This window comes from Hymenobacter aerophilus DSM 13606 (genome assembly GCF_000382225.1).
GTDB lineage: Bacteria > Bacteroidota > Bacteroidia > Cytophagales > Hymenobacteraceae > Hymenobacter > Hymenobacter aerophilus.
Map to the genome: position 1 here is coordinate 111,344 of NZ_KB907803.1, position 56,869 is coordinate 168,212.

Sequence of the window (56,869 nt, forward strand, 5' to 3'; positions counted from 1 at the left end):
GGTCCCAGGCAAAAGACAACCACCCGGGTTAAGCAAATTCCAACCCCTTCATTTTCATCTTCACTTACATCTTCAATAAAAGAGGGAGAGGCGGCTGACGCCGCCCTGCTCGCCCCCAGGGCTGAGAAGAAAGATGAAAAGCCAGCCAGCAAGCGCCCGAAAGGGGGCGCGCCGCCCACGCCCGCTGAGGTGCAGGACTACGCCGCCGGGCAGTTCCCCGGCAGCGCCGACGCCCAAACGGAGGCCGCCGCCTTCCACGACCACTACGCCAGCAACGGCTGGCGCGTCAGCGGCAAAACCCTGATGGTCGACTGGCGCGCCTCCTTCCGCAACTGGATGCGCCGCCGCCCCGAGTTCCAGGCTGCGGCCGCTGCCCGCACCGGCACCGGCCCACCCGCCCCAACCCGCGCCCGCACCGCCCCCAAATCCATCGACCCCGCCCGCTGGAGCTAGTTTTTTTAAGCTGTTAGCTGTCAGCCATTAGCTGTTAGCTCTTTTCTCTCATCCCCTGCCATGCCCACCAACGCTATCAGCTAACAGCTATAGAACGCCGCCCCAGGCCCTGGAGCTCGAAGCCGCCGTACTGGGCGCGGCCTTGCTCGAAGCCGATGCCCAGCGCACCCTGCTGGCGCTATTGCCCACTGAGGAGGTGTTCTACTCCGCGGCTCACCAGCAGGTATACCTGGCCATCCGCGACTTGGTGCAGCAGGGCGACCACGCCGACCTGCTCACCGTCGTGGCCCAACTGCGCTACCGCGGCACGCTGGCCCGCACCGGCGGCCCGCACATCATTGCCCAACTCACCCAGAAAATCAACTCGGCCGCCCACTTCGATACCCACTGCCGCATCCTGCAGCAGCAGCACGCCCGCCGCGTCATCATCCGCGCCGGCACCGAGTTGGCCAGCTACGGCTACGATGCCTCCCGCGACCCGCTGGAGCTGCTGGCCGCCGCCCAGACCCACCTCACCAGCCTCCACCGCACCCTCGAAACCAAGCCCGGCCAGACCGCCGCCGCCGCATTTGACGCCACTTTCGAGCGCCTCGCAAAATCCGTGGGCCAGCACGGCCTGACCGGTATTCCCACCGGCCTCACCCAGCTCGACGGCCTCACCGGTGGCTGGCAGCCCGCCGACCTCATCATCCTGGCCGCCCGGCCCGCCATGGGCAAAACCGCCGCCCTGCTCCACTTCGCCCGCACCGCCGCCCTCGACCATGGCCACCACACCGCCATCTTCAGCCTCGAAATGCCCACCCTGCAACTTATGCAGCGCATGATTGCCAGCGAGGTGCCCGGCTACTCCAACTCCGACCTGCGCCGCGGCAACCTCCCCGGCGGCCTGGAGCAGGTAGCCCACATCCGCGAGCAGGCCCACCGCCTGCGCACCCACGGCCACCTATTGCACCTCGACGACACACCCGGCCTGAGCATCCAGCAGCTGCGCGCCAAGTGCGCCCGCCTCCACGCCCGGCACCCATTGAGCTTAGTCTTGGTCGACTACATGCAGCTCATGCGCGGCGACACGAAGGGCAACCGCGAGCAGGAAGTAGGTAGCATCAGCCGCAGCCTGAAAGAACTGGCCAAGGAACTTAATGCCCCCGTCTTGGCCCTCAGCCAACTCAGCCGCGACGTGGAGAAAAGGGGTGGGGAGAAGCGCCCGCTACTCTCGGACCTGCGCGAGTCCGGCAGCCTGGAGCAGGACGCCGACTGCATCATCTTCCTCTGGCGCGGCGAGTACTACAAAATCGCCGAGTACGAGGACTGTACCGCTACTATCGACACAATTTTGTTCGACATCGCCAAGCACCGCAACGGCGCCACGGATGAGGTGGTGGCCGGCTGCTCGATGCGGCGGGGCGTGTTCATTAATTTAGCTTCTTACCAGGCAAGCCAGTAGGAAACTGCCCCATCCTCTGCCATTGAAAACCGTCTTTACGTCCCGAATCCTGATGCCCTCAGACCTCAACCAACTACCCGAGTGGCCTTTCGTTATCGGCCGCTGTGGCCGTCTGGGCTGTGTGCTGCCCCGCACCCGTCACCTATTACCCGTGCTGGGTGTTCGCCAGCTGATTGACCCTACACTACGTGAGTTTTTATCCCCGGAGCGCTGCGCCCGGTATGAGGAGCCATCCTTCTTTTATGATGAATCCCTGTTCCCACCGGACGAACCCGTGTTCTGAAGGGCAGACCAACTGAAATTACCCCACGTTCAGCATATCCACTTCCTTACCCGCCGGGTACAGCCCCGGAAACAGCGCCGGCGCAAACCCAATCGGGTACGCCGCCCGGTAGGGAGCCAGGTGGTCGTTTTTGTCAGTTGCCAGCAGGCCTGCCTGCAGCAGCTGTGTGGCCAGCGCCTTGGCGGTCCTCTCCGACAGGCCCGTCAGCCGTTCCACCTCCCGCCGCGGAATGCTGCCCTTCAGAAACACGGCCTCCAGCACGTAGTACGTTTCCGGTCGCCACTTGCGCCTGAGCACCAGCAGCTGCACCAGACCCCGCAGCCGGCTCAGCATGTCATCAATGCCCAGCACACCGGTCATGTAGTGTATCTGGTCCAGGGCCACTTTCAGGAAGAAGGTGCAGAACGCCACCAGCTGCCGCTCCGATAAGTTGCCGCGCCCGTCATGAGCATTCTCCCGCTGCGCATCAGCCGCCGCCAGCGCCCGTTTATACGCCGTCTCGCTGCGGGCCAGCCCCCGCGACATCGACCACAGCCCGCCCGCATCCAGTCCTTCGGCCCGAAAGGCGGCGTCGCTGAACAGGCGCATCACCCGCCCGTTGCCATCCAGAAACGGATGCAGCCAGGCCAGGCGGTGGTGGGCCGCGCCAATCTGCACCACGCGCGCCAGGTGGTTGGGCTCGTACGTAGGCTGGTAGCCGTCCTCCAGCCGGTGAATAAACGTGGGCAGCGCGTCCGCCGCCGGGGCTACGTGCCGGCCTACGCGCACTTCGGTAGCCCGTAGCTCCCCGGGCCGCACTTCCAGCCGCTGGCCCTCTACCGTAGTGGTCCAGCGGAATTCGTCGGGCAGGTGGGCATAGAACGCCCGGTGCAGGGCCCGCCAGAACCGCTCGGTATAGGGGTTGCCGTCGGCTTCCGCCAGCAGCTCCGGCAGCCGGGCGTGCACTGCAATGTGCGCCCGGGCTTCCAGCTGCAACGACCGGTTCCGGCTGTCGGCGGAGTACTCTTCCTGCAGGGCGCGGGCAATATCGAGCGGGTGCGTGTCGTGGCCCTCAATCAGGTTGGAGTAGTAGCTGTTGGCCGGCCGCAGAAAGTCGGCAATGGCTCTGGCCGTCAGCGGGTGCAAACGCCCTTCCAGCCGCGCCGCCGCCTTCACCACCTGCAACGCCAGCTCCGCCAGCGCGGGTGGCACCGGGCTGGGCTTCAGCGGCGCCATGGCGGCAGCATCACGATAGAGCAGTGCAGGTGCATTCATCCGGTAAAATTACCAGTAAATTACGACACCTGTTACGATATATATAATGCTGATGGATAGTAAATTGAAGGGAGAATGATGGTGTGCGTTACGACACCTGTTGCGACACCGGCCACCGGTTTCCGACAGAGAGCCTGCCTTCATTCGCGAACTTGTTACCGGGCACCTGAGAGAATCAGCTAACTTGCATTCCAGCTCACCAGGCACTCCTTTACTCCGTAGATGACGCGCCTGGATACCTGCGTTGAGTTCCGTTTAGCGGTTGAGTCCGCCCCGTAGGTGGGGCGTATGCTCAATCGCCAGTTCCTTAGTAGCACCTCATTCCCGTGGCCAAACAGAAGAAAGTAGTTGCCGAAGAGCCGCTCGAAAAGCAGCTCTGGAAAACCGCCGACAAGCTCCGCAAAAACATTGATGCCGCCGAGTACAAGCACATCGTGCTGGGCCTCATCTTCCTCAAATACATTTCCGACTCCTTCGAGGAGCACTACGCCAGGCTGCTGGCCGGCGAGGGCGAATACGCCGGGGCCGACCCCGAAGACAAGGACGAGTACAAGGCCGAAAACGTGTTTTTCGTGCCGGAGTACGCCCGTTGGCAGTTCTTGCAGAACCACGGCAAGAGCAGCCAGATACCGGTGAAGGACCCCGAGGGCAAGGACGTCATCGTGGGCATTGGCGGGGCCGTGGACAACGCCATGGACTGGCTGGAAAAGGACAACCCGCCGCTGAAGGGCGTGCTGCCCAAGGTATTTGCCCGCCAGAACCTGGACCCCACCAGCCTGGGCGAGCTGATTGACCTGGTGGGCAACATCGCGCTGGGCAGCGTGAAGGCCCGCAGCGCCGACGTGCTGGGCCGCGTGTTCGAGTACTTCCTGGGCGAGTTTGCGCTGGCCGAGGGCAAGAAGGGCGGGCAGTTCTACACCCCGCGCAGCGTGGTGGAGCTGCTGGTGGCCATGCTGGAGCCCTACCAGGGCCGCGTGTACGACCCCTGCTGCGGCTCGGGCGGCATGTTTGTGCACTCCGAAAAGTTCGTGACCGAGCACCAGGGGCGCGTCAACGACATTTCCATCTACGGGCAGGAAAGCAACCAGACCACCTGGCGGCTGGCCAAGATGAACCTGGCCATCCGGGGCATCGACAGCTCGCAGGTGAAGTGGAACAGCGAGGGCTCGTTTCTCAACGACGCGCACCGCGACCTGAAGGCCGACTACATCATCGCCAACCCGCCCTTTAACGTGAGCGACTGGGGCGGCGAGCTGCTGCGCACCGACGGCCGCTGGAAGTACGGCGTGCCGCCCACCGGCAACGCCAACTTCGGCTGGATGCAGCACTTCATCCACCACCTGGCGCCCACGGGGCAGGCGGGCGTGGTGCTGGCCAAGGGCGCGCTCACCTCCAAAAGCTCGGGCGAGGGCGACATTCGCCGGGCGCTGGTGGAGGCCGGGCTCATCGACTGCATCGTGAACCTGCCGGCCAAGCTGTTTCTGAACACCCAGATTCCGGCCGGCCTGTGGTTTATGAACCGCAACCGCCAGGGCGGGGGCAAATTCCGCGACCGGCGCGGCGAAATCCTGTTCATCGACGCCCGCAACCTGGGCTTCCTGGTGAACCGCCGCACCCGCGAGCTGAGCGACGACGACATCCGGCGCATTGCCGACACCTACCACGCCTGGCGCACCGAGGGCGGCAGCTACGAGGACGTGCCCGGCTTCTGCATGGCCGCCCCCCTGGCGCGGGTGCAGGAGCTGGACTACGTGCTGACCCCCGGCCGCTACGTGGGCCTGCCCGACGACGAGGACGAGTTTGACTTCACCGAGCGCTTCACCACGCTACGGGCGGAGCTGGAGGCGCAGCTACGCGAGGAAAGCGCGCTGAACGAGCGGATTGCGGAGAATATGGCCCGGATTAAGATATAGCCGAAAGGTAAACAAGGTTTGGCTTATTTACTTTTCAATTGCAAAAAGTAAATAAGCCAAACCTTGTTTACCTTTCAGTAAAAGAAGTGAACCCATGAAACTGGAAAGCTTTAAGGCGGGCCATTACGAGAAAGGCGTCGCGTACAAATACTTTGTGCCGACCCCTATTGATGCGGAGTGGACCTGGGAAACGGCCTCGCTGAATGCGCTGCTGGAGAAGGCCGCCGTGAAGCTGGGCGAACTAAATTCCTACGCGCGGCTGGTGCCGAGCATCGGGCTCTTCATTCAGCTGCACGTGACGAAGGAAGCCGTGGTATCGAGCCGGATTGAGGGCACCCAGACCAACCTGGGCGAAGCGCTGCTGCCGAAAGCCGAAATCCAGCCCGAGCGCCGCGACGACTGGCAGGAAGTCAATAACTACATCCGGGCCATGAACGAGGCCATTACCGAGCTCAAAACGCTGCCCATCTCGTCGCGCCTGCTGCGGGCCACGCACCTTACGCTGCTCAGCAACGGGCGCGGCGAACATAAACAGCCGGGTGAGTTCCGGCGCAGCCAGAACTGGATTGGCGGCCGCAGCCTCGCCGACGCGGCTTTCATTCCGCCCCACGATAAGCTGGTGCCCGAGCTGATGGGCGACCTCGAAAATTTCCTGCACAACGACGACATCAACGTGCCGGCCCTCATCCGCATTGGTATGGCGCACTACCAGTTCGAAACCATTCACCCGTTTCTGGATGGCAACGGCCGCATCGGGCGGCTGCTCATCACGCTCTACCTCGTGAGCGAAGGCATTCTGGATAAGCCGCTGCTCTACCTGTCGGCTTACTTCGAGCAAAACAAAAACCTGTACTACGACAACCTGATGGTGGTACGCCAAAAAAGCGACCTGGTGCAGTGGCTCAAATACTTCCTGGTGGGCATCGAGCAAACGGCCGCCCAGGCGGTAACGGCTCTCTCGAAAATGCTGGACTTAAAGCTGGAAATGGAACAACAAATCCACGACACGTTTGGGCGCCGGGCCCCCTCGGCGCTGCGGCTGCTGCCCGTGCTGTTCCAGACGCCCGCCCTGACGGTGGAAGCCGCCGCCACCGCTACCGGCCTCAGCTACCGCGTAACCAACGAGGTGATGGCCCAGCTGCAAACGGCCGGCTACCTGCAGGAAATCACCGGCCAAAGCCGCAACCGCATTTTCGTGTTCGAGCCCTACCTCAAGGCCTTCGACAACGTGTAAAAACAGCTACTTCAAGAAATGAGACATATGAGCGGGCAGACGGAATTAATGTGGGGAGAAGAAGTCATTGCTTTAGAAGCAGCTACAGATTGGACTGAATACAAACTGGGTGATTTAGCAGAAATAACTTCTTCAAAGCGAATATTCTACTCAGATTACGTTCCCAGTGGCGTTCCTTTTTTCAGGTCGAAAGAAATAATTGACCGCTACAATAGAAGAGCCGGCGGCTCTGAGCTATTTATTGGCGAGGAAAGATTTCTCGAAATAAAAAATAAGTTTGGCGTTCCTGAAACCGGTGATATTTTGCTGACTTCTGTAGGCACACTTGGCATTCCTTATCTCGTCGAGCAAAAGGACCGATTCTATTTCAAGGATGGGAATTTAACTTGGTTTAGAAAAATCAATACAAAAATTATTAATGCTGATTATTTACTAGCGTGGATAACATCAGATATAGGGAAACAAAAACTTGATGAAATAGCAATTGGCTCAACGCAAGCAGCTCTGACCATTGTTGGTTTGAAGGGTCTGACCATAGACTTGCCGACTATTGCAGAACAACATGCCATTGCAGGCGTCCTCAGAAGCTTAAATGACAAAATAAACCTGTTTCACCGGCAAAACGCCACCTTGGAAGCCTTAGCGGAAACGCTATTTCGGCAGTGGTTTGTGGAGGAATCAAAAGAAGAGTGGAATGAAGGTGTGTTGGGTGACCTATTCACATTGCAAAGAGGATTTGATTTACCAACTCAAAACCGAGTGCCGGGCGAGTTTCCAATTATTACATCCAGCGGATACAGTGCAGGGCACAATGAGTATAAAATAAAAGGTCCCGGAGTTACCACAGGTCGAAGCGGTGTAATCGGAAAAGTCTTCTTTGTTATGGAGGATTTCTGGCCACTGAATACATCATTATTTATTAAAGAGTATAAGCTTGGGACACCCCTGTTTTGCTACTTCACATTGAAGTTTGTGGATTTGGAAAGCTTCAATGCAGGCTCGGCAGTGCCAACGCTTAATCGTAACCATGTGCATGCCCATGTTGCGGCTATTCCTCCCAAAGAGTTGATAGAGGCATTTGAGGAAACGGCATATCCTCACTTTGTGAAGATATACCAAAACACCAAGCAAATTCAAACCCTCACCAACCTCCGCGACACGCTGCTCCCCAAGCTGATGAGCGGCGAAGTGCGGGTGGCCTACTAGCCGCCCGGGAAACCGCCCCGCGCCCTCCGCATTTCCGCTTTCCTCCTTTCTGCCGCATCAGTACCGCTATGGCCAAGCTCACGGAAAACGCAATCGAAGAATACGCCATTGAGCTGCTGCAGGGGCTGGGCTACGGCTACTGCCACGGGCCCGACCTCGCGCCGGACGGGGCCAGCCCCGAGCGGGCCAGCTTCGCCGACGTGCTGCTGCTGGAGCGGCTGCGCGGTGCCATCGCCCGGCTCAATCCCACCGTGCCGGCCGAGGCCCGCGAAGACGCCCTGCGGCAGGTGCAGCGCATTGCCTCGCCCGAGCTGCTGGCAGGCAACGAAACCTTCCACCGCCTGCTTACCGAGGGCGTGCCGGTGCAGTACCAGAAGGACGGCCAGACCCGCGGCGACCTGGTGTGGCTGGCCGATTTCCAGCAGCCCGCCCGCAACGAGTTCCTGGCCGTTAACCAGCTCACGATAGTGGAAAACGGCCACAACAAGCGCCCCGACCTGGTGCTGTTCGTGAACGGCCTGCCGCTGGTGGTGCTGGAGCTGAAAAACGCCACCGACGAGAATGCCACGCTGAAGTCGGCCTACAAGCAGCTCGATACCTATAAAGCCCTCATTCCGGGCCTGTTTACCTACAACGGCCTGCTGGTCATCTCCGACGGCCTGGAGGCCCGGGCCGGCTCGCTGTCGGCGGGCCTGAGCCGCTTCATGGCCTGGAAGTCGGCCGACGGGGTAGCCGAAGCCTCGCCGCTGGTGGGCCAGCTCGAAACCCTGATTCGGGGCATGCTGGGTCCGGCCACGCTGCTGGATTTGCTGCGGCACTTCGTGGTGTTTGAGAAGTCGAAAAAGGAAGACCCCAAAACGGGCGTCATTGCCATTTCGACGGTGAAGAAGCTGGCGGCCTACCACCAGTATTACGCGGTGAATGCGGCGGTGGCGTCCACGCTGCGGGCTGCCTCACCCCCCGGCCCCCCCTCCGGAAGAGAGAGGGAGCCAGCCGACTACAAACGGAAATCGTCAGGCTCCCCCTCTCTTCCGGAGAGGGAGCCAGCCGACTACAAACGGAAATCGTCAGGCTCCCCCTCTCTTCCGGAGAGGGGGCCAGCCGACTACAAACGGAAATCGTCAGGCTCCCCCTCTCTTCCGGAGAGGGGGCCGGGGGGTGAGGCGCACGCGGAGGGCACCGTCCGGGAAGACCCCGCCCACTACGGCCTGCCCACCGTGAAAGCCCAGCCCTTCGGCGACCAGAAGGCCGGCGTGGTGTGGCACACCCAGGGCAGCGGCAAAAGCCTGAGCATGGTGTTTTACACCGGCAAAATCGTGCTGGCCCTCGACAACCCCACGGTGCTGGTGATTACCGACCGCAACGACCTCGACGACCAGCTGTTCGACACCTTCGCCGGCTCCACGCAGCTGCTGCGGCAGGAGCCCCGGCAGGTGGAAGACCGGCAGGAGCTGAAAACCCTGCTGCGCGTGGGCTCGGGCGGGGTGGTGTTCACCACCATCCAGAAGTTTCAGCCCGAGGAAGGCAACGTGTACGAGGAACTGTCGGCGCGGCGCAACATCGTCGTCATTGCCGACGAGGCCCACCGCACGCAGTACGGCTTCAAGGCCAGGACCGTGGACGTGAAAAACGAGGCCGGCGACGTGGTGGGCAAGAAAGTGGTGTACGGCTTCGCCAAGTACCTGCGCGATGCCCTGCCCAACGCTACCTACCTGGGCTTCACGGGCACGCCGGTAGAGAAAACCGACGTGAACACCCCGGCCGTGTTCGGCAACTACATCGACATCTACGACATCGCCCAGGCCGTGGAAGACGGCGCCACGGTGCGCATCTACTACGAAAGCCGCCTGGCCAAAGTCAGCCTGAGCGAGGAAGGCAAAAAGCTGGTAGCCGACCTCGACAAAACCCTGGACCAGGAAGGCCTGAGCGACCCCCAAAAGGCCAAAGCCAAGTGGACCCAGCTGGAAGCCCTGATTGGCAGCGAGCAGCGCATCCGCAAAATCGCGGCCGACATCGTGGCCCACTTCGAGCAGCGCCAGGAAGTGTTTGAGGGCAAGGGCATGATAGTGGCCATGTCGCGGCGCATCGCGGCCGAACTGTACGCCGCCATCGTAGCCCTGCGGCCCGACTGGCACACCGACGACCTGACGACCGGCCGCCTGAAAGTGGTGATGACCTCAGCCTCGTCGGACGGCCCCGAAATTGCCAGGCACCACACCCACAAAGCGCAGCGCCGGGCCCTGGCCGAGCGCATGAAAGACGCCGCCGACCCGCTGCAGCTGGTAATCGTGCGCGACATGTGGCTCACCGGCTTCGACGCCCCGAGCATGCACACGCTCTACATCGACAAGCCCATGCAGGGCCACAACCTGATGCAGGCCATTGCCCGCGTCAACCGCGTGTACAAGGACAAGCCCGGCGGGCTGGTGGTCGATTACCTGGGCATTGCTTCCGACCTGAAAAAGGCCCTGGCCTTCTACTCCGACGCCGGCGGCAAAGGCGACCCGGCCGAAACCCAGCTGCAGGCCGTGGCCCTGATGGCCGAGAAGCTGGAAGTGGTGCAGGATATGTACCACGGCTTCGCCTACGATACCTACTACGACGCCGGCACCGCCCAGAAGCTCTCGATGATACTGGCCGCCGAGGACCACATTCTGGGCCTGCCCGACGGCAAGAAGCGCTACATCAACGAAGTAATGGCGCTGTCGCAGGCCTTTGCCATTGCCATTCCGCACGAGCTGGCTATGGCCGTGAAGGAAGAAATTGGTTTTTTCCAGGCCGTGAAAGCGCGCCTGGCTAAGTTCACCGGCGGCAGCGGCACAGGCCGCAGCGACGAGGACATCGAAACCACTATCCGGCAGGTGATTGACAAGGCGCTGGTATCGGAGCAGGTGATAGACGTGTTCGACGCGGCCGGCATCAAGAAGCCCGACATTTCGATTCTCTCCGAGGAATTCCTGCTGGAGCTGAAGGGCATGCAACACAAGAACGTGGCGCTGGAAGTGTTGCAAAAGCTGCTGCGCGACGAGATAAAGGCCCGGGCCAAGTTCAACCTAGTGAAAAGTAAGTCGCTGATGGAAATGCTGGAAAGCGCCATCAAGCGCTACCACGCCAAGATTATCACCGCTGCCGAGGTCATCGACTACCTCATCAAGCTGGGCAAAGAAGAAGTGGCCGGCATGGACAGCGAAGCCGCCGCGATGGGCCTTACCGACTACGAATATGCCTTCTACTCGGCCGTGGCCAACAACGCCAGCGCCCAGGAGCTGATGCAGAAAGACAAGCTGCGCGAACTGGCCGTAGTGCTCACTGAGCGGGTTCGCAGCAATGCCTCCATCGACTGGACCATCAAGGAAAGCGTGAAAGCCAAGCTGAAGGTGATAGTGAAGCGCACCCTGCGTCATTTTGGCTACCCACCCGATATGGAACTATTGGCGACGGAAACGGTGCTGAAGCAGGCGGAGCTGCTGGCGAATGAGCTGACCAAAAAGTAATCTTGTCCGGCTGCTATCCGCTGCTATCCGCTACCATGCGCTGCTATCCGCTACGCTGTGCCGCCAGATTCTCCACCCGCGGCCACCACGCCCGCACCTTCGGCAGCCGCAGCGGCTGCCCATTGAAGCGCTGCACCCCATAGTCGTGCCCGCCTAGCTCCCCGAACCCCTCGGCCATCCGTACGCGGTAATCGGCATCAATCCAGAACAGGTGCCGGTCAAAGGCCCGGTGCAGGTTGGGGCACAGCGCCAGCCCATTCCCGATGGTATCATCCCGGCTCACCGACCACGGTACGATGTGGCAGGCGTCCAGCAGGGGCGCAGTTCCGGTGGTGCTCACCAACTGCAGCCCAGATACGGCGCAGGTCGACTGGTAGGCCCGCAGCACCTCGCGCACGAACACGCCGCTCCGCTCGGCCAGTACCGTTTCGTCAGCCACATCCACCGCCCGGTTGTATACCGCCGCCGGCTCCTCCAGCATTTGCCGGCCCAACTCATCGAGCCGCTCCAGGCCCGCCCGCGGCCGGAAGTAGTGGCGCGTCAGCGGGAAGTAGCGCCCCAGCAGCGCCTGCCGGACTTCCTCGCGGGCCACCGGCTGCAACAGCAGCTCCCACAGCGCCGGGTCGAGCGAGGCGTGCGCAATGACGTCGCGCAGGTGTCCGAAGCTTCGCACCGACTTGGAAGAAGTCAGCACCAGTTCCTGACCCGGCCGGGCGTGCAGGTGCCAGAACTTCTCACTCCGCAAGTGGAAAAACGGTAGCTGGAATGGACTGGCCCCGTATTCCGGCCCCGGACTCAGCAACTGGCAGTAGGCCTTGAAGCCCGTAATCAACTCCGGCGTGATGGCAATGCAGTTGTCCCGAATCGTGCCCTCCTCCAAGCCTTCGAGCACCGCCAGCAGCAGGGCCGGCTTGTAGGGAGCCGCCAGCTTCGTTTCCGGGTGTACATACAGCCGTAGCTTCGTAAGCCGGGCCAGATAGCGGGACAGGGTAGTCAAGTCAGCAGAAGACAGATGAGGGTACAGTACCGGGCCAGTGGTGCGCCCCGGCAATACGCTGCAATACTACCACCGGATAGCAAGTATCCCGACTTAAGGCCGCCAATTCAGTGAAAAGCCCTGCCATTCATGATAAAGCACACTTCCTGCTTCCAGAAATATTAGCAGCTAACAAGATTGGCTTTAAATGCCTAACATTATTAGTATTATTGCCGTTGTAACAACCCGTTCATTCTCACTGATAGCGCTATGACAACCGTTGAAATCCTCCAGGTTATTCAGGAGCCCCTGTGGCTCACCCAGTGCGAAACCCCCGTTCCGGCCGGCTACCCCAGCCTGGCCGACAACTCCCCCAACACCAAAATCGACCTCAACCACTTGCTCATACCCCACCCCGACTGCACCTACCTGGTCCGGGTGCAGGGCACCAGCATGGACGGCGCCCCCTCGCACATTCCCGACGGCGCGCTGATGGCCGTCGACTGCTCCCTCACCCCCGAGCCGGGCGACATCGTAGTGGCGGCCATCGACGAGGAGTTCACCGTCAAGCGGCTCGAAAAGCGCGCCGGCGGCTACTGGCTCGTCCCCGACAACCCCGCCCACAACCCCATCGACACCAGCCTGCTCGGCGACCGGTTCCAGGTCTGGGGCGTCGTTACCCACGTCATCAGCCGGATGCAGCGCGGCCGGTTCCGCTAACTGGCCGCCACACCCGTAGCTAGGGCCAGGGCGGTACTTCGTTTCCAAAAGATGTTATTTTTAACAACTTTCAGAAATGAGTTGCTTCGCCGTCCAGGGCCTCGTATCCATCCACCAGCTGCATCAGAACTTACCGGGTTTCAACAAGCACCGGCAGCAGAAAGTAAGCAGTCGGTCCGGCCATCCGGGCTCAACGCTCAGAACCGCTCATTCAGATGCAGCTCCCCATCGATATAATACTTGGTGAGGTGGCCAGCCAGCGGCAGCGAATGGGCAAACTCTGCCCGCTCGTGCGCATCCTGTGCGGAGGTGGCCAACACGCACAATGACTCCTCCAGGTAGGGGAGGGGCCGCATTTCTGCCGGCAGGTGCGGCCCGTCTTCCCCGGTAACGCGCACCTGATACACCTGGTGACCCTCCGGCAGCTGGGATAGCAGGTGTTCGGCCGTGGCGCCGCACCGGCGGCACCGCACTTCCAGCCTGATGCCTGAGGCATCCTGCCTCGTTACCCGCCCCGCCCAGTGCGGAGTCTCAACCTGCTCCTTGGCGCAGCGTAGTGTCAGAACTATTTTCGGCCCCTGGGCAGTACCGGTAGAAAGGATGCGGGTACGGGCCATAGGTGCTTGGTAACGGGCAGGAGGGCAGCCGGCAACGGGGCATAGCGGCAGCCCCCGCTGCCGTGCCGGGCCAGCAAGTAAGTGCTTATTCGGAAATTAAGCGACCAGGACTTTAGCCCTACATCCTGGCTTGGCAGAACAAAAGCTATCAGCTAAAAGCTAACGGCTAAGCACAATGACTACACCTTAAAAGTGCGGCTACTCCCGGAGCTTCAGGCAGTTGCCATCCCAGTACACCTGCGCATCGGCCGCCTTCATCAGCTGGGCAAACCTGGCGGGCGGCGTTACCCGCAGGCAATCCGGGTAGATGCGAGCCCATTTAACCCGGTCCCCCCACTGGCCGGGCCCGCCGTAGCAGCACTAACCCGTAGAGCAGCAGCAGGGCCAGCGGCGCGCTGATTAAGTCCATCAGGCGGTGTCCCTGTACCGCGGCCCATTCCACGCCGCCGCGCTGCCCAAGCAGCAGCAGCGCCAGGCTTAAGCCAAAAGCCAGCGCATAGCCCAGCACAATAGCGCGGGTATGGCGGCCCCGCAGCAGTACGTGCAGCAATGCGATGCTCACCAGCATATACAGCAGGCGGTAGGTAAGGCCCACTATTACGCCGTGGGTACTCAGGCCCGAAGGCTGCACCAGCCGTTGCGCCGTCGGCCCCAGCCCGCCAACCACGGCCTGCCAGCCGCGGGTGAGGACGGTAAACACGGGCTCATCAAACTGCCCCAGCCCAAACAGCACCAGCCCCAATGCCAGGGCCACCATGAGCCGCCCCGGGCTAAGCTTGTTCGGGACCAAGGGGGCCGGTGGTGGGCTTTCCTGCCTCATCCTACCCATGGGCTACGGTGGCGGGCAGGGCGTGGGGGCGCACCCACTGGTGCCACAGCACCAGGATGGCCCCGTAGGCCACGAAGGTGAAGGTATAGTGGTGGTTGAACTCTACCGTGTGGTACCAGTAGGTGTGGTTGATGGCCAGCAGGGCAATGCGCAACACGTTAATAGCGTAGATGGCCGCCAGGCCCAGCGGAATAAACCACAGCCGCCGCCGCCCGCTGCCCGGATACGCCAGCACGAAGCCGGCAAACAGGGCGTAGAGCACCAACCCGTTGCAGGGGTTGCCCACGTACACGGCCGCCTGCCCGAACATGGTCACGGTAGTCGGCCCGGCCGGGTCAGTTCCGGCGGCTATGCCGACCACCCGCAACAGGCCGGCCGCCACAACGGCCAGATTGCGCGAGAGGGCGTCGTCAAGGCGGCCGGCGCGCTCTAGCCCGTGCTCGTAGCCCAGCACCCAGAGCAGGTAAAAGCCAGCAGCCAGTAGCAGAAACCGCACCTGGGGCCGGTCCGCCAGCCACTGCCGGGCCGAATGGATAATAGCAGAAGCAAGCATGCAGTTGTGCAGAAAAGGAGTAAACACGCCGGGCCGATGCGTTGGCATCGGCCCGGAGAGTAAAGATAAGGAAGGTGCTATTTCCGGGCCCGGTGCTGGCGCAGGCGCTTGAGGCCGTAGGCGGCCCCGGCGGCCAGCAGCAGTCCTGCCCCACCGTCAATGGGTACGGCCGTGGGCTGGTTAGGAACCGGCCCGCCTGGCCCCGGACCCTGGGCCAGCAGCGCGGAGCTCACCAGCAGCAGGGGCAAAACAAGAAAAAAGAAGCGCATAGTCGGAATGGATGTCAGATGAAAATGAGAGGAAGACCTGCCTCCGGCCCGGCCACCGCTGGGGCGCCCGGGCCGAAGAAGGAGCCGACTACTGTACTACTACGCGCTGCACCACGGTCTGACCCCCGGCCAGCGTCACGCGCAGGGCGTATACACCGGTAGGCAGGCCCTGGAGGCTAACCGTAGTTTCGGTAGTAGGTAGCGCCACCGTGCGCAGCTGCTGGCCGATGGCGTTGAGCAGCACGGCCGAGGCCGGCCCGCCCGCCGGGCGGCTGATAGTCAGCTGGCCCTGGGCCGGGTTAGGATAGGCCCGCACCTGGGCGGCCAAGGCAGCCGGGCCCGTGGCCGTAACGGTGCCGGGGCGCAGGTTGAGCACGAAGCGGCCGGCCACACGGCGGCTGTCAGCCGTGAAGGCATAACCAGCGGCCGGCAGCTGGCGCAGGTCGTGGCGCGTGCCGGTCTGGTTGTCTACCAGCTCCACCAGGGTGGAAGCCGGCAGGTTGGCCAGGCTGGCGGCCGCCAGGGCGAAGCGCCCGGCCTGGGGCACGTCCACGGTCAGCGGTACGACAACCACTTCACTGCCCAGCGCGGGCAGGCCATTCACAGCCAGTGCCTCGCCGGTCGTGGCTACCGAGGCCAGGTTCAGGCCCGTGGTGTTGGGCAGCTTCTCGGCATCGTAGTGGTCGTCGCGGCCGGGCGTGGCGCCGGCTTCAAAGTAGAGGAAGGCCGGCTCGCGTGTGCCCTTTGCATCCACCAAATCCAGCTGCACGGCGGGCCGGGTGTCGGCCGTCGGGCGGTTGAAGGTCGGGTTCTGGTAGCCCGTTACCCGCCAGCTGTTCTGGAAGCTGAAGCTGGGCACGTTCTGGCTCACGCGCAGGAAGAAGCCCTGCATGGCCGGAATGAGTCCGCCGGGCAGCGTGCCGAAACCGTTCTGGTAGAACTGGTAGGTACCGGCGTACTGGCTGCTAGACTTGTAGACGTACACGGCATCAATCACGCCAGCAGGCAGGCCGGTGCGGGCCTGGTTCCAGTCGAGTGGGGCGGGATAGGGGTTACCTAATAGGTGCCATCCTGAGTTAGGTTGAGCGCCGTACGAAAGCGCACCTACCGATATAACGCCGTTGTTAAGCATTCCAGTCAGGCCAACTGTTTCGTTGGCGCTGAGGTTTACAGTATAGCCGCGGCCGAGGGCAATCTGTTCACCCAATGAGGTAGGCGAAAAATAGCCGAATTCGAAGGCCTGTGTCGTGGTTGAAGTACCCACGATGCGAGCTTCATTATAGCCGTATACGGTAGGGAAAGGCGTCACGCTGCCCGGATCAGAAGCCGTGTTATAAGCAGGGTTAACTGCTGGCGTAAAACCGGCTGTCGTGAGGGAGCTAACCGTGGCATTACTAATAGGGGCTGCATAGTGCCTATAACCAAATCCACTATTCAGGCTGGGATTAATGTAACGTTCTACCGTAACAGGACTTTTAACTTCACCCCCAACGTTGACTACAATAGCCGTACCCTGTGCGTTTGAAGATAAAGTGAAGGGTTTGATATCAGTCGTTAAATCTCCAGCGAGAGTGAGGACACCTTTGACTTGCAGGTGTGAGGTTATTACAGATAGACCTGCGGAACCAACATACAGATTGGGTACAATATTAGGAGGCATAGTGGCGTCCGTCATAATTTGGTGGTCAGGTCCAACAAAGCGTAACTCGCCTGTACCGAGACTGCCATCCGGAGTAGTGATCTTGCCACTAAGATTAATCAACGCATGACCATCAACACTTCGGTGAAGACTCAACGCTCCTCCATCAGCAATAACGAGCAATCCACCGAGCGAAAGTAATCCCGCAGATTGGGCACCCGATATAACAGGTGAGGGAAGATTGCTCCCTACAAATACTCGATCCTTAGCTGTCGGAATCGCTCCACTTCGCCAGTTCCTGGGATCAGCCCAAGCGCTGCTTACAGCTCCTGTCCAGTAGATAGTAGCATCGTAGTCAATGGTAAATGGAGTAGCGGCGGCATTTCCAATTCCCGAAGTGTTGTTAGCAACACTTGGCGCAATACTGACGGTAATAACACCATCCTTAGCTGGCGAAATTACAAAGGCGTAAGTAGCACCAGTACCGGAGAGGTTAGAGGCAGTTCCACTGCTTAAAGTCACATCGTCAATTGTAAAGCCTGTGACGGGCTCACTAAAAGTAACCGATATAGGTATGGGAGTAGTAGAGGTAGGGGTACCTTGAGCAGAGCTACTGATGGTAACGGTTGGCACAGTTGCTACCGTGAATGCACTGGTACTAGTAGCCTTACCACTGGGGGTAGCCACGGAAATAGGACCAGTGGTTGCTCCAGTTGGTACTAAAACAGTTATTCTGGTGTCGGAAATAACGCTGAAGGTACTGGCTATTGTGCCATTAAAGGTAACCGCGTTTGCGCCCGTAAAGCCTTTGCCCTCCAATGTAACCAGCGTTCCTACTGGTCCGACGGCAGGCGTAAAAGAGGTAATATCTAGTACTGACGGCTGGTTCAAGCGTACACTAACTGTAGTGCCTTTACCATTGCCATAGTTAGCCACCAGAAAATCCACGTCTCCGTCACCATCGACGTCGGCTAGTATTAGGCCTTGCGGATTTGCTCCTACGGCCACTTCTGCCCCCCCGGAAAATGACCCAGTGCCGTCATTGAAACGCACGCTCACTGAGTTGCTATCATAGTTACTGGCAAGGAGGTCCATATCTCCGTCGCTATCTACATCTATTGCCCGTACGCAGCGGGGTGAGCTACCCATTGTAATGTCAGAGCCTCCTGAAAAAATGCCTTTTCCATTGTTGAAACGAACATTGACTTCACCAGTGTAGTAATTGGTAAGAGAGCTAATTGTGACCAAGTCTTGATCGCCGTCTCCGTCAATGTCAGCTGTTGTTACGTTATAGACTGCCGTTCCCAGGCTGACTTCAGAGCCATCCGAAAAAACTCCTTGACCGTTGTTCAAACGAATGCTGACCGAACGCCCATTCAGATTACCTGTAAGAACATCCAGGTCTCCGTCGCCATCAACGTCAGCTGTGGTTATGGTGTGCGCATAATTACCTGCCAGCACCTCACTGCCGCCAGTAAAGACACCATGACCATTATTCAGGCGTATGCTGACTGAACCGTAACTGTTGACTTGGTTTTGATTGGCGGTAAGAAAGTCCAAGTCTCCATCTCCGTCCACATCTGCAGTAGTAATACCGCGTGGATTATTTCCTACACTCACATCAGCTCCCCCGCTAAAAGCACCAGTACCGTCATTCAGTCGTACTACAACTGTGTTGGTGTTGGAGATAGTGGCCAGTACATCCATGTCACCATCTCCATCGACGTCCGCTGTTGTAATGCTCAACGAAGTGCCACTCAACGAAATAATAGAGCTAAAGGCAAACACTCCGTTACCATTATTGAGATATACTGCGATAGTGTTACCATATGGATTACCGTTATCAAAGTTCGATGTTAGAAAGTCCAGATCGCCATCTCCGTCGACGTCAGCCGTTGCAAGACTAACTGGTCCATTGGGAACGACAACTTCGGATCCGCCAGTAAAGTAACCTTTGCCCGTACCAGACAGGAACTGCCCGTGAGTTGGTAATGCAATTGTAATTGATAGCAAAAGCAACCGTAAAGTTTGCCCTAGCTTTCGTAGAAAGGCGCCAGAAGTAAAAGTTGACACAAATTTGAGATGTTAAGGGTGGAAGGTCTAGCGTGTGCTGACCTTGAAAGAAGGTAAATGATTGAAAAGGTAAGTTTTGAATCAGTGAGGTGAACGGTGGCTCAAGACCGAATACTATTGGTCAAAAGCATCCTTCCGCCTCCGGCCTGGCCGCCGCTGAGGCATCTGGGCCGGAGAAGGAGCCCGCTACTACATCGCTATTTACATCGCCTAGGGCCACGGATTGGGTGTTGCCCTCAGTGCTGAGTGAGCCGGGCTGCAGAGCAAACGTGGGGGCCAGCGTTTGAGCATGGCCCGTTAGCGGCAGTGCTACCAGCGCTAACAGCGGCGGTTGGCAACAGGCCAGCCAATTGATAGATAATAGTAAGGCTTTCTCATGCAAGCAATATTATGTGACAAAGAGGAGTTCAGGCGTTGGGCAAGCTGGTGGCCGGCCGTTGCCTACGGCACCCCCTGCCAGCAATGAGCAAGGGTAGCCGTGAGCAGCGCGAAAGAGGGGAGATGAATAGGGTTGGCCCGAAAAAATAAAAGCCCGGTGGGCAGCCGGGCAATAAGGGGCTCAAAAGTAAGCCATAACTATGTACGTTTCAAACTACTTGAGTACAAATACCTGTTTTGAAGTATCAGGCGCTACTTGTCTCGGCTCTAACGGCATGAAAGTGCATAGCCCGGCTGTTTTCGCAAAGTTCTCTTAGATAGGTAAATGAGTAACTCATTGGGTGAGTACGCCCCAACCGGTGCCCGGCATGTTCTACTATTTTTTGCTAAGCCAGTCATGTGGGGCCCTCACCTACGGAGCACTATGCTTCTAATTACCCGCAATAACAACGGCCACCCAATCGGGTGGCCGTTGCCATTTCGCATCGCCGGGCTCACGCGCCCGGCTCCGGCGGCTTGCGCTTCCTTTCGCGCCGCACCCCCTTGAAGGGCTTGCCATCTTCCTTCACATCCATAAAGCGCCCCGTCTCCGCATCGCGCTTCACGAACTGCTTGGCAACCGGATTGAAAGTCTGCGACCGTTTACGAACGGCCCCTTTGCGGGCGTTGTCGCCGGTAGGAGGGTTGGTTGCCATCTGCCTAAAAGTGTAAGTGAAACATCAAAGTGAAGCCGCGTCCCCGCGCTCCACCACCCGCTGTCGGTCAGCCGCCGCCGGCTCATCTGCCACCCGCCGCAGGTCCCCGTTCGGGTCCACCGCCGCCGACGACACCGCCGCGGCCACCGAGCCGGCCAGCACCAGGTAGCCGCCCAGCGTCACGAGCGCCGCCGGCAACGCCACCGGGGCCGTGGCAATGATGCCGCCGATGGCCGCCAAGGCGGCTCCAATCGTGCGCACCTTCCGAAAGAACCGGGGCGTCGGCAACGTCACCCGGTCAAGCACTGTCAGTTTCTGGTTCATGGTAGTAGTTGTTAGTGAATAGTTGTCAGTTGTTAGTATCCGTCGGGAAAGCAGCCACTGACAACTGCCAACTACCCCCCGACAACTCATTCCTTGTCCAGCCGGGCCAGAATCCGGTCCGCCCACTGGTTGCGCGAATCCTGCTCCTTGCTGGCCTCGGTCAGCACCTTGGTGCGCTCCTCCACCAGGGCCATGGTCTTGTCGATGTGGGCCAGCCGCTCGGTTAGCTTGAGCACCAGGTCGCTCATCTCCCGCCGCAGCTCGGCCCGCTGCTGCAGACCCTCGTTGCGCACCTGCTCGGCCTGCAGCTTCATTTCCTCGCGCAGCTTACCTTCCCGCGCCACCGCCGAAATGTGGTAGTCGTCCACCTTCACCGCCAGCGCCGCCGCCTGCTGTTCCTGCTTCTGGCACGCCACCTTCAGCTCCTCCACCGCCCGCCAGTTCTTCACGAAATACAGCAGCACCGCCACCGCCCCGCCCACCACCGACGTCACCACGCCCCAGTTGTCGAGCAGATTATCCACGTCCATCACCTCCTTTCCACCCCGTCAGTACCTCAAAGTGCGGCCGGTCTTTAAAGGAGGGCCAGTCGCCGCCCCACACCACCCGGGCGTCGGCGTACTTCATCAGCCGGGCAAACTTGCTCAGCAGCAGCCCCGACCACGACACCGACCCGTCAGCCAGCTGAAACGCCACGTCCAGCGCCGGGGTAGGAGGGCCCAGGTTGTGCTTCGACTCCCCGCCCCGCTTGTAGGTCACCACTGGCCCCGCCTTGCCGCGCCCCTGCCGGTACAGCTCGTTTTGCCGCTCCGGACTCCGGTAGCACTCCGTAATGATGGGCCGCCCCGCCAGCCGCAGCACCGGGTCGCCCAGCCACCGGGCCAGCGCCTGCGCGTAGGCCGCGGCCAGGCACGGCACCGCCTGCCCCAGCCGGACCGCCTGCCGACGCTCCTGCGCCGCGCTCAGCACCGGAACCATCCGCTGCCGCCCGGCCACTACCCCCGAAGCAGCCGGGACTAAAAGGTGGTCTGATGTTCCGATGTTGCTGGTACTGGTCATGGCAGTAGTGCTTTGTTACAATGTTTAGCCTCGATGCTAATTTACGTTACAATTTGCAACATATTCCAATGGCCCAACAATGCAGACTGATTGAATTATTTTGGGCAACCCCTTCGGGCCGGGCTATCCGCCACTCCGCTTCGCTCCGGCCCTGCGGGCAGCCCCCCTGCGGTCGGCTTGGCTACTATCCCTGTTGCGGCACCCGCTACCCCGATTCGGTTTCCACTGGGTGAAGCTCCCCCACTCCAGCCCTGACGCCCGCCCACCGCACCGCCGGCGCGCAGCCTGGCCTGCCACCCACAAACCCCACCCCCGCCAGGCAGCGCGCTGGCCCCACCCCGGCCAGCCGCTCCGGTCCCGGCCGCCGCTTTCATTCCCTGCTCTCCCGCCGCAACGCGGCGCTATGGCCATTCGTCGCTTCGTGCCTGCGCTCCTCATGCCCTCCGCTTGCTCTGCTCTGGTCATTCCGCTCATTGCCGCGTCGGCCCGCCCCTCTCCCCACCGCACCGACTCTTCAGTCCCTCCAGCACCCCCCGAAACACCCCAACGCCCACCCACCGCACCGCTACCGGGCCGCCCGGGCCCCCAAAAGGCCCCGCGCCACCCGTCCGCACCCCCTGTTAGCGGCCGCAGGCCACAGGCCCAAAAAGCCTGCCCCCTGCCAGCAAAGTCTGCGTTCAGGCCACGCAGGCCAAATAATAAGGCCCGCTTCGCGGATAGTCTCATTGGGGAGTACCCCAAACCCCCGCCACCATGCCCCGGCTGACGCCCGGTCATCAACCTCGGGCTCCGCCACCTCCCGCTGGTCGGCCGCTACCCCCTCATAAGGCCGGCTCCGCCGGGTGTCCATCGGGGGCTGGCCGCCCCCAAACCCCGGCTTAAAAGGCATTAAGGTCTTGTTCTGTCGGCCCCGCCCGGTTGTGCCCGTGTTGTTAATTGCACTTTATCAAGCCGCGTTCAGCCTGCTATATGCCCGTATTTTGCACAATCATTTGTTACTCTTTGTTAGATTTATAATCATTTAGTTAGTATATTAGGGTAGTAAGTCGGGAAAGGCCCGGCTGCCCGCCCTATCCGGAGGCCTACGGCGCGGGGCACCCACGGCTAACAACTACAGCCATGTTCACTGCTTTGCAACTCTCGCAGCTCGCCGCTGCCGCCTGGTCCGGCCCCGCCGCCGCGCACTTCGCCACCGTCAGCCACTATCAGGCCCCCGATGGCTACGCCCGCACCCAGTACTCCGTTTCCTACCACGTCGGCACCGTCTGCCACCTCGCGCAGGCCTCGTGCCCCTTCGAGGCCGTAGCTGCCGCCGTGCGCACCTTCGCCGCGGTCCAGCCCCACCCCAGTCTCACGGCCGCGCTGGTCGTCGTTCATGCCGCCCGGGCCCTCCGCAAAGCGGCCGCCGCCTTCTCCGGGGCCCCGCTGCCCCGGCCCGGCTTTGCCGCCCGCGCCCGCCGCCGCCGGCCCGTCGTTTCCGGCCTGCGCCGTGCGTAGCCTGCCTACTTCCGTAGCGCCCGCCCCGGTGGGGGCGGGCTGCTACTACCGGGCCGTGGCCCTGTATGCCGTGGCCCCCGGCTGGGCCGTAGTGCGCGAGCAGCGCGAGCCGGGCAGCAGCTGCTACCAGCAAACCGCCGTGGCCCGCTACCATACCGGCGAGGCCGCCCACCAGCAGGCGCAGTTCCTTAACAGGCTGGCGGCTCTGCAGGCCCGCGCCGAGGCCCTGTATGCCCGGCCACTATTCGCCGAGCCCTTTATGCAGCCGCTGCTGGCCGCCTGTGCCGCACTGGCCGCCGCCTCCACTCTCAATCAGTAGCCACCGGCCCGCGCCCCCTCGGCGGTGCGGGCCCTAACTCCCCAGTACTATGCCTGCCACCGCTACCACTTACCAGCCCCAGCTGCTCGACCCGCACAGCGCCGCGCCCCAGCCCACCAGCCCCGCCAACGGCCGCAGCTTCCGGCTGGCCGAGCTATACCAATTGCTCGACTGCCGGACCGTCGAAGTCGTGCGCTTCTCAGACGAGCTCATCCTCATCATCGACGAGGAAGGCAAGTTCCGCAACCCGGCTTACCTCAACCTGCTAGCTACCTACCTATGGTACAAGTACCAGCCCGCCGCCCGCGGCCAGGATTCCATCGTCGGCCGCGCCCTGCTCTGTCACGACAAGCAGTTCAAATAGCCCTCTTACGGCGAAGGGGCCGGCCGCTAACGGGCCCCGCTTTTTCTCACCCTCTTACCCCACTTCGTTATGGCAACCGCCACCAAATCCTCTAAAGCCCCCGCTGTTACGCCCACCGCCGTAGCTGCTACCACGCCGGCCCCGGGCCGCGCCTACCTGACGGCCACGCTCGACGAGGCCACCGGCGAGCTGACCGAAACCAGCCGCTTCCGCTATCTGCCCGGCCACCCCCGGCAGATTCGGTTCGACGCCAAGGCCGGCCAGTTCAACATCAACGGCCTCACCCAGCTGGGCCCCGCGCTCAGCTTCATTCCGCTGGCCTGGCGCATCTTCTCCGACGACATCCTCAATATGGGCCGCAAGCTGTGGGCCGAGCTTTTCTACGCCGACGATAAGGGCGCCGTATGCGCCGTGCTCTTCCACGGCTACAGCGTCGAGAACCTGTACCGCCTGATTGAGCCGCTGTTCTACGACGAGCTCACGCTGGCCGATGTAGTTGTCCATGTGCGGGCCGTGAAGAAGGAGACGACCAAGGAGGGCAAGAAGGCCACCTACTACCTGGCCGAGTTCAGCTATGAGCCCGCCGGGCTGGCCGAAATAACCGCCCGCCGTGACTTCGCCCAGGACTTCCCCCTCTGGCGGGCTGAAACCTACACTGGCGCGGCTGATATGCGCATTCAGCACGGCTACGCCGTACCCGGCGGGGATACGCCGGCGGCAGACAACAGTACCCCCGGCAGCCCCGAACCCGCCGCCCTCCCTCAAGCCGCCTAGTGCCCGGCCCCCGCGGCATCCGCCGTGGGGGCTATCAGGCAACCCACCCACTTTCTCACTTCCATCATGGATACCACCACCGAGCCACCCCGGCTGCTCATCGAGCAGCCACCCCATAACGAAGCCGAGGCTGCCTTGCTGGCCCAACTCACCGAAGCGCTGGCCACTGCCGGACCCCGGCCCGACCTGCGCGACCTGGCCCCTGATGTCCGCCGGCTCTTCCCCGGGCCCGCCTACCTGGTTGGCTGTGGCGGCGCCCACGTCTGGCTGCATCGGGTCAGTGATTCACAGCGTCTGGCCATTATCCGCTAACCCTATTTCATTTACCACCATGTTCCATAATCTGCAAGCTTACCCCAGCCTCACCCAGAAGCAGCACCGCGCCCTGCCAGCCGTCAGCAACACCGACCTGTCCGAATTGAAAGCGCAGGTTCTGGGCCAACTGCGCATGCCCAACCCCGCCGCCCTGGCCTACGGCACCGCCTTCCATGCCGCCACCCTGGAGCCGGCCACCTACCAGCGCACCCCAGAGAAGTGCCCCTGGGCCCAGCTAGAGCAGCTGGCCCGCCGCGTACGCCGCCAGCGCTACTGCCGCGACCTGCTTTACCGTGGTACTCCTGAGCTCACCCATACCGCCGTGCACGCCGAAACCGGCCTGCTGGTGAAAGTGCGCCCCGACCTGCTCGTGCGCAGTCCCGCCGGCCGCCGCCTCACCCTCATCGACTTCAAAACCACCAGCTGCCGCGACGAGGCCCAGTTCTTGGCCACCATCCAGCAGTACGACTACGACCGCCAGGCCGCCTTCTACCTCGACGCCCTGCAGGCCGACCGCTTCCTGATTATCGGCGTGCAGAAGAAGGAGCCGCATGCGGTCTGGGTATTCGACGCTACGGCTACAGCTGGCCTCATAGAGCAGGGCCGTAAGAAGTACGCGGCCCTACTCCGGCACCATACAACCAGTGGGTAGTTGAAAAGGAGGAAGGCATTGGCTCATCCTACCGCCATCTTACCCGCATCGTGCCACAGAAAACCCGGTAGCGGCGTGGCCAACTCCCAGGTAATGGCCATTGGCCGGTTGCCCTTGTGGCTCACGTACCGCACGGGACCCAGGAACACGTAGGGCATGGTTAGCCCCGCCGCGTCCTGATTCCGCTCGCGCACAAACAGCAAAATGGTTTTGCCTTGCGCCTGGTGCTGAATGTAGCTGCGGCCCTTGGGCGTGTCTTCCGCCGTGCTGTTCTGCGACTCCCAATGAAACAGCGTGTCGCTGATGGCATAGTCGTGGTAGAGCGTGGTGGGCGAGTAGTTGCGGCTGGACTTTTCGAGCGTCACAAACAGTAGTTCCGTGTTCAGCGCCGCTACATAACACACCCCTTCGCGCACCGACGGATTACGCTCGAACGTCCACACCCCGAAAGCGCACAGGATTTCGTCGCGGCTGTAGCGGCTATGCAACTGTAGAGCGCAGGAGTAGGGCAGGACCAGCGCCACAGGCGGAATGCTGATTTGCGCTTCGCACACGTCCACCACCTCCAGCACTTCCGCCGTGAGGGTCGGCAGGGCCCGCAGCGTGGCTAGGCTGTCTGGCAACGAATCCAGCCCCAACTTGGGCCCTGGCTTCTGGTAGAGCAGGTAATGCAACATGAGCCCCATTTCCGGGCCTAACGGGAGCCTCAGCAGTTGCGGTACTTCTTCCGCTGCCTCAAACACCCGCCGCACAAATGCCAGAAAAGCGGGCCCGTTGGTCTGCGCCAACCGCCACACGCTGCCCACCAGCTGCTTTTCCGTGGCCGCCAGCTCCGGCGGAGCCAGCACCCCGGCCCGCACTTTGAGCGCCGTCCAGCCCCGGTCGCCGCGCGAGCGGTAAATGTCCACCAACGCAAAATGCGTGTGCGCTAAAAAGGTGGCCAGCGTAAGCGGCAGCGCGCTTTCCAGGGCGAAGCCGCGAATTCGTCGCTCCAGCACCCGCACACTCTCGCCGGTAGCTGCCTTGATGTTGTCGAGAATGAACCGCATGGCTTCGCGCTCCATCTGGATGCTGCACCCCACCGGCAGCCGCGGAAAGCCGGCCTCCGCCTCGCTCAGCACCGAGCCGCCGGTGCGGCCCAGCAGCGCCCGGAACTTCTGCTCGTAGCTGTATTCCTGCCGGGCCTGGCCCACGAAGTCCAGCACCGTCAGGCACTCCTTGCTTTCGTGCAGGCGCAGCCCCCGGCCCAGTTGCTGCAGAAACACCGTCAGGCTTTCCGTGGGCCGCAAAAACAACAGCGTATCCACCTCCGGAATATCAACACCCTCGTTGAAAATGTCCACCACGAACAGGTAGTTGAGCTCCCCGCGCCGTAGCTGCGCCACCGCCGCCCGCCGCTGCTCGGCCGTGGTGTCGCCGCTGGCCAGGTAGCTGGCCTTCAGGCCCGCCGCCTGGAACTTGGCCGCCATCAGCCGCGCGTGCTCCCGCGTGACGCAGAAGCCCAGCGCCCGCGCCTGCTGGGGCGCCAGCAAATAGCGCTGCAGGGCCTCTAAAATGGCACTCACCCGCACGTCGTTGCTGGTGTACACGTTGGTCAGGTCCTCGGCGGCGTAGCGCCCGTTGGTCCACCGCACGTTGCGGTAGTCCACGGGGTCGGTAATGCAGAAGTACTGAAACGGTACCAGCAACCCCCGCGCAATGGCTTCGGGCAGCCGGATTTCCGCCGCAATGGTGTTGTCAAAATCCGGCAAGATGCTCTCCCCGTCGGCCCGCTCCGGCGTCGCCGTCAGCCCCAGCAGTATAGTCGGCTCAAACCACGCCAGAATGGGCCGGTACGAAGCCGCCGCCAAATGGTGCACCTCGTCAATCACCAGGTACTGGTAATAGTCGCGCGGGATGGTCTGCTGGAAGAAATCCAGCCGCGAAGCGAAGGTCTGCACCGATACAAACAGGTGCTCGAACTGCACGGGCTGCTCCGTGCCTACCCACAGCTCCCCGAAGTTGGCCTCCCCCAGAATATGCCGGAACGTGGCCCGGGCCTGCCGCAGAATCTCCTCCCGGTGCGCCACAAACAACAGCCGTGGCAGCCCGCCCAGCTGCCGGGCAAACCGGGCGTAGTCAAACGCCGACACCACCGTTTTGCCCGTGCCCGTCGCCGCCACCACCAGGTTGCGGAAGTGCCCCCGCAGGCTGCGCTCCACCGCCAGCCGGTCCAGAATTTCCTGTTGGTACGGAAACGGCCGAATGCGGAAGTTGGGCAATGAATCGGCCTGCGCCGCGCCGCTATTTTCCTGGCGCAGGGCTCGGGCCAGCTTCAGGCGCTGTTCGGGCAAACTACTGTATTCCTCAAATTCCGGCGAGTTCCAGTAGGTCTCAAACGTGCCCCGGAACTTGTTCAAAATGGCGGCATTGTCCTGGGCCGTCACTTTCACGTTCCACTCCAGCCCGCTGGTAAGCGCCGAACGGCTCATGTTGCTCGACCCGATGTAGGCTGTATCGAAGCCCGAGTTGCGGCTGAACAGGTAGGCTTTGGCGTGTAGCCGCTCGTGCGCGGTGTTGTAGCTGATGCGCAGTTCGGCCCCCGGCAGCGCGGCCAGCGCATCCACCGCCTTCTGGTCGGTGGCCCCCATGTAGGTGGTCGTGAGCAGCCGTAGCGGCTTGCCCTGCTCGGCAAACGCCTGGAGCGCGGGCAGCAGCAACCGCAGCCCGCTCCACTTCACAAAACTCACGATGAAGTCGATGCGGTCGGCCGAAGCAATTTCCTTCTTCAACTCCGCTTCCAACGACAGCTCCGAGTTGCCCCCGCTGAACAGGTCGCTTTGCGAAAACCGCAGCGCCGGCTCCATTCCATCGAGGTGCTTGCCCAAATCGTGCTGCGCGGCTAGCGGCAATTGCAGCCGTGGCAGCACGGCCCGTAGCAGTTGCCCTTCCGGCGCCAGGTCGCTGCCCGCCCCCAACACGTCCGACTTGTCCTGCAGATGGGCAATGATTTCATTGGCCAGCGTCAGCTGCTCCGCTACTTCATCGTTCTTGGCCAACTGCCCCAGCACGCTGCCCAGCAGCCGCGTCAGGTGCCGGGTGATGAACACCGCGGCATCGTCCGCCCCCAGTTTCTTCTCCGCAATGGCGTAAACCGCCGTTTCTAACGTAGCAAGCTGGCCGCGCAGCTGCTGCGTAACCAGGGTTTCGTAGTGGCCGGTTTTCAATACAGTATGGATAGAATAGCTGAGCGCGCAAATTCGCGCACTCAGCGCAATATGAATTGATTTTCAATAAGCCCTTATTGTACTCCTAAAAAGTCCCGAAAAGTCCTGCTAGGCCTTTGGCAGCTCCGGCGCGCCAAGCGCCGCATCCAGTTCTTCCGATGTGGGCAGGCTTCGGCGCAGCTCGGCGGGCAGGGCCCGCGTAAGCTGCCATTCGGCCACGCCAATTGGCTGACTCAGCCCGCGTAGTGCGTACTCAGCCACCACCCGGTTCTGGCTCTTGCACAATACCAGCCCGATGGTGGGCTGGTCGGTCGGGTGGCGCAGCAGCTCATCGGCCGCCGACAAGTAGAAATTCATCTTGCCGCTGTCCTCGGGCTTAAATTCGCCCATCTTCAGGTCGATGATAACAAAGCACCGCAGCTTGAGGTGATAGAATACCAGGTCTAAGTAGTAGTCCTGCCCGCCGACCTCCAAATGGTATTGGCTGCCTACTAGCGCGAAGCCCTTGCCCAACTCCAGCAGAAACGAGCGTACATGCGCGAGCAGGCCCCGCTCCAAGTCTCGCTCCTGCGCCTCGGGCCCCAGCGAGAGGAAGTCAAACGTGTACGGGTCCTTCAAAATCTGCTGTGCCAACTCTGATTGCTGCGCGGGCAGCGTGCGGCTGAAGTTGCTTACTGCCCGTCCCTGCCGGTGGTAGAGGCCGCTTTCCACCTGCACGGCCAGTACGTTGCGGCTCCAGCCGTTTTCAATAGTCTGCTGCACGTACCACGCCCTTTCGGCCGGGTCTTTCACCTTATCCAGCAACAGGCAGTTATGGAACCACGGAATTTGTGCAGCAGCCTGCTGCACAATTGCCAGCTCCGGCCAGGCTACGGCAAAAGCCCGCATATACTTGAGGTTGCGGGGTGAGAACCCCGACGCTTCCGGAAACTCCTGCCGCAGGTCCTGGGCCAGCTGCCCAATCACCTTGGCGCCCCAGCCCTGCTGCTGCTGCCGCTGCAGAATCTGCCGGCCAATATGCCAGTACAGTTGCACCAGCTCCGAGTTCACGGCCAGCGCCGCCCGCACCTGCGTTGCGCGGATATGGCCCTTCAGTTCCGCCAGGAACTGTGGATAGTCAGACGGTAGCGGGAGTATAGCCATGGGACGAATAAAGTAAGGGAGTACTGGCCGTATGATTGCGGCTTTGTTCCGAACTTACCGGCTCATAAAGCTACGAGCCATCCTTGCTTCCTGTCTATTCCGCGGTTTCCTTTAATGGTCTGATGCCCGGCGGGGGCACCCGGCCGTGGGCCGTACGGGTGCAGGAAGGGCCTGGCGGCAAGCTGAGCCCATTCGTGGTCAAGCTGTTCAAGGCCTCGCACCTCGACCAGCATCCGCACCTCGCCGCCGAAGTATTTGGCTCCGTGCTGGCCGATATGTTCGACCTGCCCCGCCCCGACCCGGCCCTGATAGAATTCTCTCCGGCTTTCCGGGATACGCTCAACGAGCCGCAACAACAGCAGCTGGCCGAAACAGCCCCTGGTTTGTTGTTCGGCTGCCGCCTGGTAGAGGGGCCGTACGCCTATTCCCGCTCCCTGCCGCTGAAAAAGCTGGAGGAGTACGACATGGAGACCATCTATGGCTTCGACAACCTCATCCTCAATACCGACCGCCGCCCCAATAAGCCCAACCTGCTCATGACCAATGACGAGGAGGCGGTTCTGATTGACCACGAGCTGTCCCTGTCCGGCATTGCGCGGGCTCTCAGTAATTTAAGTGCCGGGTATTGGGAACACTTGTACCAGCAGCATCTGTTCTATGCTCCCCTGAAGGCCCGCGGGCCGGCCGCCACCGCTGCTGCTTTCAATACCTTCACCGAGTACCTGCGCGGCCTCAACCCCGCTTTGCTACTGCCGTACCACCACCAGCTGGCCGACCTGAATTGCTCGTTGCCCGACTTCGACCTATTCCTGGACTACCTTCGTTACCAAAAGGCGAATGCCGGTCAGTTCCAGACGCTGCTACGCCAAACCCTTGTATGAACACGATTTACTTCAACCTGCTCAAATACGTGCACTCTCCCTTTCTCGGGGAGGAGGTGAACGTGGGCATCCTGCTCTGCTTCCCGGAGCAGGGCCGGCTGGAGTTTCGTTTTCCGGCCAAGTTCAAGCGGCTGCGCAACCTGTACCAGTCTTTTTCGGAGCGGCAGCTGCTCACCTACCTCGATAGCTTCGGTAAGCGCGTGGCCCGCGCCAACACGGAGTTAAGCCCCACCCGTAGCGCTGAGCAGTACACCGCCTTTATCACCCGCGAGCTGGTGCCCGCCGATGCCACGGTGCTGCGCTTCGGCCCGCTTACCAAGGCAGTTGTTTGTGCCGATGATGACCCTCAGCAGGTAGCCGACCAGTATTACGAGCTCTACTTTGCCGAAACCCAGCCCGCGCCCCGCGCCGGCCAGCACAAGCGCGACTCATTCCTGCTCAGTAACTTTCGCCGCCACCTGGAAGCGCACGATGCGGGGGTGTTCCAGCTGCTGCGCCGCAATGTAGAGGTGCAGGCCGCCGCTACCACGGTGCGGTTCGATTATGCCTGGAAGAATGGCACCGAAAACTTTATCAAGCCGGTAAGCTTCGATTTGGCCGACGCCGACGAGGTCAACCGCAAAGCTATTTACACGCACGGCTGGCTGCATCTGCTGACCCCGGTAGCCGAGGCAGGTAACTACCGCTTCGATTTGCTGCTGGCTTCACCTACCAACCGCAAGCTGCTGCCTGCCTTTGATAAGGCTGTAGAGATTCTCAGCGCTACCGTTGCCCCCAAGCAGCTCATCACGGAAGGTCGCCGCCTCGAAGAGTATTCCTATAATGCGGCCCGCTACCTACGCCAGCATTATCACGCCGACCCGACAGATCTGTACGCCGAAACACCCTTAGAATAGCCCCGCTCAACGGGGCTTTTTTGTGCCTGTGTAGCGGCGTGCGATAAGCGATAATTGTCCGATAACGCCATCAAGCCCTGCAACGGCAGATTACGAAAAAAACCGCCCTCCGAATTAGCAGAGGACGGTTTTCCGGTATTTAGTCAGAAGGTGTGATTACAGTACCGAACCGGCATCGGCTTCTATTGGTCTGTCGGCACTTCTTCCGTTTCCCGCGCCACCGCTGACGCTACATCCTTTCCTGGAGCCGCAGCCCTCGCTGTCGGCGCCGACGGTATAATCGGGGTACCCGCAGTTACCTCCCCAAACAATGGGTCAGCCGATAGCGGCTGCCCACCGTTGCCATCTGGAATCGGGTTGAATAGCTGCTCTTCCTCGCCCGGTGTACTCTGGCCCAGCAAGCCCGTCAGCTGGTCGGGTTGCAGCACATCCAGCAGGTCGTGTACCAGCAGCGTCTGGGTGCTCACGTCCACGTTATAGAGCTGGTTGAGCGCGTTCATCTGTGTGGCCGCGTCTTGGCTGAGCCGTAGCGCGTCGGCCAGCAGCTGGGAGTAGCGCCGGGCCTTCTGGTCCGACCGGGCCCGCTGGCGGATAGCGCGCTTCATGCGCCGCTTGAATTGGATTTGATAAGCAGTAAGTGCCATGAGGTAGAGGTTAGACAGGAGAGATGAGAAGTGAGAAAAGTGCCAGATAATTGAGCAGAAGAGGTGAGGAGCAGAAGTAGGCCGGTAACCGGCTCTCACTTCTCGCTTCTCACCTCTCACTTCTGTCATCAGGCCACGTACTCAATAGCCAGCGGGTTCGTGCTGTTGTTATTGAGGGCGTAGAACTTGCCGTTAATCTGCTGGTAGAAGTTGATGCCCACCACGCCCACCACCAGATTAGCCGCCGTCGGGGCCGCTGGGAAGCTGGCCACCACCGTCTGGTTTACCAGGGCTGCGCTGTTGATGGGCAGAATGCCCAGCGGGGCGGCCACCACGGCCCCGGTGAACGTCATCAGCTCCATGTCCAGGTCGGCCGCCGCAAACACTACCTCGAAGTGCGTAGCGCCCTGCGGAGCCGCAATGTCCGAGGCTGGATTCAGTGCCGGGATGCTCATGGTCACGTCCGCCCCGTTGCCGGTTAGCTCGTAGGGGAAGTACATGGTCTGCCCAATGCCGGCCCCGGCGTTGAAGTTGAAGCCGAGCAGGGGCGCCGAGTTGCCCGAGTCGAACACACGCTGGCCCCGGTCGTTCGTGTCGTCGAGGCCGATGACCTCGCGCATCACTTTCGTGAGGCGGGCCGCCACCTGACTGTCGCTGGCCGAAGCAATAGCCACCCGCAGCGAGTCGCGCAGCAGCTTGCTGTACTTGGCGGCCAGGCCAAACTCGGCCGCGTTTTCGCGGGTCCGTGCCCGGCTGGGCGAATTGGCGAAAGCCGCCTTATCGCTGGCCGGTTTCTGGGAGATGTTTCCGTTTTTGCTGAACACCAGGCCCCCTACGGTGCCCTGGATGCCAATAATGCCCGTCTGACGTGCCATAGTAGTAAGTTGTTAAGGGTTGGAAAATCCGTTGTGCTGTGGCTGCTTGCGCTTGCGCGACGTTGCTACCAGGTGCAGCCCACCCCGTAGCGCCGCTTGTTTTTGTAGTTGAATTTCCGCCACTGGCGCGGCGTGAGCACGCCCACCGCCCCGCACTTCCAGAGCCCGCGCCGGGCAGCCAAGGCGGAGGCCTGCTGGGCGGCCCGCCCAGGTATCCGGTTGGGGTCCCATGCCCAGGCCCAGCCCCGTACCACCAGCAGCGAGTCCAGCGCCAGGGCCGGCCCACTGGCTACCAGCAGTCGTATAGTTGCCAGCGTCCGTCCGTACAGGTCCACGCCGCGCCGCCCGAGTAGTACCAGTCGTTCAGGGGTGAGCAGCCGCGCCACCGAGTCGCCCGCCTGACGCCCGAAGGGCTGGTCTGGTTCTGGTGCGTCCACGCCCAGCAGCCGCACCCGGTACACCACGCTCCCAGCCAGCACGTCGTAGGTATCGGCATCCACGACCCGCACCACCCGCCCAACTTCCTCCCTGGGCAGGGTGAGGGTTGGCCTCACAGTAGTCACCACTTGAGCGGCCGCCTTATTCAATCCGAAACCAGCGGCAACCAGAAGCAACCACCAGCTGATATACAGTGCTTTAACTTTCATATCGCGAACCTACAACCGGCTTTTTACCGTTGTATATTCGCTTATCCAACTAGCCCCAATTCGCCCCAACATGCCCCAGGTTTGCCTCTACCCCAAAGACGTTGCCCAGCTCACCGGCACCGGCTACGACGCCGGCAAGCGCCTGTTGCAGCGCATCCGCACCCAGTTGCGCAAGCCCGCCCGCGCCTACGTTTCCGTCGCCGAGTTCTGCGCTTACACGAGCCTGCCGGAAGCCGAAGTAGCCGCTGCCCTCAACGCTACGCCAGCGCCACCCAACCGGGGCTAAAGGCAGGACGGAGGCAGTCTGCAGGCACCTTATAGCCACCGGTGCAGGAAGGCACCGTTGCTACTTGTAAGTAGCGTTTACAAGTAGACTTACAAGTAGGGGCCTCTCACAAAACGAGGAAACAGCCTGCCAGGACCAGACAACTCTTTTGCCGGGTCACGCATCTGGCAGTAGGTCATAGTGCTTGCGGCCGCGCTTCGTATTCTCTCGCATGCTCACTCCCTGGTGTAGCTGTCCGGGCTTGCCTGTGGCCTAACTGCCTCTTTCTCTCTTTTACCGCATCTTGCTTGCAGATGAAACTACTTACTATAGCTGCAGGCTTACTGCTGAGCATCACTGCCTCTGGACAGGATATCCGTTCCTATGTGACGGCGAATACGGTGCAAATTGCCACGCTTGATGCCGCCACCGACGACTACGCCGATTTAGCGGCCGTGGGCGAGGCCATTGGCGAGGCCCGGGTCGTCATGCTGGGAGAGCAGGACCACGGCGACGGCCCGGCATTCCAGGCGAAAACGCGCCTGATAAAGTACCTGCACGAGCGCAAGGGCTTCACCGTCCTGGCCTTTGAGAGTGACTTCTACGGCCTGACAATGGGATGGGACCAGTTGGCCAGGCAACCCGATTCTATCCGGCACTTTTTGCAGCGGAATATCTTTCCCATCTGGACGCGCAGCGCGGACTGTCGCTACCTGTTTGAGCAGTACATCCCGCAAAGCCTTCAAACTGCCAACCCGCTCCAGGTGAGTGGCTTCGATTCGCAGCTGTATCTTGACTACAGCTACTTGCACCTGCGCGCAGACCTGGACCACTACCTGACTGGCTCGGGTATCGTCGGCAGATTTGCCTCCCCGGCCGCCTACCAGCAGTTTCTGGCGGCAGTGCAGGGGCTGATGGTGAAGCAGCGTACGAATACGCCCGGCGCATTCTCCTCTGCTATGGGCAAAGCCCTGGAAAAGGGCCTGCAGCTGATTAGCCAGGCCCAGCTTGCTACCCACGATACTTCCGGCTGGCCGCGCATAATCGCCAGCGTGCAGGCGTCCGTTGCGAAGAGTTACCCGCTGCTGGCCCGGGATAAGGCAATGGCCGATAACCTGAAGTATCTGGTAGCTACGCGGTATAAGGATGCTAAAGTCATTGTCTGGGCCGCCAATGCCCATATCATGCGCTATCCGGACCAGCAACCAGGCAAAGGCAGGGCTTTCGACCTGGTAATCCGCAACAAGATGGGCACGTATTTTACGCAGGACCCGCAGTGGGCCCGGCAAACGTACGTGCTGGGCTTTGCTTCGTATCAGGGTACCGCCGGCCGGCTAACCATGGCCGCGCCGTATACCGTTCCGTTGCCGGAGAAGGATGGCCTGGAAACCTGGATACCCGCGGGCATTTCCTACGGCTTTCTTGATTTCACGCCCTACAACAAGCAATTCAACCATCCAACGGCCCCCTTCTCGCTGAAAAGCCCTGGTCATTTCCTGCCCCCGGCCCCTATTCCTCCGCTTGCGTGGAATTTAGCGTACGACGGCCTGTTTTTTATCCGTGAGATGCAGGCGACGAAAAAAGCCGACTAGACGTTGACCGCTTTGCCTGTGCCTGACTTGGCTGCTAGCAGAAACCTGCCACACAAACTGGCTTTGTACCAGCTTTTAGGTCCGATACCGTAACGTGCTATTTTTTGCTTTCCGGGAGCATCCTAAGCCAACGCCCATTACCCCACCGGCTCTTTATCGTACCACTCGCCCAGGATAGCCTGCCAGGCCTCCAGCACCGCCGGGGCCAGCAGCCGGGCTTTGTCCTTGGCATAGCGGTCCGTCACGTCTTCCTCCGCGTGCCCAAGCACCAGCTTAGCCAAAGCCTTATTGCCGTTGCCTGCCTGCTTGAGCAGCGTGCCGGCCGTGTGCCGCGCCGTATGCGTGCCGATGACCTGATGAACCGGCCGCCAGTTGTGCACCACCTTGCCGCCCGTAATCAGCCGGTCGTCCCACTCCCGGTTCAGGCCGGCCTGCTGGGCCACCTGCTTAATCCATTCGCCCCGCTGCTGCCAGGTGCGGGCCGGAAACTGCCAGCCCCACCGTTCCCCAATGCGCACGGCAATAGGAGGGAGGGGCACCGCCGCATCGTTGCCCGTCTTGCCCTGCGCGTGCAGCAGCGCCGGCACCGAAGTGCCATCGGCCAGGGGCAGAGTAATTCGCTCGCGCTTGTCGAACTTCTCCAGGTCCTCGTAGCGCCGCCCGCTGAAGAGTTGAAACAGCCATCGGTCCCGCTCCTCGGCCAAGTGCTCTTCCGTCGGCTTCCACGCAATCAGCTGCCGCACCTCTTCAATCTCCAGGTCCAGCTGCGGCGCGTTCTTGGCCGAGTACTGCAGCCAGGGCATATCCGCCTTCAGGCCCAGCTGCTCCAGGCACTTGCGCAGGCCGGTGAAATGCACCTTGATGGTGGCGTCCGATTTCTGCAAATCCAGCAGGTGCTGCTGATATTCCTTGGCTACTTTCTGCGTCACCTGGTCGGGGCGCAGGTCGGGCTGCCAGCTTTCCATCATCGTGGCCAGCTGGTCGTACTTGCGCAGCGAGTCCTTGCCCAGGTTGCGGTTCTGCTCCTTCCACTCCTCCAGCACCTGCCGGAACGTGGGGCTCTCACTCACCTTCGGCGCCGCCGACGCTACGGCCTTGGCCTGGGCTTTCGGGAACAGCTCGGCAAGCAGCGCCGCCTTCTCTACTTTCTGAAACGGAGCCGCGTCGAAGAGTCGGTTGAAGGCTGCCAGAATATCCCGCTCCCAGTCACTGAGCCGGCCGTTGAGGGCCACAGAGTCATCGTGGTTACGCTGCACCCGGCCCATCTTGGCGCTCCACAACTCTTCCGGCTGCCCGTTTTTGCCCAGGTGCTGCGGCAGCACCCGCTCCCCGGTGTTCTCCTGGATTTCCTGCCCGTGCCAGCGCGCCGTGAGCCGCAGCGGGCAGTAGCCCTGCTTATCGGCCTCGGCCAGTCGCGGATGCAGGCGGATGCTTATCTTCCTTTTGAACTGCTTTGACTGGTCCATCGGTCGGGATAATAGCAGGGTGTCGCCCTGGCTTTCGCCTCGGTTTCCGCCCTGGTTTTCTTCCTAAGGTAGTCTGAGATTATCGGATAGTCAAGCTAAATCCGCAACCAAATGTGCCCTGACGGCAACCAAACCGCTATAAACGCAAAAACACCCGCCGGTTATGGGCGGGTGTTTTTAGGCGTTGCGCTCCCTCCTGGGCTCGAACCAGGGACCCTCTGATTAACAGTCAGATGCTCTAACCGGCTGAGCTAAGGAAGCGGTTATGGCGGCGTTTTTTGCCGTTGCTGGTGCAATATTAAGGCAAAGTTCGGGAAGCACCAAACCCGGCTTTCAAAAAAATAACGGTTATTTTTCTAGTTCGTGATTGTCAGGGTATTGCCTGAGAGGGCGGTGCTGTAGCGGCGCAGCGGCAGCGTGGCCGGACCACCCTGGGGCTGGCCCGTGAAGCCGAATTGCGACTGACAGCAAGGGTCGAAGAGGCGCAACAGGGGCTCGATGCGCACCCGGCCGCAGGTGTCCTGGGGTTGGTAGGGGCAGGTGCGGTCGAAGGCCAAGTAGAAGCCGGCGTTCTGGCGCACCACAATCAGGCCCCGCAGGCCGCCCTTGTGGTACACGGCCCCGTTGTCGAAGCGCAGGGCGCTGTTCTGCTGATCGGTCAGGAACAGCACCTCGTTGACTACGGCCAGCGGAATCTGGGGCTGCGCATTGTTGCCCGAGTTGCAGGCGGCCAGGGCCAGCGTGGCAGCAGCCAGCAGCAGAGGAGCAATGAAGCGGGAGGGAAGCAATAAAGCCATGCAGCAAGCAGGAAAGTGAGTTCTGACTTCGCCAACGCGGCCGCAGCCCTGATAGTGTACGGGCGGCGTTTCAGTTCTTGGCCGCTCCGGCCGGTGGGTACTCGTAGAAGCCGCGGCCCGATTTGCGACCGTGGTGGCCGGCGTCTACTTTCTGCTGCTGCAGGCGGCTGGGGCGGAACTTAGCATCGAAGTGAAAGGCCTCGAACATGGCCGACGTAACCAGGTAGTTGCTGTCGACGCCAATCAGGTCCATGAGCCGGAAGGGGCCCATGCGGAAGCCGGCCGACTCCAGCAGCTCATCAATTACTTCCAGCGGCGCCACCTGCTCCTCGGCCAGCTTCAGCCCCTCCACGTAGTAGTGCCGCGCTACGCGGTTCACGATGAAGCCCGGCGCATCGGCGGCCCGCACCGGACGCTTCCCCAGGCGCTCGGCCAGCGCAAAAACCGCATCGGCCACGGCGGGCGCGGTGGCCACGCCACTGATAACTTCCACCAGCTTCATGATGGGGGCCGGGTTAAAGAAGTGCATGCCCACCACGCGCTCGGGATGCGGGATGCCAGCCGCCAGCCGCGTAATGGGCAGCGACGAGGTATTGGAGGCGAAAATGCTCGTTGCCGGATTCTGCTCGGCCAGCTGCCGGAACAGCTGCTGCTTCACATCGAGCCGCTCCACCACGGCTTCCACCACCAAATCGGCGCGCACTTCGGCCAGCTGGTCGGTGAGGGTGAGACGGGCCAGCGCGGCGTCGCGCTCCGCGGGGCTGATTTTCTGCTTTTCCACCAGCTTGCCCAGCCCCGCCGCAATGGCCTGCTGCGCCTTGGGCAGCATGTCGGCATTGATGTCGAACAGGATGGTGGGCAGCCCGTGCTGCACGCACACCTGCGCAATGCCCAGGCCCATCGTGCCCGCGCCCACAATGGCCACCGTTTCTATAGAAATGGGCTGATTGACGGCGGGCGGGGTGGGAGAGGGCATGGGATAGTAGACGAAAGGGGAAGCTAAAGGCAAAGAAAACGGCAAAAAAATCAGCGCAATCAGATCAATCAGCGCAAATCAGTGATTTAGAGCAGGGATTCAAACTGCCGCAGGAAGCGCGTATCGTTTTCGGTAAACAGGCGCAGGTCCTTGATCTGGTACTTGAGCATCGTGATGCGCTCGATGCCCATGCCCCAGGCGTAACCCGAGTAGCGCTCGGGGTCGATGCCCGACTGTTCCAGCACGGCCGGATCGACCATGCCGGCCCCGCCGATTTCCACCCAGCCCGTGCCCTTGCAGATGTTACAGCCCGCGCCCTTGCAAATCAGGCAGGTGATATCAATTTCGGCCGACGGTTCGGTGAAGGGGAAGAACGAGGGCCGGAAGCGTACCTGCACGTCGTCGCCGAACAGCTCCTGCACGAAGTAGTACACCGTCTGCTTGAGGTCGGCGAAGCTCACGTTTTCGTCGATGAAGAGCGCCTCCACCTGATGAAACATCATGTGGGCCCGGGCCGAAATAGCCTCGTTGCGGTACACCCGCCCCGGCATAATGCTGCGGATGGGCGGCTGCTGGGCCTGCATCACGCGCACCTGCACCGGGCTGGTGTGGGTGCGCAGCAGGTAGCTGGCCGGAGCCTTGGCCTCGGCCGAATCCGCGCCGCCGCTTTTCACGAAAAACGTGTCCTGCATGTCGCGGGCGGGGTGGTTTTCGGGGAAGTTGAGGGCCGTGAAGTTGTGCCAGTCGTCCTCGATTTCGGGTCCCTCGGCCACGTTGAAGCCGATGCGGGCCAGAATGCGCACAATTTCCTCGCGCACCAGACTTAGCGGGTGGCGCGTGCCCAGGGCCTGGGGCACGGGCGGCAGCGTGTAGTCGAAAGTGGGGTCGGCGGGGGCGTTGGCGGCGCCGGCTTCCAGCTGCTGCTGGCGCTCCTCGAAGCGCGCCTGGGCCAGCTGCTTGAGCTGGTTGAGCTCCTGGCCCACGGCCCGGCGGTCGGTGGGCTCTACGGTTTTCAGCTGGTCGAACAGGTCGGCCAGCTGGCCTTTGCGGCCGGTGTAGGCAATGCGGAACTGGTCGAGTTGTTCGGCCGTGGCAAGGTCGGCGGCTTCAATTTCCGCCCGCACCCGGGCAATGGTTTCCTGTAGCATGGCGCAAAGGTAACCTGATTGCCGATTGTGTGTCGGGGTTGGTTGAATTGATAAAAATTGCAAATTGATTATCAGGTAGATAAACGTAGAACGGGCCGGCATTGCTACGGCTGCCAGCCGAGTTGGTACGGTTGCTGCAAAACTGCCAACCAACCCGCCGGTACCTACCGGCCGTGCCGCCCCGCCACCCCGGCCGGTCGTCTTCACTCCTGATTTTCGTTGCGATGAAAAAGCTGTTTTTCGCGGCCGCTGCGGCCGTTGCCTTCCTCAGTGCGCCCCTGGCCCAGGCCCAATCAACTACCCCCGCACCCGCTGCCAGCACCAGCCTGAACGACGCCGACGGCTGGGGCGACTGGCCCGCGCCAACTTCCGCCGCGGCCCCCGTTACCGCTGCCGCCCCGGCCGTTGCTACTGCTGCCGACGATGCTATGATGCACTCCTCGGGCGTACTCGTAGCGCCGGGCATGAGCTCCTCGCCCTACCGCGGCACCAGCACCGACTATAACGGCCGCCCGGTGGCCCGCCGCAAATCGTTCCGGCCGCGCTCGGTGCGCACTCCTTCCTCCGACCCCATGATGGCCTCCTCGGGCGTGATGCTGGCTTCGGGTATGAACACGGGCCCCTACCGGGCCGCCAGTACCGACTACAATGGCCGGCCCCTGCGCCAGCCGCAACAGCCGTCCCAACTGGCCGTGCAAACACCCGCTGCCGAACCCACGGTAATGACGGCCGGCTGGTAGGCCAACCGGGCAATTGGGCGGCAACTGGCCGGAACAACCGGGACACAACGGGCCCGGCCGTCCGAATTCGTAGAAAAATGGAACGATGCAGCTGCTTGGGCCGTTAGGCAACTTCCGGGCAGCGTGCGCGTTAGCCGGGAATCTGAACGCCGGATTCGGGAGCCGCCAATATTTCGGGCCCCGAAATGTGAGAAGAGTATTTCGGACCCGCGCAAGGCGCTGTATCTTTGCGTTAACAATCTGTTTAGCATCTGTTTCATGACGAATCGTCAACTAGTTCCGCTGTTGCTGCTCGGCGGCATATTTCTGGCCGCACCGGCCGTAGCCCAGAAGAAGTCGTCGGACGGCTGGGGCGACGCCGGCGACGGCTGGGGCACTCCGGCTCCGAAAAAAGCCGCTCCGGCCAAGGCTGCGCCTGCCAAAACCGCTAAGGCGGCTCCGGCCATGGCTGCACCCGAGCCCGCTGCACCCGCCGCCGCCGCTGCTTCGGCGGGCAGTGAGTGGGGTGGAGCCGCCGGCGCTACCGGCGGCGCCGCTGCCGCTACCGGTCCGGTGTACGAGGAGCAGCCCATTGGCGCCAGCATTGCGCCGGGCTTCACGGCCGCACCTTCGCGCCGCGTAACTACCGACTACCGGGGCCGTGCGTTGGCGCCTTACGTTCGCCGCTCGGTGCGCTCGGCCGATATTGCGCCGCCCACGATGGCTGCCCCCGCGCCCATTCTGGTGCCTGAGCCCGAGCCGATTGCCGCCGCTCCCGAACCAATGCCCGTAGCCAAGCCTGCCGCCGCGAAAGCCGCCACCTCGGCAAGCACCAAGAGCGGTGGCGCTGCCGCCGCTACAACCACCAAAAAAGCCGCACCCGCCAAGAAAGCGCCCGCCAAGAAAGCCGATGACGGCTGGGGCAGCGGTGGTAGCGGTTGGTAGCCGCCCGCAAACTGCCTTCAAGGCCGGTTTCAGACCAGCCCAACCAGACAAAAGAAAAGCCCGCTCAGCAGTTGCTGAGCGGGCTTTTCTTTTGTCTTATGCAGAACCGGAAGGGCTAACCTGCCGCGCCGGCCACTTCCACCAGCACCGGCTCGGCAATGGGGGTGGCGCGGTAGTAAAGGGTGCTGCAGTTGTCGGGGCGCAGCACCTCGCGGGCAGCGGCCTGCACCTGCGCCGGCGTCACGGCCTGGATTTTCGCGCTTTCCTCGTTTACCAGATTGGCGTCGCCGAGCAGCTTGCTGAAGGCCAGGCTCATGGCCCGGTTCAGTAGCTCGATTTCGCCGAACACGATGCCTACTTCGGCCTGGTTTTTTACTTTTTGCAGCTCCTCAGCGGGCACTTCGGTTGTCAGCAATTCGGCTACCACGGCTTCCAGCGCCATATCTGCCTGCTCCAGCGTGATGTCGGCGTTGAGCTTGCCGCTGATGACGAGCAGGCCGGGTTCCATGGAGCCCATCACGGAAGCCGAAAGCGAGTTGAACAGCTCCTGCTCCTTCACCAGCTTCTGGTACAAGCGGCTCGACTTGCCCCGGCCCAGCACGTCGGACAGCAAATCGGCGGGGTAATAGCCCTCCTGGCCCCGGCCGGGCATGTGGTACACCTTATAGAGGGCCGACAGCGGCACTTCGGCCTTTATTTCGAGGAAGCGGGCTTCCTCCTGGCGGGGCTCGGCGGGCAGCTGCCGCTCGTAGCGGGTGCCGCCGGGAATGGGGCCGAACCACTTTTCGGCCAGCCGCCGGGCCTCGGCCACGGTTACGTCGCCGGCCACTACCAGAATGGCGTTGGCGGGGGCGTAGTGCTTGGCGAAGAAAGCCCGCACCTGCGCCATCGTGGCGTCTTCGATGTGGCTGATTTCCTTGCCGATGGTGGCCCACTGGTAGGGATGGTGCTGGTAGGCGAGGGGCCGCAGCTTCAGCCACACGTCGCCGTAGGGCTGGTTGAGGTAGTTCTGCTTGAACTCCTCGACCACCACCTTGCGCTGCACCTCCAGCCCGTTATCGGAAAAGGACAGGTTCAGCATCCTATCCGATTCGAGCCAGAAGCCGGTTTCGAGGTTGGCGGCGGGCAGCGTGAGGTAGTAATTGGTGATGTCGGGCGAGGTGAAGGCGTTGTTCTCGCCGCCCACCAATTGCAACGGCTCGTCGTAGCTGGGGATATTCACGGAGCCCGAAAACATGAGGTGCTCGAACAGGTGGGCAAAGCCGGTCTGGTCGGGCGTTTCGTCGCGCGAGCCCACGTTGTAGAGCACGTTGAGCACGGCCAGCGGCGTGGTGTGGTCTTCGTGTACGATGCAGCGCAGGCCGTTATCGAGGGTGAATTCTTCGAACTGAATCATAGGAGAGAGAAGCAAAGCGAAATGTAGCGCGAAGCTTCTGCTTCGCGTGCCGTTGAACAATTACAAGCAGCGCGGTACAACCATACGCGAAGCAGAAGCTTCGCGCTACTAACCTGCCGGCCGAAACAGAAGTTTCGGCCGGGGCCGGCGGCTACAGCGTGGCCCGCACGCCCACCACCACGGTGCGGGCGGTGGGGTAGGTGCTGGCATCGAGGCCGGCCTGCTGGTTGTCGGAGCCGGCGGAGCTGATATTAGGGTCGAAGCCCCGGTAGCCGCTCAGCACCAACAGGTCGTGGCCACCCAGCCACAGGCTCACGCTCCGGGCTTCCTGCTCCCACACTTTGTAGCTGAGGCTGAGGGCCGAAAGGCGCACGTGGTTACCCGCTTGTAGCACATAGTCTACCAAGCTAGAAGTGTCATAGAAGCCAGATGCCCCGGCGGCGGGCACGTCGGTGTTGGGGTTGGCGGGCGTCCAGCGGTTGCGCACCCGGGCCGATGCGTTGCTGCGCCCGCCGTTGGGGGCGTCCAGAATCAGTCCAACGGTGTTCAGCACCGAGTAGCCAAACATGCCATCGGCCTGCAGCTGCAACGCGAAACGGCCCAGCCTGAGCTGCTGGCCGAAGCTGAGTAGCTGCCGGGGCAAGCCGTTGCCGAGGGGCTGCTGGTCGAAATAATCGATTCGCCCGTCGCGGTTCGCATCCTCAAACCGGGGCTGGCCGGTGGCAGCCTCAGTGCCTAGGTAGCGCAGCCCGTAAAATGTGCTCACGGGCTGCCCGTTGCTTGCGCGCTGGTAGGCGCTTAAATAAACGGCCGGAAACTCCGACTCGTAGCGGTTGCGGTTGATAGCCGCCGCCAGCCGGCTGCTGCCCTGCATAGCCCCCACCTGCCAGTTGCTGCCCACCGAAAGCTCTAGGCCTTTGTTACGGATGCGGGCCAGCTCTTTGCTGCCGGACGAGAAATACTGCTGATGACGGGTGTTGCGGGCGTAGCCCTGGAGCGTAACGGTCAGCTTCTGGTCGAACAAACCGGCCTCCATCCCTACATCGGTTTGGGTGGTGAGGTCGGGCGTGAGCACGTTGATTTGCTGCGTTAAATTGGTGCTTGAAGGGACAATAAGCGCCGCGAAATTACGGCCAATCAGCCCGCGGCCCGACGTGCGGCCCCAGCCTGCCCAGACTTTCAGCGAGTAGTTGACAGGAGTCCAGAAATCCTCGCCCGATACCCGCCACACTGCCTGCACACCGGGCAGCCACTGCTGGCGGTCGGTTTCTGCGAAGCTGCTCGACGCATCGCGCCGGAGCGTGGCAAGCAGCTGGTAGCGTTGGGCGAAGGTATAGTCAGTGGTCAGCTGGTAGAAGCTAACTGCATTACTCGCCCGGTTGCTGATGGTGCCCGAAAACTGTGGCTGGATGAGCAGGTATGAACGGATTTCCTCGGTGGTGCGGCGCGCCTGATGCTGGTATTCCAGCCCGGCCGCTACTACATGCCGCTGGTCGCCGAAACTGCGAGCATAGCGCACCGATGGGGTGAGCACCCACTGGCTGTAGGTGGCGGTTAAGTCGTTACTCAGGCCCCCTGGGTAGCTGCCAGCGGCCTGCTGAAACGAGCTGCTGCGCACCGTGGCGCGTTCCAGGCCGCCGCGCAGGCCCAGGGTCAGGCCATTGCTGAGCTCATAGTGGAGGCCGGTTTGGACCAGCAGCCGGCGTTGAGCAGGCGTCTGGTAATTCTCCTGGGCCACCCGAATAGGCGCAAATCCCAGCGGCGAGCCCGGCGGGTCGGTGGGCGACTGGGTAGGCAGGGCGAGCAGGCCAATCTGCAGCGTAGCAGGCAAGGGCCGGCGCTCATTGGTCTGGCTGAGGCTGGCCGTAGCATCGAGGCGTATATGCTGGCCTACGCGCTGGTCGAGGGCTGCTCGCAGGGCGTAGCGTTGCAGGCGCGAGTTCAGCAGCACCCCATTTTGGCCCAGGTAATCAGCCCCGGCGTGGTAGCGGGTGCGGGCCGTGCCGCCCTGCAAACCCAGGTGGTGCTGCTGCACGGCGGCCGTGCGCAGCAGCTCGTCCTGCCAGTCAGTGCCCTGGCCGAAAGCGGCCACCTGGGCGGGTGAAAAGCGCGCGGGCTGGCCGTAGCGCTGGGTTACTTCGTTGGCGAGAGTGGCAAATTCCTGAGCATTCAGCAGGTCGTAGTGATAGCGGGTGCGTTGCACGCCGCCGTAGCCTTCGTAGTTCAGGCGCGGCTTGCCCGCCTGACCCCGACGGGTGATGATGTGGATAACACCATTGACTGCCTGCGAGCCGTACAGCGCAGTTTCGTAAGCCCCTTTGAACACTTCCACATGTTCTATATCCTGCGTAGGAATGCTGAGCAGCGGGTTGGAGTCCAGCTCCAGCGTGTGCTGAAACACGGGCACCCCATCCACCACGTACAGCGGCTGCGCGTTGCCCGAAAGGCTGGCCGCCCCCCGGATGCGCACCACTTCGCCGGTGCCGGGCGCCCCCGAGTAGGGCGTGGCCTGCACCCCGGCCACCTGCCGGAGCTGCTCCTGGAGGGGCAGGAGGGAGGTAAGCAAGTGAGACGATACAATAAACTCGTCCTTGATAAAGCCTCTGGTACTATCCGGCACCTGCACGGCCACACGGCGCGGGCTAAGCGTGTCGGGTTGCTGGGCCAGGGCGGGCAGGGCGAGGGGCAACAGGAAACTGAGAGGTAGCAGTCGAACCATAAAATAGGTGGGGCAGGGAAATAGGACTCTAAAGGTAGATGTGGAGCCCGCTAGGATTTCACAATCGGGCGCTAAATATTTCCCTTCCAACCCAAACCCGTACTTTTGGCTTCCCCCACCCATTACCAGCCGCTTCGCTATGCAATTCGACCGCAAGGACTACTCCAACGACACCCTGCTGCACCTGTACCGCCACCTGCTCAAGCCCCGGCTGATTGAGGAGAAAATGCTGATTCTGCTGCGTCAGGGCAAGGTCAGCAAGTGGTTTTCGGGTATCGGGCAGGAGGCCATTTCGGTGGGCAGCACGCTGGCGCTGGAACCCGACGAGTACATTCTGCCCCTGCACCGCAACCTGGGCGTGTTTACGGGCCGCGATGTGCCGCTGGGCCGGCTGTTTGCGCAGTGGCAGGGCAAGGCCACCGGCTTTACTAAGGGTCGCGACCGAAGCTTCCATTTCGGCACCAACGAGCACCACATTGTGGGCATGATTTCGCACCTCGGGCCCCAGCTGGCCGTGGCCGGCGGCATTGCCCTGGCCGACGTGCTGGACGAAAAGCCCCGCGTCACGGTCACGTACAGCGGCGACGGCGGCGCTTCGGAGGGCGACTTCCACGAGGCCCTGAACGTGGCCGCCGTGTGGCAGCTGCCGGTTATCTTCATCATCGAAAACAACGGCTACGGCCTCAGCACGCCTTCCAACGAGCAGTTCCGCTTCCGCTACTTCGTGGATAAGGGCCCCGCCTACGGCATGGAAGCCGTGCAGGTCGATGGTAACAACGTGCTCGAAGTGTACGACACGGTGAAGCGCCTCGCCGAAGACCTGCGCCAGAACCCGCGCCCCGTGCTGCTGGAGGCCCTCACCTTCCGGATGCGCGGCCACGAGGAGGCCAGCGGCACCAAGTACGTGCCCCAGGAACTGTTCACCGAATGGGCCCAGAAAGACCCCGTCGAGAACTACGAAAAGTGGCTGCTCGAACAAGGCATCCTCGACGAGCAGGCCCGCATGCGCTACCGCGAAACCATTAAGCGCGAAATCGAAGAGGGCCTGAAAGAAGCCGACGCCGCCCCCGCGCCCACCCCCGACGCCGCCCGCGAGCTGGCCGATATGTACGCTTCTGTAGAAGTGAGAAGTGAGAAGTTAGAAGTGAGACAATCGGATGATGAGAACGAGAATTCATCTGTCTCACCTCTCACTTCTGACCTCTCACTTCTCACCGAAAAACGCTACATCGACGCCATTTCTGATGGGCTGCGGCAGAGCATGGAGCGGTTTCCGGAGCTGGTGCTGATGGGGCAGGACATTGCCGAGTACGGCGGCGTGTTCAAAATTACTGAGGGTTTTGTGGCCGAGTTCGGCAAGGGCCGGGTGCGCAACACGCCGCTCTGCGAGTCGGCCATTGTGGGGGCCGGGCTGGGGCTGAGCATCCGGGGCAAGAAGGCCATGGTGGAAATGCAGTTCGCCGACTTCGTGACCTGCGGCTTCAACCAGATTATCAATAACTTAGCCAAGAGCCATTACCGTTGGGGCCAGAACGCCGACGTGGTGGTGCGCATGCCCACCGGCGCCGGCTCGGCCGCCGGACCCTTCCACAGCCAGAGCAACGAGGCCTGGTTTACCCATACGCCGGGCCTGAAAGTGGTGTTCCCGAGCAACCCCGTCGATGCTAAGGGCCTGCTCTGCGCCGCTTTGGCCGACCCCAACCCGGTGCTGTTCTTCGAGCATAAGCTGCTCTACCGCAGCATCTCGGCCCCGGTGCCCGATGCGTATTACACCACGCCCATCGGCAAGGCCGCGCTGGCCCGCGAAGGCCACGAAATGAGCATCGTCACGTACGGCGCGGGCGTGCACTGGGCCCTGGCGCTGGCCGAGGAGCTCAACCTCGACTGCGACGTGCTAGACCTGCGCACGCTGCTGCCCTGGGACGAGCAGGCCGTGCGCCGCACCGTGGAAAAAACCGGCCGCCTCATTCTACTGCACGAAGACACGATGATTGGCGGCCTGGGCGGCGAAATCGGGGCCTGGGTGGCCGAAAACTGCTTCCGCAGTCTCGATGCGCCCATTATGCGCGTGGCCTCACTCGATACGGCTGTGCCCTTTGCGCCCACGCTGGAGCAGGATTTCCTGCCCCGCCAGCGCCTGCGGGCGGCCGTCGAAAAAATGCGCAGCTATTGATGTTCAACCCCATGAAGGCTTCTTTCCTGCCGGGCCGCTGGCTAGCGGTGCTGGGGCTGGCAGCGGCCTCGCTGCTGGCCCCCGCCTGCCAGCGCCACCCCTACCGCATCCCCGACCCCACGGCGCCGCCCCAGCCCATCGTGCAGCGCAACCGCAAGCCCGCCAACGAGTCGGCCGACGGGCGGGCGCTGGACGTGGAGCGCGAGGCCGTGCGCACCAAAAAGAACGTGCTCGATAAAAAAACCGGGCTGGTGAAAAAGCCCAAGTACGAGCGGCGGCGGCTGAAGCGCAAAACCGGCGGCGCCCGCAAGTTTCTGGGCATCACGCTGCCCTTTCAGAAGTAGCCGAGGCCGGCCGCGCCGCTCGCGCCCGGCATTACGCCCGGAATGCGTAGCTTACCAATAATCGGCCCCGCGGCCGCTTCTTCTCTTTTGCTCTATCCCTATGCGTTATCTGTTGATTGGGGCCCTGCTGCTGGCCCTGGCTGCCCCCGAGGCCCGGGCCCAGCTCGAGTACAGCAGCCCGGCCGCCCAGCGCAAAGCCAGCCGCCAGGCCCTGCGCGATGCCCGCAAAGTAGAGGCGCGCTACAAGGAGTCGCACCTGACGGTGCGCAAAAAGGAGTTGCGCATGCAGGCCGCCGGCCGCCTGGCCGCGCTGCCGCCGCCCGCCGACCAGCCCGACTACAAGTTCGGCCGCGACGGCACGCCGCGCGTAAGCGAACCATCGAAGGTGCATTTTCGTCTTCGTCGTAAGAAGCCCAACGCGGCGCCGGTGCAGTAGCGCCGGTTTTCCCTCTGCTTTTACTTTCCTTCTATGACCCCCTGGCAACCCCTCACCCAAGCCGACCAGCTTCTCGAAATCGTCCGCGAATCGGCCGAGCAGCCGGTACTCGTTTTCAAGCACAGCACTACCTGCTCCATCAGCGCCATGGTCAAGAGCAAGATTGAGCGGCAGTGGGCCGATGCCGGCCTCGACGATACCAAGCTCTACTACCTCGATTTGCTCAGCTACCGCCCCATTTCGCAGGAGCTGGCCCAGAAATTCCGCGTGCAACACGAGTCGCCCCAGCTGCTGCTCATCCAGGACGGCGAGTGCACCTACCACGCCTCGCACAACGGCATCCGCCTGAGCGACGTGAAGGGAAAGGTGAAATAGTGAGATGGTGAGAAAAGAACTGTCATTCTGAGCGAAGCCGGAGGCGAAGTCGAAGAATCTCGCGTGCCACAGTAATTCCTGACGACAGAGTTACCATTGCCCGCGAGATTCTTCGCTCCGCTCAGAATGACCGTGCTTTTATCACCACCTCACTACTCATATAAAAACTGAACCTGCTGCTTTATTTCGGGGTTCAGGCTAAGCGCTACCGGGCAGGTTTTGGCGGCCCGCTCCAGCAGGTCGCGCTCCTTTTGGGGCAGGGCGGCCGGCAGGCGGAACGTCAGGTCAATCTGGCCGATGCGGCGCGGGTCGCTGAGCATGTGCTTGGTGGTATCCCAGGTGGTGCTGGTCAGGTCGAGGCTGTGGCGCTCGGCCACGATGCCCATAATGGTCATCATGCACGAGCCCAGGGCCGCGCAAACCAGGTCGGTGGGCGAAAACGCTTCGCCCCGGCCCTGGTTGTCGGTGGGGGCATCGGTCAGGATGGAATTGCCCGAGCCGGCGTGGGTGGCCTCGGTGCGCAGCTGGCCGGCGTAGCGGGCGGTGATAGTGCTCATAAGAAACAGGTAAACAGGCGAAGTATGCGGGCGAATTTACGTACTTTCGGAGGGGTTGGCGGTCAGCGCCCGCCGGCGCTGTCGTTTTCTACCCGACCATTTATGCATCTTCGAACTGTACGCACCGCGGCTTACCTGGGCGGCGGCCTGTTGCTGGCCTTGTTAACTGCTCCGCGGGCTCAGGCGCAGGACCGGCCGCAGGCTCGCCCTGCAACCCAGCCCCGCACGCCGGACCAATCCCGCGCTTCAAACGAGCCTCGCTCCCAGGTCCAGCGCAAACCGGCCCGGCCGGGCATCAGCAGCGACCAGCCGTCTTACCGCAAAGAGTTCACCTACGGCATCAACTTCAACACCCGGGGCGGGCTGATTGGTGGCGTTTCGGTGCGCTCTACCCGCTTGCTTACTCAGGACTGGGCGCGTTTCTGGAGCATTGAGGCGGTGGAAATCAAGCACCCCAAGGAAAGCAAGCAGGTAACTGAGTACGGCGGCACGTATGTGCGGGGCAAAACCAACTACCTTTTCGCCCTGCGCCCCTCGTTTGGCGTGCAGCGCGTGGTTTTCCGGAAAGCCCCCGAAGCGGGCGTGCAGGTGAATGCGCTGCTGAGCGGCGGCCCCTCCATTGGCCTGCTGATGCCCTACTACATCGGTTACAACTACGCCGACCGGCAGTCTGGGGTGCTGGATGTGCGCAACGAGCAGTACGACCCCGCCAAGCACGGCGAGTCGGGTATCTACGACCGGGCCCCGCTTTTTTCGGGCGCCGGCGACACCAAGCCCATTATCGGGGCCCACGTGCGCGGCGGGCTTGACTTTGAGTTTGGCCGCTACCGCGACGCCGTGGCCGGTGCCGAAGTGGGCGTGTTGCTCGAAGCGTATACCAAGACGCCCATCATCATCCGCAACTCGGTGCTGACGCCTGACAAGTCCATCAACGACCAGTTTCTGCCCTCGGTGTACCTGACGATTTATCTGGGCAACCGCAACTAACAGGGCCGTCGCAGGGGTTTCGGCAAGCATAAGGGCTGAAAGACAAAACAACCCGGTCTTTCAGCCCTTATGCTTTTACCATTTCCTGCTTCTCCACTCCCCCCAATCCTCGTACCTTTGTGCCATGGATGATTTGTTGCTGACTCTGCCCATTATTCAGCCCCAGGCGGCTGCCCCGGCCAAGCCCCGCAAGCCCGACTGGCTGCGCGTGAAACTGCCGGTCGGCCCGGCCTACGCCAACGTGCGCCGCCTCGTCGACGAGCACAAGCTGCACACCATCTGCGAGAGCGGCAACTGCCCCAACATGGGCGAGTGCTGGGGCGCGGGCACGGCTACGTTCATGATTCTGGGCAACATCTGCACCCGCTCGTGCTCGTTCTGCGCCGTGGCCACCGGCCGCCCTTCCGAGCTAGACCTCGACGAGCCCCGCCGCGTAGCCGAGGCCATTCAGCTCATGGGCGTCAAGCACGCGGTGCTCACCAGCGTCAACCGCGACGAGCTGAAGGACCGCGGGGCCAGCGTGTGGTACGAAACCGTGGTGCAGACCAAGCAGCTCAGCCCCAGCACCACCATCGAAACCCTGATTCCGGACGTGAAGGCCAACTGGGCCGCGCTCGATACCATGATTGCCGGCGGCCAGGAAGTGGTGTCGCACAACATGGAAACGGTGGGCAGCCTCTACCGCCTCGTTCGCCCCCAGGCCAAGTACGACCGCAGCCTGGAGCAGATCCGGCGCACCAAGGACGCTGGTAAGCGTACCAAGTCGGGCATTATGCTGGGCCTGGGCGAAACCAAGGATGAGATGTACCAGGCCATGGACGACCTCGTGGCCCACGGCCTCGACATCCTCACGCTAGGCCAGTACCTGCAGCCTACCAAGCGCCACATCGAGGTGGCCGAGTTCATCCACCCCGACCTGTTTGCCCACTACCGCGAGGAAGGGCTGCGCCGGGGCCTCAAGTACGTAGAAAGCGGCCCGCTGGTGCGCTCCAGCTACCACGCCGAGCGCCACGTGAACGTGCCCATCTAAGCCGGGCTGCTAATCCGCAAAAGCTAAAAAAAGCCCGCTCTTCGTTTTGAAGAGCGGGCTTTTTGTTATTTGAAAGCTGGGCCGCCAGCTTACTCGCGGTAGGCCTGCGAGCTGGTGGGGCGGCCATCCTGGGGCGGGTAGTTGCCCAGAATGCTGGTGACGATGCGCTGCACCTCGGCTTCCGAGATGGTTTGGTTGTCTACCTGCGCCTGGCCCTGGCCGCGCCAGGCCAGTTCCTTGCGGCTGGCATCCACGAAGTCGAGAATGAGCGTGCCGGCCTTGTACTCGGTTACGTAGCCGCGGTTGTAGAGGCTGCCGTAGCCGTAGCCATAGCCGTAGTAGGGGTAGCCGTAGGGGCCGTAGGGCGAGCCCACGGCGCGCTGCTTGTCCTCGACGCGGGCACTGTAGGCCACAAACACATCGGGGTTAGCCGAGGCCTCCACCATCGTCAGGCCCTTGGAGCCCAGCTGTTGCTCGACGGCCGTGCGAATGCGCTTATCCAGGAACGACTCGTAGCCCTGGGCCGGGCCGCCCTCGGTGTCGGAGCGCTGCTGCGGGTACCAGGCCCAGGTGCGGTAGGCGCGGAAATTGACGGAATGGTCGTAATCGGAGGTGACGCCCACGCGGGCAGTCGTAGTGCAGCTGGTAGCGCCCAGCAGCAAACTCAGGCCCAGCACCGAGTAGGCGAGCGGGCGGAGCAGAAAACGGGAAATGCGGTTCATAAACGAATAAAATTCAGTGAGTAGAATCCGGCCGGCGGGTTCGGGAAAGCCCGGCGGCCGGGTTGCTTAAACAACAGCTGCAGCCGGCCGCACGTTCCCGCGCGGCCGCCAGCACCAGCGGAGCCCGGCAATAGATTAAACGCCGGAATTTGCCCCACGATTATAATTGTGGTTATCTTTTGTCGAAATTGTCATTTCCTGACCGTACTCCTATGAAGAAAACTGTACTCTACTTTGGTGCCCTGGCCCTGTTTACCGCGTCCTGCAGCTCGGCGCGCGACGATTCCCGCTCGCGCCACCCCGATTCCAAGCCCGTAGAGCATACGTCGGTGGTCGAGTGCATCCTTTACGACGGCATGACCAAAACCTCCAAGCAGCTGACCACCCTCAATGCCGGTAGTCAGGTGCAGGTGATGGATACGGTAAGCGCCTATTTCGTGAAGGTGCGCGTAACGGCCGACGGCAAGACGGAAACCGGCTACATGTACCGCACCTGCTTCGGTAAATAACCCTTCGGCCGGCTCGTGGGCAACCGGCCGGTGCGGCCGGGTGGCCAACCGGGCATAGCGCCGGGGGCTGTACTTTCGTGCCATGGCTGCATCCTCTGCTTCTGCCCCCACTCTTGAAAGCCTGACTGCCGAGCTGGCCCAGGAACGCCGCCTGCGGCTGGACGCCGAAAACCAGGCGGCTGGCCTGCGCCGCCACCTGACTTCCACCCAGCGCACCGTCGGGCGGCTCACCGACAGCATCACGCGCCTGACCCAGAACCTGCGCGTGGCCGTGCTGGTGGCCCACCAGAATGGCACGGTGGCTTTGCTCAACCAGGAACTGTGCGACCTGTTCGGCATCAGCGAGGTGCTGCCGCTGGCCCAGATCGATGGCCCGGTAGAGCCGTTGCTGGCTCGGATGCTGGCCCGCACGGCCCGGCCCGGGCTGGTGGGCCAGCGCCTTAACGCGTTGCGCAAAGCCAACCAGCGGGTGCTGGGCCAGGATCTGGAGCTGGCCGACGGCACCATTCTCGAACTTGACTTCGTGCCCCTCAGCGGCCCCGACGAGCTGGTGGCGGCCGGCTACCTGCTCTCGTTTCGGGATGTGACGCAGGCGCGCCGGGCCGAGCAGTACCTGCATTCGCTCTCGCGCATTCCGGGCCAGGACCCCAACCTGATTCTGCGCCTGCACGCCGACGGCCGGCTGCTGTACAGCAACCCCGCCGCCGAGGCCCTGCGCCAGGAATACCTCAAGCCCGACCAGGAGCCCGAGTTGGCCGGGCAGCTGTACGAGGCCGCCGGCGAGGCCCTGCGCACCCAGGCGCTGGTGCAGCTGGAGGTGGGTTTTGGCCCGCGCTGCTTTCAGCTGGCCATCACGCCTTTCCCCGAAGACCAGTACGCCAACCTCTACCTCACCGACATCACGCCCCTCAAGGAGGCTGAAAAGCGGCTGGCCGAGCAGCAGGAGTTCTACGAAACCGTGCTCAACCAGCTGCCCGCCGATGTGGCTGTGTTCGACGCGCAGCACCGCTACCTGTTCGTCAACCCGGCAGCCATCCGCAACGACGCACTGCGCCACTGGATTATCGGCCACGACGATTTTGAGTACGCCGCCTACCGCGGGCGCTCCGACGAGCAGCCCCGGCACCGCCGCCAGCAGTTCGAGCAGGTGGTGCAGCAGCGCACCACGCTGGCCTGGGAAGAGCACCTGACGGGCCCCGACGGTCCGCGGCTGGCTTTGCGCCACATGGCCCCCGTGTTCACGCCCGCCGGCGAGCTGCGCATGGTAATCGGCTACGGCATTGATATTACCGACCGTTACAACGCCGAAAACCTGCTGCGCGAGCGGGAGGCCGAGCTGCGCGAAAATCAGGCATTTGTGCGGGCCGTGGTCGATACCACGCCCAGCATTATCTGGGCCACCGACGACCGCGCCCGGGTGGTGTTCAGCAACCGCGCCTTCGGTGAGCTGCTGGAGCTGAGCAACCACCGCGAGAACCCCGAGCCCGGCAGCGCGGCGGCCCAGGAGCTGCAGGCCTTCGTCGAATCCGACCAGTACGTGCTGCGCACGGGCCGGGAGCTGGTGCTCGAAAACACCTTCACCATCCAGGACGGCACTACCATCTGGCTGCAGACGGTGAAGCGCCCGCTGGTGCGGGCCGATGGCAGCCTCAACGTGCTGGGCGTAAGCACCGACATCACGGAGATGAGAAAGGCCCGCCAGACACTGGAGAAAAGCACCAAGCAGTACCGCGACCTGATGCAGTACTCGCAGGCCCTGATCTGTACCCACGACCTGACGGGCCGGGTTTTGTCGGTGAACCCGGCGGCGGCCCAGCTCGTGGGCGCCTCGCCCGAAATGCTGGTGGGCCGCTCGCTGCGCGAGGTGCTGTCGCCCGATTTCCACGACCAGCTCGACCAGTACCTGCGCCTGGCCCACGAGCAGCAGCAGCAGCTCACGGGCCTGCTCACGCTCAGCGGCCCCGATGGCCGGCCCCACCACCTTATTTACGACAACTACCGGGTGGAAGAGCCCGGCGAGGAGCCCTACGTAATTGCCTACGGCCAGGAAATCACCGAGCGCCTGCTGGCCGAAAAGGAGCTGATCCGGGCCAAGGAAGAGGCCGAAAACACGGCCCAGGCCAAGCAGAACTTCCTGGCCAACATGAGCCACGAAATCCGCACGCCCATCAACGGCATTCTGGGCATGGCCGGGCTGCTGGCCAAAACGCCGCTCAACGAAACCCAGCAGGAGCACCTGCGGATACTGCGCAGCTCGGGCCGCCACCTGCTCACCGTCATCAACGACGTGCTGGATGTGGCCAAGATGGAGGCCGGCCAACTGGAGCTGGAGCAGGTGCCGTTTGATGTCTGCCAGCTCGTGAAAGACGCCGTGCAGAGCCTGGCCTACCGGGCCGAGGAAAAAAGTATTGAGCTGCGCATCCAGTACCTGTACCTGGCGCACCCGCTGGTCGTCGGCGACCCGGGCCGGCTCAACCAGATTCTGCTCAACCTGCTCAGCAACGCCCTCAAATTCACGCACCAGGGCTACGTGGAGCTGGGCGGCCGCCTGCTACACGAAACGGCCGAGGCGCTGGCCCTGGAGTTCTGCGTGCGCGACACCGGCATCGGCATTGCGCCCGACAAGCAGGAAAGCATCTTCGAGAACTTCGCCCAGGCCTACGCCGATATTTCGCGGCGCTTCGGCGGCACGGGCCTGGGCCTCACCATCAGCCGGCGGCTGGTAGAGCAGCTGGGCGGCCGCATGTGGGTGGAAAGCGCCGACGGGCAGGGCAGCACGTTCTACTTCACCCTCACGCTACCCAAGGCTGCCGCCCTGCCGCCCGCACCCGCCCCGCGCCCCCTGCCCGACTACGGCCGGCTGCGGGGCCGCCGGGTGCTGCTCGTCGAAGACCACCCCGTCAACCAGCAGCTGGCCTTGCTGATGCTGGAGGGCTGGGCCGTGGAGGCCTACGTAGCCTCCGACGGCCCCGAGGCCCTGCAGCAGCTCGAAGCCCGCCTCTACGACGTGGTGCTGATGGACATTCAGATGCCCGGCATGAGCGGCCTCGACGTTACGCACGAGCTGCGCCGCCACCCCGACCCGCACCGCGCCAACACGCCCGTTATTGCCCTCACGGCCAACGTTATGCGTTCCGATGATGAGCTTTACCGCGCCGCCGGGCTCGATTACCTGTCGAAGCCGTTCGAGGAGGATGAATTGTTTCATAAGCTCGAAGCCAACCTGCGGCCCGTGCCGGTGGCCACGCTGGAGGCCCAGCCGCCCCTGCCGCCCGCCGAGCCCTCGCCGCAGGTAGCAGCGCCCGAGCCCGCTGCCCTGTTCGACCTGACGCGGCTGCGCGAAACGGCGCACGGCAGCAGCATTTTCATGCAGAAAATCATCGGCTCGTTCCGCACGCACACGCCGCTAGTGGTCAGCCAGCTTCGCGAAGCTGCCGCCGCCGCCGACTGGCCCGCCGTGGGCGCGCTGGCCCACAAGCTGCGCCCCTCGCTGCTGCTGCTGGGCATTACGAGCCCCGACGACGCCATTGCGCTGCTCGAACCTCTCTCGCGGCCCGCTACCGCGCCGCTGCCCGCCGCCGATACGCTGCTGGCGGCCACCCGGCTGCTGGCCGACACGCTCACCGCCGCCGTAGAGCAGCTCGGCACCGTACGGCTGGAATAAGGTGAGATGGTGAGGTGGTGATTTGGTGAGTTTGATGTTCGAGGGCCCTGATTGCGCCATTTGCGCCGGTAGGACTTTCGAACATCAAACTCACCATTTCACCACCTTACCATCTCACCAAATCACCTCTCAGATCCGGTTCAGCTTGCTGAAAAAGGCCTCCTGGTAGGACTTGCCGATGGGCACGTGCTGGCCGCCGGGCACCACGGCCGCCCCGTCTTCGATGGCCTCGATGCGCTTGAGGTTGATGATGTAGGAGCGGTGCACGCGCACGAAATGCTCGAACGGCAGGCGCGCATCCAACGACTTCATGGTGGTGTACACAATGTATTTCTGCTTCTCGGTTACGATAACCACGTAATCGGACAGCGCCTCGATGTAGAGCACCTCATCGAAGTTGATGCGCACCATTTTGCTGTTCAC

Annotated in this window: 52 protein-coding genes, 1 tRNA gene and 1 pseudogene (2 of these 54 cut by a window edge); 27 read left to right on the forward strand and 27 right to left on the reverse strand. The window is 62.2% G+C overall.

What is annotated here, in order from left to right:
- Window positions 1-453 carry the 3' portion of a hypothetical protein gene (locus H145_RS22530; protein WP_019946917.1) on the forward strand. 363 nt of this gene lie to the left of the window's left edge, so only the last 453 of its 816 coding nucleotides appear in the window; the start codon falls outside the window, past its left edge; it ends in the stop codon at window positions 451-453.
- A gap of 109 nt (window positions 454-562) precedes the next feature.
- Window positions 563-1,897 (forward strand): replicative DNA helicase, encoded by a 1,335-nt coding sequence (gene dnaB / locus H145_RS19950; RefSeq protein WP_262489213.1) that lies wholly within the window; start codon window positions 563-565, stop codon window positions 1,895-1,897.
- A gap of 301 nt (window positions 1,898-2,198) precedes the next feature.
- Here the strand turns inward: dnaB and H145_RS0104370 are convergent, their stop codons facing one another.
- Complete coding sequence (locus tag H145_RS0104370; RefSeq protein WP_157541152.1) at window positions 2,199-3,434, reverse strand: Fic family protein; 1,236 nt, start codon at window positions 3,432-3,434, stop codon at window positions 2,199-2,201.
- Window positions 3,435-3,760: 326 nt separating this feature from the next.
- Here H145_RS0104370 and H145_RS0104375 point away from each other — a divergent pair, with 326 nt between their 5' ends.
- From H145_RS0104375 to H145_RS0104390, 4 genes are all read left to right on the forward strand, one after another.
- On the forward strand, window positions 3,761-5,347 hold the full coding sequence (locus H145_RS0104375; RefSeq protein ID WP_019946920.1) for a type I restriction-modification system subunit M: 1,587 nt from the start codon (window positions 3,761-3,763) through the stop codon (window positions 5,345-5,347).
- A 154-nt stretch (window positions 5,348-5,501) separates the two neighbouring features.
- A complete protein-coding gene (locus H145_RS0104380; RefSeq protein ID WP_240471656.1) occupies window positions 5,502-6,581 on the forward strand; it encodes a Fic family protein in 1,080 nt (359 codons plus the stop codon).
- 18 nt (window positions 6,582-6,599) lie between these two features.
- Window positions 6,600-7,787, forward strand: a complete 1,188-nt coding sequence (locus H145_RS24445) for a restriction endonuclease subunit S (RefSeq protein ID WP_169513160.1) — start codon at window positions 6,600-6,602, stop codon at window positions 7,785-7,787.
- A gap of 68 nt (window positions 7,788-7,855) precedes the next feature.
- Window positions 7,856-11,281, forward strand: a complete 3,426-nt coding sequence (locus tag H145_RS0104390) for a type I restriction endonuclease subunit R (RefSeq protein ID WP_019946923.1) — start codon at window positions 7,856-7,858, stop codon at window positions 11,279-11,281.
- A gap of 43 nt (window positions 11,282-11,324) precedes the next feature.
- Here the strand turns inward: H145_RS0104390 and H145_RS19955 are convergent, their stop codons facing one another.
- Window positions 11,325-12,278 (reverse strand): HNH endonuclease, encoded by a 954-nt coding sequence (locus H145_RS19955; protein WP_019946924.1) that lies wholly within the window; start codon window positions 12,276-12,278, stop codon window positions 11,325-11,327.
- A 249-nt stretch (window positions 12,279-12,527) separates the two neighbouring features.
- Here H145_RS19955 and H145_RS0104400 point away from each other — a divergent pair, with 249 nt between their 5' ends.
- Window positions 12,528-12,977 (forward strand): LexA family protein, encoded by a 450-nt coding sequence (locus tag H145_RS0104400; RefSeq protein WP_019946925.1) that lies wholly within the window; start codon window positions 12,528-12,530, stop codon window positions 12,975-12,977.
- Window positions 12,978-13,174: 197 nt separating this feature from the next.
- Here H145_RS0104400 and H145_RS23960 read toward each other — a convergent pair whose 3' ends face one another.
- The 10 genes and pseudogenes from H145_RS23960 to H145_RS19970 form a co-directional block, all read right to left on the reverse strand.
- A complete protein-coding gene (locus tag H145_RS23960) occupies window positions 13,175-13,333 on the reverse strand; it encodes a hypothetical protein (RefSeq protein ID WP_157541155.1) in 159 nt (52 codons plus the stop codon).
- A 580-nt stretch (window positions 13,334-13,913) separates the two neighbouring features.
- Window positions 13,914-14,351: an XrtX-associated membrane protein gene (locus H145_RS0104410; protein WP_019946927.1), complete on the reverse strand. Its 438-nt coding sequence runs from the start codon at window positions 14,349-14,351 to the stop codon at window positions 13,914-13,916.
- A gap of 64 nt (window positions 14,352-14,415) precedes the next feature.
- Entirely contained in the window at window positions 14,416-14,976 is a 561-nt protein-coding gene (xrtX, locus tag H145_RS19960; RefSeq protein WP_019946928.1) for an exosortase X, read from the reverse strand.
- Window positions 14,977-15,053: 77 nt separating this feature from the next.
- Window positions 15,054-15,245 carry a PID-CTERM protein-sorting domain-containing protein gene (locus tag H145_RS0104420; RefSeq protein WP_019946929.1) on the reverse strand — a complete coding sequence of 64 codons (192 nt, stop codon included), beginning with the start codon at window positions 15,243-15,245 and terminating at the stop codon, window positions 15,054-15,056.
- A gap of 88 nt (window positions 15,246-15,333) precedes the next feature.
- Window positions 15,334-16,377, reverse strand: coding sequence for a T9SS type A sorting domain-containing protein (locus H145_RS24685; RefSeq protein ID WP_240471657.1), 1,044 nt, complete (start codon window positions 16,375-16,377; stop codon window positions 15,334-15,336).
- Window positions 16,378-17,274: 897 nt separating this feature from the next.
- Window positions 17,275-18,957: pseudogene (locus tag H145_RS25010) on the reverse strand (FG-GAP-like repeat-containing protein); the annotation flags it as partial.
- Between the two features lie 872 nt (window positions 18,958-19,829).
- The gene (locus H145_RS0104435; RefSeq protein WP_019946932.1) at window positions 19,830-20,030 is read right to left on the reverse strand and encodes a hypothetical protein; all 201 of its coding nucleotides are present in this window, start codon (window positions 20,028-20,030) and stop codon (window positions 19,830-19,832) included.
- A 24-nt stretch (window positions 20,031-20,054) separates the two neighbouring features.
- Window positions 20,055-20,291: a hypothetical protein gene (locus tag H145_RS24690; RefSeq protein ID WP_157541158.1), complete on the reverse strand. Its 237-nt coding sequence runs from the start codon at window positions 20,289-20,291 to the stop codon at window positions 20,055-20,057.
- Between the two features lie 149 nt (window positions 20,292-20,440).
- A complete protein-coding gene (locus tag H145_RS0104445; RefSeq protein ID WP_019946934.1) occupies window positions 20,441-20,884 on the reverse strand; it encodes a hypothetical protein in 444 nt (147 codons plus the stop codon).
- Window positions 20,871-21,413 (reverse strand): M15 family metallopeptidase, encoded by a 543-nt coding sequence (locus H145_RS19970; protein ID WP_240471658.1) that lies wholly within the window; start codon window positions 21,411-21,413, stop codon window positions 20,871-20,873. Before H145_RS19970 ends, H145_RS0104445 begins: the two co-directional genes overlap by 14 nt.
- Before the next feature lie 1,119 nt (window positions 21,414-22,532).
- On the opposite strand from H145_RS19970, the gene H145_RS0104460 reads away from it, so the two are divergent.
- From H145_RS0104460 to H145_RS0104485, 6 genes are all read left to right on the forward strand, one after another.
- Window positions 22,533-22,910: a hypothetical protein gene (locus tag H145_RS0104460; RefSeq protein WP_019946937.1), complete on the forward strand. Its 378-nt coding sequence runs from the start codon at window positions 22,533-22,535 to the stop codon at window positions 22,908-22,910.
- On the forward strand, window positions 22,903-23,229 hold the full coding sequence (locus H145_RS0104465) for a hypothetical protein (protein WP_157541161.1): 327 nt from the start codon (window positions 22,903-22,905) through the stop codon (window positions 23,227-23,229). The genes H145_RS0104460 and H145_RS0104465 overlap by 8 nt, the downstream gene beginning before the upstream one ends.
- A gap of 49 nt (window positions 23,230-23,278) precedes the next feature.
- Window positions 23,279-23,593 (forward strand): DUF3846 domain-containing protein, encoded by a 315-nt coding sequence (locus tag H145_RS0104470; protein ID WP_019946939.1) that lies wholly within the window; start codon window positions 23,279-23,281, stop codon window positions 23,591-23,593.
- Between the two features lie 69 nt (window positions 23,594-23,662).
- Entirely contained in the window at window positions 23,663-24,367 is a 705-nt protein-coding gene (locus H145_RS0104475) for a hypothetical protein (protein ID WP_019946940.1), read from the forward strand.
- A gap of 66 nt (window positions 24,368-24,433) precedes the next feature.
- Complete coding sequence (locus H145_RS0104480) at window positions 24,434-24,679, forward strand: hypothetical protein (RefSeq protein WP_019946941.1); 246 nt, start codon at window positions 24,434-24,436, stop codon at window positions 24,677-24,679.
- 19 nt (window positions 24,680-24,698) lie between these two features.
- A complete protein-coding gene (locus H145_RS0104485) occupies window positions 24,699-25,334 on the forward strand; it encodes a PD-(D/E)XK nuclease-like domain-containing protein (protein WP_019946942.1) in 636 nt (211 codons plus the stop codon).
- Between the two features lie 23 nt (window positions 25,335-25,357).
- Here H145_RS0104485 and H145_RS0104490 read toward each other — a convergent pair whose 3' ends face one another.
- Window positions 25,358-28,540, reverse strand: coding sequence for a DUF3427 domain-containing protein (locus H145_RS0104490; protein ID WP_019946943.1), 3,183 nt, complete (start codon window positions 28,538-28,540; stop codon window positions 25,358-25,360).
- A 108-nt stretch (window positions 28,541-28,648) separates the two neighbouring features.
- Window positions 28,649-29,683, reverse strand: coding sequence for a PDDEXK nuclease domain-containing protein (locus H145_RS0104495; RefSeq protein WP_033425870.1), 1,035 nt, complete (start codon window positions 29,681-29,683; stop codon window positions 28,649-28,651).
- 122 nt (window positions 29,684-29,805) lie between these two features.
- Between H145_RS0104495 and H145_RS0104500 the strand changes: the two genes are divergently transcribed.
- The gene (locus H145_RS0104500; protein WP_019946945.1) at window positions 29,806-30,564 is read left to right on the forward strand and encodes a HipA family kinase; all 759 of its coding nucleotides are present in this window, start codon (window positions 29,806-29,808) and stop codon (window positions 30,562-30,564) included.
- The gene (locus tag H145_RS0104505) at window positions 30,561-31,460 is read left to right on the forward strand and encodes a DUF3037 domain-containing protein (protein ID WP_019946946.1); all 900 of its coding nucleotides are present in this window, start codon (window positions 30,561-30,563) and stop codon (window positions 31,458-31,460) included. The genes H145_RS0104500 and H145_RS0104505 overlap by 4 nt, the downstream gene beginning before the upstream one ends.
- 182 nt (window positions 31,461-31,642) lie before the next feature.
- Here H145_RS0104505 and H145_RS0104510 read toward each other — a convergent pair whose 3' ends face one another.
- The 3 genes from H145_RS0104510 to H145_RS0104520 all read right to left on the reverse strand — a co-directional run bounded on the left by H145_RS0104510 (window position 31,643) and on the right by H145_RS0104520 (window position 33,533).
- On the reverse strand, window positions 31,643-32,104 hold the full coding sequence (locus tag H145_RS0104510; protein WP_019946947.1) for a hypothetical protein: 462 nt from the start codon (window positions 32,102-32,104) through the stop codon (window positions 31,643-31,645).
- A 128-nt stretch (window positions 32,105-32,232) separates the two neighbouring features.
- Window positions 32,233-32,979: a hypothetical protein gene (locus H145_RS0104515; RefSeq protein ID WP_019946948.1), complete on the reverse strand. Its 747-nt coding sequence runs from the start codon at window positions 32,977-32,979 to the stop codon at window positions 32,233-32,235.
- Between the two features lie 65 nt (window positions 32,980-33,044).
- Window positions 33,045-33,533: a thermonuclease family protein gene (locus H145_RS0104520; RefSeq protein ID WP_240471659.1), complete on the reverse strand. Its 489-nt coding sequence runs from the start codon at window positions 33,531-33,533 to the stop codon at window positions 33,045-33,047.
- A gap of 163 nt (window positions 33,534-33,696) precedes the next feature.
- Between H145_RS0104520 and H145_RS0104525 the strand changes: the two genes are divergently transcribed.
- Together H145_RS0104525 and H145_RS0104530 are read left to right on the forward strand one after the other, a co-directional pair.
- A complete protein-coding gene (locus tag H145_RS0104525) occupies window positions 33,697-33,912 on the forward strand; it encodes a hypothetical protein (protein WP_019946950.1) in 216 nt (71 codons plus the stop codon).
- A gap of 293 nt (window positions 33,913-34,205) precedes the next feature.
- Entirely contained in the window at window positions 34,206-35,483 is a 1,278-nt protein-coding gene (locus H145_RS0104530; protein ID WP_083937673.1) for an erythromycin esterase family protein, read from the forward strand.
- Between the two features lie 137 nt (window positions 35,484-35,620).
- Here the strand turns inward: H145_RS0104530 and H145_RS0104535 are convergent, their stop codons facing one another.
- The 5 genes from H145_RS0104535 to pheS form a co-directional block, all read right to left on the reverse strand.
- Window positions 35,621-36,949 (reverse strand): tyrosine-type recombinase/integrase, encoded by a 1,329-nt coding sequence (locus H145_RS0104535; RefSeq protein WP_019946952.1) that lies wholly within the window; start codon window positions 36,947-36,949, stop codon window positions 35,621-35,623.
- A gap of 187 nt (window positions 36,950-37,136) precedes the next feature.
- Window positions 37,137-37,210: transfer RNA gene (locus tag H145_RS0104540), tRNA-Asn, on the reverse strand.
- Window positions 37,211-37,305: 95 nt separating this feature from the next.
- Window positions 37,306-37,746, reverse strand: a complete 441-nt coding sequence (locus H145_RS0104545; protein ID WP_019946953.1) for a Rieske (2Fe-2S) protein — start codon at window positions 37,744-37,746, stop codon at window positions 37,306-37,308.
- Window positions 37,747-37,816: 70 nt separating this feature from the next.
- Window positions 37,817-38,722, reverse strand: a complete 906-nt coding sequence (locus H145_RS0104550; RefSeq protein WP_019946954.1) for a 3-hydroxyacyl-CoA dehydrogenase NAD-binding domain-containing protein — start codon at window positions 38,720-38,722, stop codon at window positions 37,817-37,819.
- 86 nt (window positions 38,723-38,808) lie between these two features.
- Entirely contained in the window at window positions 38,809-39,870 is a 1,062-nt protein-coding gene (gene pheS / locus H145_RS0104555) for a phenylalanine--tRNA ligase subunit alpha (protein WP_019946955.1), read from the reverse strand.
- A gap of 224 nt (window positions 39,871-40,094) precedes the next feature.
- On the opposite strand from pheS, the gene H145_RS0104560 reads away from it, so the two are divergent.
- Both H145_RS0104560 and H145_RS19975 read left to right on the forward strand, forming a co-directional pair.
- Window positions 40,095-40,610 (forward strand): hypothetical protein, encoded by a 516-nt coding sequence (locus H145_RS0104560; protein WP_019946956.1) that lies wholly within the window; start codon window positions 40,095-40,097, stop codon window positions 40,608-40,610.
- Between the two features lie 258 nt (window positions 40,611-40,868).
- Window positions 40,869-41,534 carry a hypothetical protein gene (locus H145_RS19975; protein ID WP_157541167.1) on the forward strand — a complete coding sequence of 222 codons (666 nt, stop codon included), beginning with the start codon at window positions 40,869-40,871 and terminating at the stop codon, window positions 41,532-41,534.
- Between the two features lie 115 nt (window positions 41,535-41,649).
- On the opposite strand, the gene H145_RS0104570 is transcribed toward H145_RS19975, so the two are convergent.
- Both H145_RS0104570 and H145_RS0104575 read right to left on the reverse strand, forming a co-directional pair.
- Entirely contained in the window at window positions 41,650-42,930 is a 1,281-nt protein-coding gene (locus H145_RS0104570; RefSeq protein WP_019946958.1) for a M16 family metallopeptidase, read from the reverse strand.
- Window positions 42,931-43,081: 151 nt separating this feature from the next.
- Window positions 43,082-45,649 carry a SusC/RagA family TonB-linked outer membrane protein gene (locus tag H145_RS0104575; RefSeq protein WP_169513161.1) on the reverse strand — a complete coding sequence of 856 codons (2,568 nt, stop codon included), beginning with the start codon at window positions 45,647-45,649 and terminating at the stop codon, window positions 43,082-43,084.
- 139 nt (window positions 45,650-45,788) lie between these two features.
- Here H145_RS0104575 and H145_RS24590 point away from each other — a divergent pair, with 139 nt between their 5' ends.
- The 4 genes from H145_RS24590 to ytxJ all read left to right on the forward strand — a co-directional run bounded on the left by H145_RS24590 (window position 45,789) and on the right by ytxJ (window position 48,977).
- Window positions 45,789-47,822, forward strand: a complete 2,034-nt coding sequence (locus H145_RS24590; protein ID WP_019946960.1) for an alpha-ketoacid dehydrogenase subunit alpha/beta — start codon at window positions 45,789-45,791, stop codon at window positions 47,820-47,822.
- Between the two features lie 11 nt (window positions 47,823-47,833).
- Complete coding sequence (locus H145_RS0104585) at window positions 47,834-48,166, forward strand: hypothetical protein (RefSeq protein ID WP_157541170.1); 333 nt, start codon at window positions 47,834-47,836, stop codon at window positions 48,164-48,166.
- A gap of 100 nt (window positions 48,167-48,266) precedes the next feature.
- The gene (locus H145_RS0104590; protein ID WP_157541173.1) at window positions 48,267-48,602 is read left to right on the forward strand and encodes a hypothetical protein; all 336 of its coding nucleotides are present in this window, start codon (window positions 48,267-48,269) and stop codon (window positions 48,600-48,602) included.
- 33 nt (window positions 48,603-48,635) lie between these two features.
- Window positions 48,636-48,977 (forward strand): bacillithiol system redox-active protein YtxJ, encoded by a 342-nt coding sequence (gene ytxJ / locus H145_RS0104595; protein ID WP_019946963.1) that lies wholly within the window; start codon window positions 48,636-48,638, stop codon window positions 48,975-48,977.
- A gap of 152 nt (window positions 48,978-49,129) precedes the next feature.
- Here the strand turns inward: ytxJ and H145_RS0104600 are convergent, their stop codons facing one another.
- Complete coding sequence (locus H145_RS0104600; protein WP_019946964.1) at window positions 49,130-49,534, reverse strand: OsmC family protein; 405 nt, start codon at window positions 49,532-49,534, stop codon at window positions 49,130-49,132.
- Between the two features lie 102 nt (window positions 49,535-49,636).
- Here H145_RS0104600 and H145_RS19980 point away from each other — a divergent pair, with 102 nt between their 5' ends.
- The gene (locus tag H145_RS19980) at window positions 49,637-50,521 is read left to right on the forward strand and encodes a hypothetical protein (RefSeq protein WP_019946965.1); all 885 of its coding nucleotides are present in this window, start codon (window positions 49,637-49,639) and stop codon (window positions 50,519-50,521) included.
- Between the two features lie 136 nt (window positions 50,522-50,657).
- Entirely contained in the window at window positions 50,658-51,551 is an 894-nt protein-coding gene (gene lipA, locus H145_RS0104610) for a lipoyl synthase (protein WP_026351252.1), read from the forward strand.
- An 89-nt stretch (window positions 51,552-51,640) separates the two neighbouring features.
- On the opposite strand, the gene H145_RS0104615 is transcribed toward lipA, so the two are convergent.
- Complete coding sequence (locus H145_RS0104615) at window positions 51,641-52,273, reverse strand: DUF4136 domain-containing protein (RefSeq protein WP_019946967.1); 633 nt, start codon at window positions 52,271-52,273, stop codon at window positions 51,641-51,643.
- Window positions 52,274-52,485: 212 nt separating this feature from the next.
- On the opposite strand from H145_RS0104615, the gene H145_RS0104620 reads away from it, so the two are divergent.
- Both H145_RS0104620 and H145_RS22540 read left to right on the forward strand, forming a co-directional pair.
- Entirely contained in the window at window positions 52,486-52,782 is a 297-nt protein-coding gene (locus tag H145_RS0104620; protein WP_019946968.1) for an SH3 domain-containing protein, read from the forward strand.
- Window positions 52,783-52,864: 82 nt separating this feature from the next.
- Window positions 52,865-56,446, forward strand: coding sequence for a PAS domain S-box protein (locus tag H145_RS22540; RefSeq protein ID WP_019946969.1), 3,582 nt, complete (start codon window positions 52,865-52,867; stop codon window positions 56,444-56,446).
- Window positions 56,447-56,575: 129 nt separating this feature from the next.
- On the opposite strand, the gene H145_RS0104630 is transcribed toward H145_RS22540, so the two are convergent.
- A protein-coding gene (locus H145_RS0104630; RefSeq protein ID WP_019946970.1) for a LytR/AlgR family response regulator transcription factor crosses the window boundary here: on the reverse strand, window positions 56,576-56,869 show its final stretch. Its footprint extends 438 nt past the window's final position; 294 of the gene's 732 nt are visible here — the last part of the coding sequence; its start codon lies off the right edge, out of view; it ends in the stop codon at window positions 56,576-56,578.

Coding starts and splice junctions, on each gene's coding strand:
- H145_RS0104370 (WP_157541152.1), bottom strand. CDS start 3,434: ATGAATGCACCTGCACTGCTCTATCGTGATGCTGCCGCCATGGCGCCG.
- H145_RS24445 (WP_169513160.1), top strand. CDS start 6,600: ATGAGACATATGAGCGGGCAGACGGAATTAATGTGGGGAGAAGAAGTC.
- H145_RS0104390 (WP_019946923.1), top strand. CDS start 7,856: ATGGCCAAGCTCACGGAAAACGCAATCGAAGAATACGCCATTGAGCTG.
- H145_RS0104400 (WP_019946925.1), top strand. CDS start 12,528: ATGACAACCGTTGAAATCCTCCAGGTTATTCAGGAGCCCCTGTGGCTC.
- H145_RS23960 (WP_157541155.1), bottom strand. CDS start 13,333: ATGCGGCCCCTCCCCTACCTGGAGGAGTCATTGTGCGTGTTGGCCACC.
- H145_RS0104410 (WP_019946927.1), bottom strand. CDS start 14,351: ATGGTGGCCCTGGCATTGGGGCTGGTGCTGTTTGGGCTGGGGCAGTTT.
- xrtX (WP_019946928.1), bottom strand. CDS start 14,976: ATGCTTGCTTCTGCTATTATCCATTCGGCCCGGCAGTGGCTGGCGGAC.
- H145_RS0104420 (WP_019946929.1), bottom strand. CDS start 15,245: ATGCGCTTCTTTTTTCTTGTTTTGCCCCTGCTGCTGGTGAGCTCCGCG.
- H145_RS24685 (WP_240471657.1), bottom strand. CDS start 16,377: ATGCTTAACAACGGCGTTATATCGGTAGGTGCGCTTTCGTACGGCGCT.
- H145_RS0104435 (WP_019946932.1), bottom strand. CDS start 20,030: ATGGCAACCAACCCTCCTACCGGCGACAACGCCCGCAAAGGGGCCGTT.
- H145_RS0104445 (WP_019946934.1), bottom strand. CDS start 20,884: ATGGACGTGGATAATCTGCTCGACAACTGGGGCGTGGTGACGTCGGTG.
- H145_RS19970 (WP_240471658.1), bottom strand. CDS start 21,413: ATGACCAGTACCAGCAACATCGGAACATCAGACCACCTTTTAGTCCCG.
- H145_RS0104460 (WP_019946937.1), top strand. CDS start 22,533: ATGTTCACTGCTTTGCAACTCTCGCAGCTCGCCGCTGCCGCCTGGTCC.
- H145_RS0104470 (WP_019946939.1), top strand. CDS start 23,279: ATGCCTGCCACCGCTACCACTTACCAGCCCCAGCTGCTCGACCCGCAC.
- H145_RS0104475 (WP_019946940.1), top strand. CDS start 23,663: ATGGCAACCGCCACCAAATCCTCTAAAGCCCCCGCTGTTACGCCCACC.
- H145_RS0104480 (WP_019946941.1), top strand. CDS start 24,434: ATGGATACCACCACCGAGCCACCCCGGCTGCTCATCGAGCAGCCACCC.
- H145_RS0104485 (WP_019946942.1), top strand. CDS start 24,699: ATGTTCCATAATCTGCAAGCTTACCCCAGCCTCACCCAGAAGCAGCAC.
- H145_RS0104495 (WP_033425870.1), bottom strand. CDS start 29,683: ATGGCTATACTCCCGCTACCGTCTGACTATCCACAGTTCCTGGCGGAA.
- H145_RS0104500 (WP_019946945.1), top strand. CDS start 29,806: ATGCCCGGCGGGGGCACCCGGCCGTGGGCCGTACGGGTGCAGGAAGGG.
- H145_RS0104505 (WP_019946946.1), top strand. CDS start 30,561: ATGAACACGATTTACTTCAACCTGCTCAAATACGTGCACTCTCCCTTT.
- H145_RS0104510 (WP_019946947.1), bottom strand. CDS start 32,104: ATGGCACTTACTGCTTATCAAATCCAATTCAAGCGGCGCATGAAGCGC.
- H145_RS0104515 (WP_019946948.1), bottom strand. CDS start 32,979: ATGGCACGTCAGACGGGCATTATTGGCATCCAGGGCACCGTAGGGGGC.
- H145_RS0104525 (WP_019946950.1), top strand. CDS start 33,697: ATGCCCCAGGTTTGCCTCTACCCCAAAGACGTTGCCCAGCTCACCGGC.
- H145_RS0104530 (WP_083937673.1), top strand. CDS start 34,206: ATGAAACTACTTACTATAGCTGCAGGCTTACTGCTGAGCATCACTGCC.
- H145_RS0104535 (WP_019946952.1), bottom strand. CDS start 36,949: ATGGACCAGTCAAAGCAGTTCAAAAGGAAGATAAGCATCCGCCTGCAT.
- H145_RS0104545 (WP_019946953.1), bottom strand. CDS start 37,746: ATGGCTTTATTGCTTCCCTCCCGCTTCATTGCTCCTCTGCTGCTGGCT.
- H145_RS0104550 (WP_019946954.1), bottom strand. CDS start 38,722: ATGCCCTCTCCCACCCCGCCCGCCGTCAATCAGCCCATTTCTATAGAA.
- pheS (WP_019946955.1), bottom strand. CDS start 39,870: ATGCTACAGGAAACCATTGCCCGGGTGCGGGCGGAAATTGAAGCCGCC.
- H145_RS0104560 (WP_019946956.1), top strand. CDS start 40,095: ATGAAAAAGCTGTTTTTCGCGGCCGCTGCGGCCGTTGCCTTCCTCAGT.
- H145_RS19975 (WP_157541167.1), top strand. CDS start 40,869: ATGACGAATCGTCAACTAGTTCCGCTGTTGCTGCTCGGCGGCATATTT.
- H145_RS0104570 (WP_019946958.1), bottom strand. CDS start 42,930: ATGATTCAGTTCGAAGAATTCACCCTCGATAACGGCCTGCGCTGCATC.
- H145_RS0104575 (WP_169513161.1), bottom strand. CDS start 45,649: ATGGTTCGACTGCTACCTCTCAGTTTCCTGTTGCCCCTCGCCCTGCCC.
- H145_RS24590 (WP_019946960.1), top strand. CDS start 45,789: ATGCAATTCGACCGCAAGGACTACTCCAACGACACCCTGCTGCACCTG.
- H145_RS0104585 (WP_157541170.1), top strand. CDS start 47,834: ATGAAGGCTTCTTTCCTGCCGGGCCGCTGGCTAGCGGTGCTGGGGCTG.
- H145_RS0104590 (WP_157541173.1), top strand. CDS start 48,267: ATGCGTTATCTGTTGATTGGGGCCCTGCTGCTGGCCCTGGCTGCCCCC.
- ytxJ (WP_019946963.1), top strand. CDS start 48,636: ATGACCCCCTGGCAACCCCTCACCCAAGCCGACCAGCTTCTCGAAATC.
- H145_RS0104600 (WP_019946964.1), bottom strand. CDS start 49,534: ATGAGCACTATCACCGCCCGCTACGCCGGCCAGCTGCGCACCGAGGCC.
- H145_RS19980 (WP_019946965.1), top strand. CDS start 49,637: ATGCATCTTCGAACTGTACGCACCGCGGCTTACCTGGGCGGCGGCCTG.
- H145_RS0104615 (WP_019946967.1), bottom strand. CDS start 52,273: ATGAACCGCATTTCCCGTTTTCTGCTCCGCCCGCTCGCCTACTCGGTG.
- H145_RS0104620 (WP_019946968.1), top strand. CDS start 52,486: ATGAAGAAAACTGTACTCTACTTTGGTGCCCTGGCCCTGTTTACCGCG.
- H145_RS22540 (WP_019946969.1), top strand. CDS start 52,865: ATGGCTGCATCCTCTGCTTCTGCCCCCACTCTTGAAAGCCTGACTGCC.